53 protein-coding genes and 1 pseudogene (1 of these 54 running past the window's edge) are annotated in these 57,671 nt (G+C 38.8%); 25 read left to right on the top strand and 29 right to left on the bottom strand.

Annotated features, from left to right (window positions below):
• From H6G68_RS09165 to H6G68_RS09155, 3 genes are all read left to right on the top strand, one after another.
• Window positions 1-820 carry the 3' portion of a mechanosensitive ion channel family protein gene (locus H6G68_RS09165; protein ID WP_190906353.1) on the top strand. 767 nt of this gene lie to the left of the window's left edge, so 820 of the gene's 1,587 nt are visible here — the last part of the coding sequence; the start codon falls outside the window, past its left edge; the stop codon is at window positions 818-820.
• 311 nt (window positions 821-1,131) lie between these two features.
• Window positions 1,132-1,992: a sterol desaturase family protein gene (locus H6G68_RS09160; protein WP_190906352.1), complete on the top strand. Its 861-nt coding sequence runs from the start codon at window positions 1,132-1,134 to the stop codon at window positions 1,990-1,992.
• 36 nt (window positions 1,993-2,028) lie between these two features.
• On the top strand, window positions 2,029-2,523 hold the full coding sequence (locus tag H6G68_RS09155; protein WP_190906351.1) for a DUF427 domain-containing protein: 495 nt from the start codon (window positions 2,029-2,031) through the stop codon (window positions 2,521-2,523).
• 29 nt (window positions 2,524-2,552) lie between these two features.
• Here the strand turns inward: H6G68_RS09155 and H6G68_RS09150 are convergent, their stop codons facing one another.
• Both H6G68_RS09150 and H6G68_RS09145 read right to left on the bottom strand, forming a co-directional pair.
• A complete protein-coding gene (locus H6G68_RS09150) occupies window positions 2,553-4,085 on the bottom strand; it encodes a glycine betaine ABC transporter substrate-binding protein (protein ID WP_190906350.1) in 1,533 nt (510 codons plus the stop codon).
• Window positions 4,086-4,100: 15 nt separating this feature from the next.
• Complete coding sequence (locus H6G68_RS09145) at window positions 4,101-4,859, bottom strand: ATP-binding cassette domain-containing protein (protein ID WP_190906349.1); 759 nt, start codon at window positions 4,857-4,859, stop codon at window positions 4,101-4,103.
• 32 nt (window positions 4,860-4,891) lie between these two features.
• On the opposite strand from H6G68_RS09145, the gene H6G68_RS09140 reads away from it, so the two are divergent.
• Window positions 4,892-5,242 (top strand): DUF6717 family protein, encoded by a 351-nt coding sequence (locus H6G68_RS09140; protein ID WP_190906348.1) that lies wholly within the window; start codon window positions 4,892-4,894, stop codon window positions 5,240-5,242.
• A gap of 202 nt (window positions 5,243-5,444) precedes the next feature.
• On the opposite strand, the gene H6G68_RS09135 is transcribed toward H6G68_RS09140, so the two are convergent.
• The 5 genes from H6G68_RS09135 to nagA all read right to left on the bottom strand — a co-directional run bounded on the left by H6G68_RS09135 (window position 5,445) and on the right by nagA (window position 10,411).
• Entirely contained in the window at window positions 5,445-5,825 is a 381-nt protein-coding gene (locus tag H6G68_RS09135; RefSeq protein ID WP_190906347.1) for a DUF423 domain-containing protein, read from the bottom strand.
• A 31-nt stretch (window positions 5,826-5,856) separates the two neighbouring features.
• On the bottom strand, window positions 5,857-6,348 hold the full coding sequence (locus tag H6G68_RS09130; RefSeq protein ID WP_190906346.1) for a hypothetical protein: 492 nt from the start codon (window positions 6,346-6,348) through the stop codon (window positions 5,857-5,859).
• Between the two features lie 370 nt (window positions 6,349-6,718).
• On the bottom strand, window positions 6,719-8,269 hold the full coding sequence (locus H6G68_RS09125; RefSeq protein WP_190906345.1) for a hypothetical protein: 1,551 nt from the start codon (window positions 8,267-8,269) through the stop codon (window positions 6,719-6,721).
• A 106-nt stretch (window positions 8,270-8,375) separates the two neighbouring features.
• A complete protein-coding gene (gene bchM, locus H6G68_RS09120) occupies window positions 8,376-9,059 on the bottom strand; it encodes a magnesium protoporphyrin IX methyltransferase (RefSeq protein ID WP_190906344.1) in 684 nt (227 codons plus the stop codon).
• Between the two features lie 170 nt (window positions 9,060-9,229).
• On the bottom strand, window positions 9,230-10,411 hold the full coding sequence (gene nagA / locus H6G68_RS09115; protein ID WP_190906343.1) for an N-acetylglucosamine-6-phosphate deacetylase: 1,182 nt from the start codon (window positions 10,409-10,411) through the stop codon (window positions 9,230-9,232).
• Between the two features lie 84 nt (window positions 10,412-10,495).
• Between nagA and purE the strand changes: the two genes are divergently transcribed.
• The 4 genes from purE to H6G68_RS09095 all read left to right on the top strand — a co-directional run bounded on the left by purE (window position 10,496) and on the right by H6G68_RS09095 (window position 14,821).
• Complete coding sequence (gene purE / locus H6G68_RS09110) at window positions 10,496-11,014, top strand: 5-(carboxyamino)imidazole ribonucleotide mutase (RefSeq protein WP_190906342.1); 519 nt, start codon at window positions 10,496-10,498, stop codon at window positions 11,012-11,014.
• A 458-nt stretch (window positions 11,015-11,472) separates the two neighbouring features.
• Complete coding sequence (locus H6G68_RS09105) at window positions 11,473-12,942, top strand: ammonium transporter (RefSeq protein WP_190906341.1); 1,470 nt, start codon at window positions 11,473-11,475, stop codon at window positions 12,940-12,942.
• Window positions 12,943-13,140: 198 nt separating this feature from the next.
• Window positions 13,141-13,977, top strand: a complete 837-nt coding sequence (gene dapB / locus H6G68_RS09100; protein ID WP_190906340.1) for a 4-hydroxy-tetrahydrodipicolinate reductase — start codon at window positions 13,141-13,143, stop codon at window positions 13,975-13,977.
• Window positions 13,978-14,146: 169 nt separating this feature from the next.
• Window positions 14,147-14,821, top strand: coding sequence for a phosphate ABC transporter permease (locus tag H6G68_RS09095; protein WP_190906339.1), 675 nt, complete (start codon window positions 14,147-14,149; stop codon window positions 14,819-14,821).
• Between the two features lie 3 nt (window positions 14,822-14,824).
• On the opposite strand, the gene H6G68_RS09090 is transcribed toward H6G68_RS09095, so the two are convergent.
• The 6 genes from H6G68_RS09090 to H6G68_RS09065 form a co-directional block, all read right to left on the bottom strand.
• Complete coding sequence (locus H6G68_RS09090; RefSeq protein WP_190906408.1) at window positions 14,825-15,454, bottom strand: precorrin-8X methylmutase; 630 nt, start codon at window positions 15,452-15,454, stop codon at window positions 14,825-14,827.
• A gap of 94 nt (window positions 15,455-15,548) precedes the next feature.
• The gene (locus H6G68_RS09085; RefSeq protein WP_190906338.1) at window positions 15,549-16,358 is read right to left on the bottom strand and encodes a TPM domain-containing protein; all 810 of its coding nucleotides are present in this window, start codon (window positions 16,356-16,358) and stop codon (window positions 15,549-15,551) included.
• A 396-nt stretch (window positions 16,359-16,754) separates the two neighbouring features.
• On the bottom strand, window positions 16,755-17,294 hold the full coding sequence (locus H6G68_RS09080; RefSeq protein WP_190906337.1) for a DUF948 domain-containing protein: 540 nt from the start codon (window positions 17,292-17,294) through the stop codon (window positions 16,755-16,757).
• Window positions 17,295-17,305: 11 nt separating this feature from the next.
• Window positions 17,306-17,662: a YtxH domain-containing protein gene (locus tag H6G68_RS09075; RefSeq protein ID WP_190906336.1), complete on the bottom strand. Its 357-nt coding sequence runs from the start codon at window positions 17,660-17,662 to the stop codon at window positions 17,306-17,308.
• Window positions 17,663-17,690: 28 nt separating this feature from the next.
• Window positions 17,691-17,927 (bottom strand): hypothetical protein, encoded by a 237-nt coding sequence (locus tag H6G68_RS09070; protein ID WP_242045197.1) that lies wholly within the window; start codon window positions 17,925-17,927, stop codon window positions 17,691-17,693.
• Between the two features lie 162 nt (window positions 17,928-18,089).
• Window positions 18,090-18,911 carry a class I SAM-dependent methyltransferase gene (locus H6G68_RS09065; RefSeq protein WP_190906334.1) on the bottom strand — a complete coding sequence of 274 codons (822 nt, stop codon included), beginning with the start codon at window positions 18,909-18,911 and terminating at the stop codon, window positions 18,090-18,092.
• 111 nt (window positions 18,912-19,022) lie between these two features.
• On the opposite strand from H6G68_RS09065, the gene H6G68_RS09060 reads away from it, so the two are divergent.
• Complete coding sequence (locus H6G68_RS09060; RefSeq protein ID WP_190906333.1) at window positions 19,023-19,196, top strand: hypothetical protein; 174 nt, start codon at window positions 19,023-19,025, stop codon at window positions 19,194-19,196.
• On the opposite strand, the gene H6G68_RS09055 is transcribed toward H6G68_RS09060, so the two are convergent.
• Entirely contained in the window at window positions 19,164-20,900 is a 1,737-nt protein-coding gene (locus tag H6G68_RS09055) for an EAL domain-containing response regulator (RefSeq protein ID WP_190906332.1), read from the bottom strand. The two genes, H6G68_RS09060 and H6G68_RS09055, sit on opposite strands and share 33 nt — an antisense overlap.
• Window positions 20,901-21,372: 472 nt before the next feature.
• Between H6G68_RS09055 and H6G68_RS09050 the strand changes: the two genes are divergently transcribed.
• Together H6G68_RS09050 and H6G68_RS09045 are read left to right on the top strand one after the other, a co-directional pair.
• Window positions 21,373-22,833 carry a GTP-binding protein gene (locus H6G68_RS09050; RefSeq protein ID WP_190906331.1) on the top strand — a complete coding sequence of 487 codons (1,461 nt, stop codon included), beginning with the start codon at window positions 21,373-21,375 and terminating at the stop codon, window positions 22,831-22,833.
• Window positions 22,830-23,285, top strand: a complete 456-nt coding sequence (locus H6G68_RS09045) for an SRPBCC family protein (protein ID WP_190906330.1) — start codon at window positions 22,830-22,832, stop codon at window positions 23,283-23,285. Before H6G68_RS09050 ends, H6G68_RS09045 begins: the two co-directional genes overlap by 4 nt.
• Before the next feature lie 85 nt (window positions 23,286-23,370).
• Here H6G68_RS09045 and H6G68_RS09040 read toward each other — a convergent pair whose 3' ends face one another.
• A complete protein-coding gene (locus H6G68_RS09040; protein WP_190906329.1) occupies window positions 23,371-24,195 on the bottom strand; it encodes a SirB1 family protein in 825 nt (274 codons plus the stop codon).
• 333 nt (window positions 24,196-24,528) lie between these two features.
• On the opposite strand from H6G68_RS09040, the gene H6G68_RS09035 reads away from it, so the two are divergent.
• The 3 genes from H6G68_RS09035 to atpC all read left to right on the top strand — a co-directional run bounded on the left by H6G68_RS09035 (window position 24,529) and on the right by atpC (window position 27,583).
• Window positions 24,529-25,389, top strand: coding sequence for a choice-of-anchor L family PEP-CTERM protein (locus H6G68_RS09035; protein ID WP_242045196.1), 861 nt, complete (start codon window positions 24,529-24,531; stop codon window positions 25,387-25,389).
• Window positions 25,390-25,617: 228 nt separating this feature from the next.
• Entirely contained in the window at window positions 25,618-27,066 is a 1,449-nt protein-coding gene (gene atpD / locus H6G68_RS09030; protein WP_190906328.1) for a F0F1 ATP synthase subunit beta, read from the top strand.
• Window positions 27,067-27,169: 103 nt separating this feature from the next.
• Window positions 27,170-27,583 (top strand): ATP synthase F1 subunit epsilon, encoded by a 414-nt coding sequence (atpC, locus tag H6G68_RS09025; protein ID WP_127052196.1) that lies wholly within the window; start codon window positions 27,170-27,172, stop codon window positions 27,581-27,583.
• A gap of 333 nt (window positions 27,584-27,916) precedes the next feature.
• Here the strand turns inward: atpC and H6G68_RS09020 are convergent, their stop codons facing one another.
• The 3 genes from H6G68_RS09020 to H6G68_RS09010 all read right to left on the bottom strand — a co-directional run bounded on the left by H6G68_RS09020 (window position 27,917) and on the right by H6G68_RS09010 (window position 32,919).
• Entirely contained in the window at window positions 27,917-29,215 is a 1,299-nt protein-coding gene (locus tag H6G68_RS09020) for a hybrid sensor histidine kinase/response regulator (protein ID WP_242045194.1), read from the bottom strand.
• An 80-nt stretch (window positions 29,216-29,295) separates the two neighbouring features.
• Window positions 29,296-29,772 (bottom strand): response regulator, encoded by a 477-nt coding sequence (locus tag H6G68_RS09015; RefSeq protein ID WP_190906327.1) that lies wholly within the window; start codon window positions 29,770-29,772, stop codon window positions 29,296-29,298.
• A gap of 9 nt (window positions 29,773-29,781) precedes the next feature.
• Window positions 29,782-32,919, bottom strand: coding sequence for a GAF domain-containing protein (locus tag H6G68_RS09010; RefSeq protein WP_190906326.1), 3,138 nt, complete (start codon window positions 32,917-32,919; stop codon window positions 29,782-29,784).
• A 269-nt stretch (window positions 32,920-33,188) separates the two neighbouring features.
• Here H6G68_RS09010 and H6G68_RS09005 point away from each other — a divergent pair, with 269 nt between their 5' ends.
• On the top strand, window positions 33,189-34,499 hold the full coding sequence (locus H6G68_RS09005) for an AAA-like domain-containing protein (RefSeq protein WP_190906325.1): 1,311 nt from the start codon (window positions 33,189-33,191) through the stop codon (window positions 34,497-34,499).
• A 44-nt stretch (window positions 34,500-34,543) separates the two neighbouring features.
• Here H6G68_RS09005 and H6G68_RS09000 read toward each other — a convergent pair whose 3' ends face one another.
• Window positions 34,544-35,056 (bottom strand): hypothetical protein, encoded by a 513-nt coding sequence (locus H6G68_RS09000; protein WP_190906324.1) that lies wholly within the window; start codon window positions 35,054-35,056, stop codon window positions 34,544-34,546.
• Between the two features lie 475 nt (window positions 35,057-35,531).
• Window positions 35,532-35,684, bottom strand: a complete 153-nt coding sequence (locus H6G68_RS08995; RefSeq protein WP_190906411.1) for a DUF7219 family protein — start codon at window positions 35,682-35,684, stop codon at window positions 35,532-35,534.
• A 245-nt stretch (window positions 35,685-35,929) separates the two neighbouring features.
• On the opposite strand from H6G68_RS08995, the gene modA reads away from it, so the two are divergent.
• Window positions 35,930-36,724 carry a molybdate ABC transporter substrate-binding protein gene (modA, locus tag H6G68_RS08990; RefSeq protein ID WP_190906405.1) on the top strand — a complete coding sequence of 265 codons (795 nt, stop codon included), beginning with the start codon at window positions 35,930-35,932 and terminating at the stop codon, window positions 36,722-36,724.
• A gap of 80 nt (window positions 36,725-36,804) precedes the next feature.
• Here modA and H6G68_RS08985 read toward each other — a convergent pair whose 3' ends face one another.
• The 4 genes from H6G68_RS08985 to H6G68_RS08970 all read right to left on the bottom strand — a co-directional run bounded on the left by H6G68_RS08985 (window position 36,805) and on the right by H6G68_RS08970 (window position 40,671).
• Window positions 36,805-37,275 carry a phosphate-starvation-inducible PsiE family protein gene (locus tag H6G68_RS08985; RefSeq protein ID WP_190906323.1) on the bottom strand — a complete coding sequence of 157 codons (471 nt, stop codon included), beginning with the start codon at window positions 37,273-37,275 and terminating at the stop codon, window positions 36,805-36,807.
• Window positions 37,276-37,536: 261 nt separating this feature from the next.
• Window positions 37,537-37,908 (bottom strand): hypothetical protein, encoded by a 372-nt coding sequence (locus tag H6G68_RS08980; protein WP_190906322.1) that lies wholly within the window; start codon window positions 37,906-37,908, stop codon window positions 37,537-37,539.
• Window positions 37,909-38,164: 256 nt separating this feature from the next.
• Window positions 38,165-39,145 (bottom strand): nitrogenase iron protein, encoded by a 981-nt coding sequence (nifH, locus tag H6G68_RS08975; protein ID WP_190906321.1) that lies wholly within the window; start codon window positions 39,143-39,145, stop codon window positions 38,165-38,167.
• A 392-nt stretch (window positions 39,146-39,537) separates the two neighbouring features.
• Entirely contained in the window at window positions 39,538-40,671 is a 1,134-nt protein-coding gene (locus H6G68_RS08970) for a substrate-binding domain-containing protein (RefSeq protein WP_190906320.1), read from the bottom strand.
• 473 nt (window positions 40,672-41,144) lie between these two features.
• Between H6G68_RS08970 and H6G68_RS08965 the strand changes: the two genes are divergently transcribed.
• The 3 genes from H6G68_RS08965 to H6G68_RS08955 all read left to right on the top strand — a co-directional run bounded on the left by H6G68_RS08965 (window position 41,145) and on the right by H6G68_RS08955 (window position 46,681).
• Window positions 41,145-41,504: a hypothetical protein gene (locus H6G68_RS08965; RefSeq protein WP_190906319.1), complete on the top strand. Its 360-nt coding sequence runs from the start codon at window positions 41,145-41,147 to the stop codon at window positions 41,502-41,504.
• A gap of 337 nt (window positions 41,505-41,841) precedes the next feature.
• Window positions 41,842-42,216: a hypothetical protein gene (locus tag H6G68_RS08960; protein WP_190906318.1), complete on the top strand. Its 375-nt coding sequence runs from the start codon at window positions 41,842-41,844 to the stop codon at window positions 42,214-42,216.
• A 544-nt stretch (window positions 42,217-42,760) separates the two neighbouring features.
• Window positions 42,761-46,681: a two-partner secretion domain-containing protein gene (locus H6G68_RS08955; protein WP_190906317.1), complete on the top strand. Its 3,921-nt coding sequence runs from the start codon at window positions 42,761-42,763 to the stop codon at window positions 46,679-46,681.
• A 62-nt stretch (window positions 46,682-46,743) separates the two neighbouring features.
• Here the strand turns inward: H6G68_RS08955 and H6G68_RS08950 are convergent, their stop codons facing one another.
• From H6G68_RS08950 to H6G68_RS08940, 3 genes are all read right to left on the bottom strand, one after another.
• Entirely contained in the window at window positions 46,744-48,669 is a 1,926-nt protein-coding gene (locus H6G68_RS08950) for an ABC-F family ATP-binding cassette domain-containing protein (protein WP_190906316.1), read from the bottom strand.
• Between the two features lie 82 nt (window positions 48,670-48,751).
• Window positions 48,752-49,168, bottom strand: a complete 417-nt coding sequence (locus H6G68_RS08945; protein ID WP_190906315.1) for a DUF1824 family protein — start codon at window positions 49,166-49,168, stop codon at window positions 48,752-48,754.
• Window positions 49,169-49,242: 74 nt separating this feature from the next.
• Window positions 49,243-50,091, bottom strand: coding sequence for a prohibitin family protein (locus tag H6G68_RS08940; RefSeq protein WP_190906314.1), 849 nt, complete (start codon window positions 50,089-50,091; stop codon window positions 49,243-49,245).
• A 196-nt stretch (window positions 50,092-50,287) separates the two neighbouring features.
• Between H6G68_RS08940 and H6G68_RS08935 the strand changes: the two are divergent.
• Both H6G68_RS08935 and ccmS read left to right on the top strand, forming a co-directional pair.
• Window positions 50,288-52,118, top strand: a pseudogene (locus H6G68_RS08935) (ABC transporter ATP-binding protein).
• A gap of 30 nt (window positions 52,119-52,148) precedes the next feature.
• Window positions 52,149-52,577 carry a beta-carboxysome assembly chaperone CcmS gene (ccmS, locus tag H6G68_RS08930; protein WP_190906313.1) on the top strand — a complete coding sequence of 143 codons (429 nt, stop codon included), beginning with the start codon at window positions 52,149-52,151 and terminating at the stop codon, window positions 52,575-52,577.
• 79 nt (window positions 52,578-52,656) lie between these two features.
• On the opposite strand, the gene H6G68_RS08925 is transcribed toward ccmS, so the two are convergent.
• Window positions 52,657-54,036 (bottom strand): cytochrome P450, encoded by a 1,380-nt coding sequence (locus tag H6G68_RS08925; RefSeq protein WP_190906312.1) that lies wholly within the window; start codon window positions 54,034-54,036, stop codon window positions 52,657-52,659.
• A 168-nt stretch (window positions 54,037-54,204) separates the two neighbouring features.
• Between H6G68_RS08925 and H6G68_RS08920 the strand changes: the two genes are divergently transcribed.
• Window positions 54,205-54,837: a nucleotide-binding protein gene (locus H6G68_RS08920; RefSeq protein ID WP_190906311.1), complete on the top strand. Its 633-nt coding sequence runs from the start codon at window positions 54,205-54,207 to the stop codon at window positions 54,835-54,837.
• Entirely contained in the window at window positions 54,837-55,406 is a 570-nt protein-coding gene (locus tag H6G68_RS08915; RefSeq protein ID WP_190906310.1) for a hypothetical protein, read from the top strand. Before H6G68_RS08920 ends, H6G68_RS08915 begins: the two co-directional genes overlap by 1 nt.
• Before the next feature lie 3 nt (window positions 55,407-55,409).
• On the opposite strand, the gene H6G68_RS08910 is transcribed toward H6G68_RS08915, so the two are convergent.
• On the bottom strand, window positions 55,410-56,297 hold the full coding sequence (locus H6G68_RS08910; protein ID WP_190906309.1) for an alpha/beta fold hydrolase: 888 nt from the start codon (window positions 56,295-56,297) through the stop codon (window positions 55,410-55,412).
• A 125-nt stretch (window positions 56,298-56,422) separates the two neighbouring features.
• Here H6G68_RS08910 and H6G68_RS08905 point away from each other — a divergent pair, with 125 nt between their 5' ends.
• Window positions 56,423-56,734, top strand: a complete 312-nt coding sequence (locus tag H6G68_RS08905) for a carbon dioxide-concentrating mechanism protein CcmK (RefSeq protein ID WP_190906308.1) — start codon at window positions 56,423-56,425, stop codon at window positions 56,732-56,734.
• An 87-nt stretch (window positions 56,735-56,821) separates the two neighbouring features.
• On the top strand, window positions 56,822-57,166 hold the full coding sequence (locus H6G68_RS08900; protein WP_127052217.1) for a carbon dioxide-concentrating mechanism protein CcmK: 345 nt from the start codon (window positions 56,822-56,824) through the stop codon (window positions 57,164-57,166).
• Window positions 57,167-57,671: the final 505 nt, after the last annotated feature.

Genomic DNA, 57,671 nt, shown 5'->3' with positions numbered 1-57,671 from the left:
GTTAATAGCTAAACTAGCCACTTTTGGTTTAAAAATCATCAAAATTATCGCTATCATTTTCATAAGTCGTGTGATGTTTGAGGTGATTTACTTATTACTAGAAGAGGTGTTGTTAAAAGACAATAATTTAACTGATATTCAAAAAAGCAGACGCTTAACTCTGATTCCTTTGTTTCGTAGTTTGTTGCAATATTTAATCTATTTCAGCGTTGCGATTTCCATTCTCTACATCCTTGATATTAATCCTACTCCTATTCTCGCTGGTGCTGGGATTGTTGGTATCGCTGTGGGGTTAGGCGCACAAACACTAATTAATGATATAGTTTGTGGCTTCTTTATTCTCTTTGAAAATTACTATTTGGTAGGTGACTATATTGAGGCGGGGAAAGCCGAAGAGAAAACAGTAGAAGGTACTGTTGAGGCGATAGAACTGAGAACCACCCGCATCAGACATCCCAATGGTCAATTACATATTATTCGTAATGGGGATATTGGCTCAATTACCAATTACTCCAAACAGTATATATTTGCAGTAGTGGAAGTTAATGTACCTTATAATTCCAATTTATCACATATATATGAAGTAATTCAGGAAATAGGAATTCAGTTAAAAGAAAATGAGTTAGATGTCCTTGAACCAACTTTTGTAGAAGGTGTAGAAAGTGTAAGTGAATCTCACTTTTTGTTACGAACCTTAACCAAGGTAAAACCGGGAAAACATCTTCATATTCAGCGGTTTTTGCGGAAGATGTTTATGGATAATTTGTTGCTGAAAGGTATTCTACTTCCTGCTGGTAATAATGAAAGTAAGGAAAATTAATTTGGCAAACTCTTTTTATGTCAAATTCTCATCTCTAAAAAATTTGGGTAAATTAGTTAGTTAAGTTTTGTTTTTGGGATATCTATCAAGGTGACAAACAATGATATTCTTTAAATGCCCAATTAAGATAAATCTTTACATTTTAACAGGAAGAAATTCTCTTGATATGGGATTTTTGATGATTACAAATTCAGAAGATAATGATCTCATTGAGATGAGATTGATCATCAGCTACTTGACTTTTTAATTACGTGCCTTTTAATAAAACTAATCAAATATTAATTAACCTAAATAAATTAGGGTTTAAAAAAATGCAAAGGTTATTTAATTGCTGTTTTGAGTTAGAATTTTATCTCAAGATTGCTATTAGTTGTACAATTGTTCAGCAAGTATTTTATTTTCTGTTCAATAATATAAAACTTAATTTTATCACCCAGGTAGTATTATACTGGCTAATTGGTTCTACATCATTTTATGTTATTGGTATTTTAATTGAAAAATTCATCAAAAGCAACGATGTTTTAAGAGATAAACTAACGATAAGAGTTAAGAAAGTAAAAAAGCAAGAGTTTCCTACTTTCACTATAAAAGGTATTATTACAGGAGAAATAAAAGCTTTTATATCAACATTAATCATACTATATTTAGCTCCAGAAGTTCATAGAGGTAATAGTTTACTTCTAAATTTAGGATGGTTTTTGATGAGAATAGTTGCTGCTGATTTCGGCTTTTATGTAGTCCATAGATTATTTCATACAAAATCATTTCTCAAAATTCATCTTAAACATCATGAATTTCAAGATACATCAAGTTTTGTAGCTGGACATAAAAGCCTTTTGGAATATCTTGTTGTTACCATCACAGATGTTTTACCTATCTTTATCTTTGGATATGATATCACTCAACTTTGTGCATGGACTTTGATAGGTAATATTTATAATTTAGAAGGTCATAGTTCCTTATCAATATTTTTTATTCCCTCAGATTTCCATGATCTTCATCATACTGGTTTTAACCGAAATTATGGTATTCAAGGTTTTTGGGATAGAGTATTTAAAACCATAAATCCTATTACTAAAAAGCCAGGAATTATGTTTCCTATGAGTTTGATTGAATCTAAGATAAATAGTCATTTTGATGATTCTCAGTCTACAGTGTCAGTTAATAAATGATATAATTTAATGGTCATAATAATTAATTAAATAACCATGAAACCAAATCCTATCCCCCCACAACCCGGTCAAGAATCAGTTTGGGATTATCCCCGTCCAGCGATTTTAGAAGATAGTAATAAACATCTAAAAATCATTTTTAATGGTATTGTTTTAGCAGAAACAAATCGCGGAAAAAGAGTTTTAGAAACTAGTCATCCTCCTGGTTATTATATTCCGGCTGAAGATATTAAAATTGAACATTTAATAGCAACACCTAGGAAAACTTGGTGTGAATGGAAAGGTTGGTGTCAATATTATGATATTTCTGTGGGTGATAAATATGTCAATAATGCTGCTTGGCGATATATTCAGCCTAGTCCTAATTTTGAATCAATTCAAGAATACTATAGTTTTTATGCCAGTTTAATGGATGCTTGCTATGTCAATGATGAGTTAGTTAAAGCTCAAGCAGGTGATTTTTACGGGGGATGGATTACTTCTGATATTGTTGGGCCATTTAAAGGTGAACCAGGGACAAAATGGTGGTAAATAGAACTTGCGAAATGTGATATCTAAATTTAGAGTTTAGATTTAGTTTGAAGAAACCCACGAACGACCGCTTCAACTGGACGAGATTGATTATCTACTTGATAATTCATTTTTTGGATTTCTTCAGTGGAAATCAAACCAGCTAATTGGTTAATTGCTTCGCGTAACTCTGGATATTTTTTCAGAATTTCTTGATTGAAGATGGGGACAGCTTCATAAGGTGGGAAATAATTTTTGTCATCTGCTAAAATGACTAAATTTAGAACAGGAATTAAGCCATCTGTAGAATTGGCTGCTATCAAATCTACTTTCTTTTCCTTTAAGGCTTGATACATCAATCCTAACTCCATTTGTCGGGGAGATTTGGCAAATTTTAAGCCGTAAGTCTTTGCTAACCCTGGATAACCATCTGCTCGTTCTAGAAATTCATATCCAAATCCTGCTTGCATTTGAGGAGTATATTTAGCTGCTTCGGAAAGGGTTTTAATCTGTAAACGTTTAGCATCTTCACCCCGAATGATCATAGCGAAGGTGTTGTTAAATCCTAAAGGCGGCATGACTGCTAATTTAAACTTCTGGTCGTAGTCTTGCTTGACTTGTTGATATACTATTTGAGAATTGCTAATAGGTTTCTGCTTTAATACCGCTGTAAATGCCGTTCCTGTGTATTCAACATAGCCAGCAATTTGCCCTGATTTTACAGCTTCATGACAGATAAAAGTTCCCCCTAAATTGAAGCGGCGATCAACTTTTAATTTAGTGTGAGATTCAATTTGTTGAGCTAGTAATTCTCCTAATAGATATTGTTCTGTGAAATTTTTTGAGCCGATCACTATTGTTGGCGCTGTTTGCCGAAAGGTAAAGGCAATTAATCCCACAAACAGTAACGTTAATATGCCCAATGCGATGCCAATTTGACGATTAACTTTGCTCTTTTTGTCTCTTTGCTGTGTGAGACGTTTTTCTACCCATCCCAAGCCCAAATCTGCACCTAAAGCGATGATAGCGGCGGGTATTGCTCCGGCTAAAATTAATTGATTATTAACTGTAGAAATGCCCCTAAAAATAAACACTCCCAACCCACCGCCACCGATCGCAGCTGCAATGGTGGCAATTCCCACGGAGATCACCGTTGCAACCCTGACTCCAGCCAAAATCACCCCTGAGGCTAGGGGAATTTCTACCTGAACCAACAATTGCCAGTCTGTCATCCCCATTCCCCTTCCAGCTTCTCGAATCGCTGGATTGACGCTATTGATACCGACATAGGTATTGCGAATCAGGGGAAGCAAAGCATAGAGAGTTAAGGCGACAATGGCAGGAGTTTTGCCAATTCCCCCCAGGAAAGGTACAGAAATGAGGAAGCCAAAGATAGCTAAACTGGGAATGGTTTGTAGGGCGTTAGCTAAACCGAGAATGGGTTCGGCGAATTTCGGGTGACGAGTGATGAGAATGCCTAAAGGAATGCCGATGGAGATGGCCACTAGCATGGCGATCGCCACTAATAGTAAATGTTCCCCGGTGCGGAGAAGGATTTCTGGGGCGTATTGGGTTAAAAACAAGGTTAAATCCTTAAATTAAGCGCTGTTTTCCCAAGCATTCAAACAAGCAATAAAAGCCTTGGCCTCTGGATGTTGAGATTGGAGGAATTCTGCCTTCGTTCCTAGAAAAACTAAATTTCCTTCATACATCAACCCAATTCGAGTCGCCAGAAAGAAAGCTTCTTGAATGTCGTGGGTGACAAAGATAACTGTTTTTCCCAGTTGCCTTTGCAAGTGATGGAACTGTTGTTGCAATTCTAGGCGAGTGATGGGGTCGAGTGCCCCAAAAGGCTCATCCATCAATAATATAGGCGGGTCGGCAGCTAATGCCCTGGCCACACCAACTCGCTGACGCTGACCGCCAGATAGCTGATTTGGATAACGGTGGGCATAAGTTTCTGGATCTAAGTCAACTAAGTGTAACATTTCATAGACTCGCGCCTCAATCCGCTGTTGTGTCCATTTTTCTAGAGAAGGGACAAGTCCGACATTTTCGCCGACGCTAACGTGGGGAAACAAGCCTATGTCCTGGATGACGTAGCCGATGCGCCGTCGCAGTTGAATGGCATCCCAGTCAGTTGTAGGGCGTTCATTGACTAAAACTTGTCCTTGAGTGGGTATGAGGAGGTGATTGATTAATTTTAAGGTGGTGGTCTTGCCGCTACCACTGCGTCCTAGTAAGACGAGGGCTTCCCCTTGGTAGATGGTGAGATTTAAGTGAGATAACAGGGTACGGCGATTAATTTGGAAGCTGACATCCCGAAACTCAACGGCAATTTCTGGTGCTGGGGACATGGGGGTTTATTGAAAGAAATTCAAGGGTGAATATGAATAATGCAATTTTGATTATTTTCCCATATCGGCATAATCATACATGGGTTTTTGATGATAAAAAACTGGGAATTATCCAAGAACCTTTTGTGAGTGGTATCCCAGAGATGATTGATATCTTAGTTAAGGATATCAATAATTGTGATGAAGGTTTTAAAATGATATTTTCTAGTAGTCCTTTTCCTGGTTATCAAGCTGAGTTAATTGCTATTAGACCAGAATATAATGGTTATTGGTATCATTGGGAAAAACATAATGTGGAAGGATGGTTATGTTCTGTTTTGTTTAAATATTTTGATGAACCACCACAAAAAATATATTGTCAGGCTCAAAGTTTATATTATTAATAAATGTGAATATCCCCGATTTTTTAGAGGATGTTTGTAAAGTCTAGAGTTGTATTTCGATTCACTCTAACCCTTTACAAAGGAGGATATAAAGTCTTGAATACCTCAGCCACAACTTTTAAAACATCCTCTAAGGATTCGGGGATTTAATTTGACAAGAAACTTTTCCTGCTAACTGCTGATAGCTGAAAGTTTCTAGATATCAAAATTTCATATTTGCAGCAGTAATAGCTAAAGCACCCCAACCAGTCATCAATGCTATTCCTCCTAATGGGGCTATAGCGCCTAATGACTTGATACCAGTTAAGCTGATAGCATACAAGCTACCTGAAAATATGACCACACCAACAATAAATAACCAACCACTGACTACAAGGGTAGCTGGGGGTGATTCGAGACGACTCATGAGGATAGCGACTAACAAAAGTGCTAGAGCGTGGTACATTTGGTAGCGAGCGCCAGTGTCGAAAATTTCCAAAGATCGCTCACTGATTTTTTCCCGCAAAGCATGAGCGCCAAAAGCACCACCTGCAACAGACAAACCACCGAAAATGGCAGCTACAGTCAAAAAAATCTGCGTCATCAGAACTTAGCCGTAAATTAGTGAAGTGAGACTAAACATCAAAATGATATGATACGGCTCCTTCTTCGGTTACTTGAAAATTCGCATTGAACTCTTTAGCTTTTTCATCTAAATATTTTCTGGCTTCAGTTGCTGGTAATTGCGACTGCATTGCAAAGCTTAACAGAGTTATTTTTCCCTGATTTTCTTGTAACATTTGATAAAATTGCAATCGCAAATGTTCATTTGTCTGTTGATTAATCGCTTTTTTCTCTTGTTGGTTTTGCTTGTACAATCCCAAAGCTAACCATACCCCCAATATGGCTGTAGGAACACCAAAGATGATACCTTGCATAGCCGTATTATCAAGTTGATAGACAGCATCTTTATTGATAAAATCTCTTACCAATCCTTCATTCTCTATCCCTGCTAAGATGGGCTTGAGTGTGGTATTTTTTGTACTTACTGCTGAGACTGATATCGTTAGAAACATGAATCCGAGTGTAAGCAACCAACCAGCAGCCAATTTTTCAGCCGTTTTCATAGTTTTGCTTCAGAGTTAGACTTTGCTTGCGATTTTAACCTCACTTGTGTTCTGCTTCCAGTCATATTTCCACAAATCCGTCATGAGTCTCTCATATTGTAGTCCGTGAAACATTTATGGCTATGGAAAAAGTTATTAACCTCTAAAAAAGCTGTGTAATTAATCGTGTAATTAATTTTGTTGGAGTACCGAGTTATGAAAAGCAGAGAGAAATTATATCATGTCCGTTTGAATACTTATCATTAAGGAACCGCACGGGGACACGGGGACGGGTCGAGTTTTTTTGATCAGCAATTACCCCGACTTGATATTATTTGGATCAGGTATCAATTATCCACAAGTCAAAGAATTTATCCATTATTCTAAATTCTTATTTTTTTTGACTCACCCAATAGAGATAATATCGTTCAGTATCTATCCATGCTTTCTCAAAACTCTTGATAGGATCAATCTTCAAATCAGTTTGATTGAATTGCAGCTTTTTATGTAAAATAAGTAAAATTTTATTTTTGTATTTTGGCAAATTTAAAAGAGAACTAATTTGTTCTAGTATTTCTGATTGTTCAACTTCTTCACGTCCTTTTTTAAACAGGGTAAAACTTCCCATATCTTGCCGTTCAGGATAATAGAATTTACGGTTAAGATAACCTGATAATGCAGCCATATTTGCATCTCGACTAGCAACAATAAATTCATTATCTAGCTGAGACTTCTGAATATACTGTGTTGTTGTTCGACTGGCAGAAAAAGGTATAATCATATCTCTAGAAAAGCCATAAATACCTCCAAAAAATTGCATATATAAAGTCGCCATAAACATTATATATTGCCATTTATGAACGAATTTAAGTGAGTTGGGTGGGATAATAAATTTGGTGGTAAAAAGACTCGATTCTTGATAATAACTTCCCAGCCATAACGCAGCCAAAAGAATTAAATAAAAATGCCCAAAATGTCGAGGCCCTGAACCAGAAAATCTCAAGTAGGCAAATGTAAATATCTCTAAAGTTCCAATGATGTAAAAAAAGAGAGCAAAGGGTTTTTTAGATAACTTAATTAAAGTTAGAATTACCATGACTATAGCAATTACGGCACAGACAATTAAATCTAGCCAGCGTTTAGATGCGGGTATTATTAAAAAATAACCACCAAATAATCTACCTATACTTTTCAAGAAATGGCGCAAATCTAGTGTCATAGACCAGCCAGTATTTAATCCTCCATGAAGATAACTATCAGCAGGAGGAGTAATAATATTTATTGCCAAAATATAACAAGCGATAATGATTGCAATACTTATAAATAAGTCAGCTTTTTTATTTTTCTGAAGATACTGCTGACGATGTTCAATATCAAAACAAAATTCAAATATTAAAGTTAATAAGAAAGCAAATGATATCAATAGGGCATAGGCATTAGTATTTGCCATTAATCCTAATAAAATTGCTAAAGTAATATAAGTTTTTTTCCTAGATGGAAAAGCTGCACAAAAAGCAAAAATAAACAACATTCCGAAAGCATAATTTCGAGAAATTAAGAGAAATTCATAAAAAGGGAGATAGGTAAATGTAAAAAGGAACTTTTGTCTATAATTAAAAGGACTATATAACCAAACAATGGTCACAGAAGAAATTGCCAGAGATAAATGAAATAGTTGCATGATGATAGGTGTATCAGCAATATTCCTCAGCAATGCCAAAGAGAAATACCACAGCACAGGATGAGCTTCATAACGAATATTCTCAATTAAATCTTGCCAAGATTTACTATCTCTAACAATCAACCAAGGATTTAGTTCATCTCTCCACATTGAATGGTTGAGAATGCCGATAAGACCGATAACCGAAAAGATAAATATAATCAACCAAGGAGAAGCCAATATTAATTTTGATGGATAGTTAATTACTTTTTTAGCTGTCATTTCAGAAAGGTATTAAATAAAATAATGCTCAAAATCAAAGCTGAAAATTTGTCAGATGTAAACCGCAGCAAAAATACAGTATTGATTTTGCTGCGATGTTTGCTGTTTATCTTGTAGCTTCTAACAACTTAGAAAAGTAGAACCGAGTCCGAGTCATTGCTTGTCTTTGGACTGTAAATCCATTTTTTTCCAGAATTTTCACTACATCAACTTCCCGGTGTAAATAAGCGCGAGTGGCTTTACTAGGGCCTGGAAAGAAACTACCAATTTTCTTGAGAATAGTCAAAAATAAGGTTTTAGGTGCAAAACTTAGAATGATTCGTGATTGTGCTAAAGAACAGAGGTGAGAAATCATTTCATCTGCTTTCTCTTGAGGGTAATGGATCAGAACATCTAAGCAAATGACAGTGTGATAACTACCAGTTAAAGATTCCAAATCCTGCACAGCAAAGGTGGGATTTACAGTATTAAATAAAGCTTGTACAGCCCTATCTTGGGCTTCTGAAACCATTTTGGCGGAAATATCGCTGGCGTAAACTTTAGCGCCATCTATGGCTAAAGGAATACTCAAACTACCTACACCACAACCAGCATCGCAGATTGACAATTCTGCTAAATTTTTGTCTGCTTCCAACCAGCCGATGACTGTATCTACGGTTTGTTGGTGTCCAGTGCGAATGTCTAGTTGGACTTTGTTGACTTCACCATCACCGTAGATGCGTTGCCAACGGTCAAAACCTGTTGAATTGAAGTACTCGCGTACAATTGTTTTATCGTCGGCTACGTTCATAACATCTCTATTTAACGGTTCACAATTCTTAAAATTATCATTTGTTCGCGGTCAATGGTCAGTTTTTAGGGCATGGGCAATAGAATGTAGAGACGCGGGGACGCGAAGACGCGGAGAGTTTTTTTGATAAGTCATTAGACAGAAACAGACTTTCAACTCTGTCACCTCCTCTACCTATCACCTGTCAACCTTTGCCAAGAAAGTTCTCCTGTGGCTTCGTCCTTATGCCAGCGTAAGAAATTGGCAGGTTGATTGGGGGTAAGTGTTGGTAAATTAATAGCCTTTCTGGGCGCGTCTGTAGCTAGATAAATGGCTTTTTCTGCGTCGCATATTCCCCACTTCACCAAGTTCTGCACTCCTACCAATAAAGGCAAAGTCGTCCCTGATAAAGTACCATCAGCTAATCTGGCTGTACCGTTAATAATTTCAATTTGCCGACTATCCCAAGGATACACGCCATCTGTTAATCCTAATGGTGCAAGGGCATCACTGACTAGAAACAGCCCTTTACTAGCACGGAGGAGAATTTCTAACATTATCGGGACAACGTGCTGTCCATCGGCAATAAAACTACACATCACACCGGGATTATTCATCGCTGCACCTAATAATCCTGGTTCGCGGTGATGTAATGGTGGCATGGCGTTGAAGGCGTGAGTTATCATCGTTGCACCCATCTCAAAGGCGCATTGTGCTTCCACTGCGGTTGCTTGAGAATGTCCTAAACTGACGATGATTCCTAAAGAACGCAAATATGGGATCACTTCACCTGTGGTATCTAATTCTGGTGCTAAGGTGATGATTTTGATAATGGAAGCATAATCTCCAATCAGTCGCTTGACTTTATCAATGGTTAGGGGTTGAAGGTATTCTGCTGGATGTGCGCCACGTTTGTAGTAGTTTAAGAAGGGGCCTTCTAGATGCACTCCCAGGATTTGGGCTGAGTTGACAGAGATGGGAGAAAAATTAGAGATAACGGCAAGCGATCGCTGTATATTTTCTATAGACGTTGTCACTAGGGTTGGTAAATATCCATCAACACCCACATTCCACAAGAATTGCGAGATATTTTCCAGCATTGGGGCATTTTTTGGTGTTAAATCAGGAAAGGCCAAACCTAGTCCACCATTAATTTGCAAATCAACGCCACCTAAGGAAATCCAGTCACCAGCCACATCCAAAATTTGTAAATCTTTTGCTGGAGAGCGTTTGCAGACTGTACCTATTGGCAAAATTTGCTCAATTGTGCCGTTTTCATTTACCCAGATCATCTGCAAATCTTGATAACCGGGTACTCTGGCATTAATAATATCTACGTTTGATAGGATGGGATTTGGTGTTGCTTTGGTCATTACCCTAGCCAAAAAAAGCTAAATCTGAATTGATTGTAGATGGAAGCATCGGTAATTAATCCAAAATCTAGAATCTAAAATCATATGAGTCTTCAAATTGGTATTATCATGGGCAGTGATTCAGATTTGCCCACAATGAAAGATGCGATCGCAGTTTGTGAAGAATTCGGTATTGAATGCGAAGTTGCGATCGTCTCTGCCCATCGTACCCCAGAACGGATGGTGGAATATGCCCAAACAGCACATCAACGAGGTATCAAAGTAATTATTGCTGGTGCAGGAGGCGCAGCGCATCTTCCTGGCATGGTAGCATCTTTAACCCCACTTCCTGTAATTGGTGTCCCCGTATCTACCCGTAACTTACAAGGTGTAGACTCTTTATATTCCATTGTGCAAATGCCAGCAGGGATACCCGTAGCGACGGTAGCCATTGGTAATGCTAAAAATGCCGGACTCTTAGCAATACAGATTCTCGCTACTCACCAACCAGAATTATTGCAAAAAGTCCAAGCATATCGACAAAGCCTATGCGATATGGTGATGGACAAGCAAAGCCAATTAGAAGCATTAGGCTACAAGCAATATTTACAACAGATGTTTTAATTATTACAATTGACTATAAAGAAAATTGTCATGATAAATTGTGATTTTTTATATAAAAAGTCATAATTTATTATATTTACATATACTTTTTCTAAAATTTTGATTGTGCAACTTTGATAACTGAAAATCCCGATATAGTAAAGGATACAGCCCCTTGAGTCTTTACTGCTGAAAAGATTATTGAGATCAAATACAAAAAAATGTAGTCTCTGATACAGAACTTTAAACTTTATTAAATGCAAAATCAGTCCAACTTATTGTGGTAGTAATTTCAACACCTTGCAACAGGAAATAATTTAATTATTCCTGTATTTAGATTCGGTTAAATTTGCCCTAAATCAAATATTTTTTCCAGATTTATTGGCAAAAATCTTGTTTAGTGACCCTAATTAAACTAATTGATTTCTGTAAGATTCTAAACAAGATCAAATAGAGCTTTTCTAGCAGGAAAAAAAGCAATGAATAAAAATATTAAACCCTTGTATCGCCTACTAGCACTAGCTATAGGCTCAATGGTGTTTGCAATTTTTGCTCCTACAGTTGTACAAGCAGCAGATCCGCCAACACTCCAATCTTTAGACAGCACAACAAAACAATTACAAATTTCTATTGATACCACCTGGGTATTACTAACAGGGTTTTTAGTCTTCTTCATGCAAACAGGCTTTTCCATGTTAGAAGCAGGTTTGCTGCGACAAAGAGGAGTAGTAAACGCTTTATTAGAAAACTTTGTTGATGCTGCTGTCACCATTTTGGTGTGGTGGGGTATTGGCTTTGGTATTGCTTTCGGTACAAGCGCGGGTGGTTTCATTGGCACAGATACCTTTTTCCTGAGTCAGTTACCCATTGATGGAGCCTTCCCTAGTGGTGGTGTACCAGGTATAGCGTCCAACCTCAATGCTTACACCTTGTTCTTCTTCCAATTTGCCTTTGCAGCCACAGCCAGTACAATTACTACAGGCGCAATGGCGGGAAGAACTGACTTTGTTGCTGACTTAATTTACAGCGCCATCATGGGTGCATTCAGCTATCCAATTATTGTCCACTGGGTGTGGAACGCCAACGGCTGGTTAGCTAAAATGAGTTTCCATGACTTTGCCGGTAGTGCTGTAGTTCACACCGTTGGTGGTTGGACAGCTATAGTTGGTGCTTATTTACTCGGTTCCCGTCCTGGACGCACTCCTTGGGGAACACTACCACCGGCACATAACTTAGGTTTAGCAACCTTGGGAACCATGATTTTATGGTTTGGCTGGTACGGGTTCAATCCAGGTTCAACCTTGGGTACTTCTAATCCTGGCTTAATTGGATTAGTCACACTCAATACTACCCTTGGCGCTGGTGCTGGCGCTCTTGCAGGAATGCTTTTCCAATATTTCCGTTCTGGTAAATGGGATTTAGTTTATTGTCTCAATGGTTCTTTAGCAGGACTTGTAGGAATTACAGCGGGTTGCGCTTTTGTGGCTCCTTGGGCTGCGGTTTTAATTGGTTTAACCGGTGGAATTTTAGTAGTTCTAGGCATTGATTTAATTGAAGCAATGCATATTGATGACCCTGTAAGTGCATTTGCAGTTCATGGTATCAATGGCATGATGGGTACTTTAGCTGTTGGCTTATTTGGTCAAGCAGAACTGACCCTAAACAAAAAAGCTGGACTATTTTTAGGTGGTGGCTTTGATTTGTTGGGTGTGCAGATTTTGGGTTTAGTTGCTATCACCGCTTTTACTGTAGCGTTTGCCTTTTTAATGTTTGGTGGACTCAAAGCTATTGGTAGACTGCGTGTTGATTCTGAAGCTGACAAAATTGGTATTGATGCTTACGAACACGGCGCGACTGTTTGGCCTGATGTTTATGCAGTAGAAGAGTTTGTAGAAGAACAACAAAATCTCTCTAAAAATCCTAGAATTAACGCTTTAGAGGGTGAATAATCTAGATCGTTAGGTCATAGGTAAGCACGCAATTATCTAACCAATCAAGATTTACCCAGTAGGATAATTTGTGGATAGAGGGTAGGGTGTAGTGAAGAAAATTATTTTTTCTCCTACACCCTACCCTTTAAAGGTTTGAGTCACTAGCCAAATTCTTCTACAATGCGTTTGTTGACTGAAAACGCATTTTAAGAAAATATGACTAATCAATCTACTATTCCAGTCATTGTCAACGGTGCAGCTGGCAAAATGGGACGTGAAGTAATCAAAGCAGTTGCTCAAGCACCGGATATGATTTTGATGGGCGCTCTCGATACCTCACCGGAACATCAAGACAAAGATGCAGGGGAACTGGCAGGTTTAAGCGAACCTTTAGAAGTGCCTATTACCAATCAATTAGAGCCAATGTTAGGCTATGTGGCGGGTGAAAGACAGATGGCTCCAGGGGTAATGGTAGACTTTACCCATCCTGATGCAGTTTATGATAATGTGCGGAGTGCGATCGCTTACGGAATTCGTCCAGTTGTCGGAACCACAGGTTTAAGTCCCGAACAAGTTCAAGATTTGACAGACTTTGCTGAAAAAGCTAGTACAGGTTGTTTGCTGATTCCTAATTTCTCTATTGGGATGGTATTGCTGCAACAAGCAGCTGTAAACGCTTCTAAATATTTTGATCATGTAGAAATTATTGAACTTCATCATAACCAAAAAGCTGATGCTCCTAGCGGGACAGCCATTCAAACAGCCCAACTCCTAGCAGAATTAGGTAAAACCTTTAACCCGCCTCAAGTAGAAGAAACAGAAAAACTACCAGGAGCTAGAGGCAGTTTAGCAGATGAAGGGATTAGAATTCATAGTGTCCGCTTGCCGGGACTAATTGCCCATCAGGAAGTGATTTTTGGCGCAGCAGGGCAAATTTATACATTACGCCATGATACAAGCGATCGCTCCTGCTATATGCCCGGAGTCTTACTAGCAATTCGCAAAGTAAATCAGCTAAAGTCGTTAGTATATGGATTAGAAAAAATACTTTAAAGAAGGAGGCAGTGCGGTGGACGGGTTCCCCGACTTGTAGCAACTGCCGTCAACTGCCGTTCAAGAGTCAGGAGTCAGGAGAAATAAAGAACAAAGAAGTTAACTCATCACTCAGCACTCGGTACTCATCACTCAGCACTCGGTACTCATCACTCACAACTCACTATTCATGCTTGTTCCTCTAACGCGCCAAAAATTTGAACAAATCATCCCCTTCATTGCCACTGGTTCTCAGTACAAATACTACTGGGGAAAGTTAAGCAATGTTTTGCAGCGGCTGTTAATTTCTGTAGTTACTGTAGTTGTAATTTTACTGGTTCAAACCCTTTTCAGGCTGGATTTTGGGTTTATTTTGGTATTCGGGGTATTTGGCGCTTTTTTTTGGCTATGGTATCCAGTCTTTCAAGCCAGTATCCGTAATGCAAAATGCCGCCGTTTCAAGTACAGCGGCTTTTTTCGTGGAAGAGTTATGGATTGGTGGATTACAGATAAGTTGACTGGTAAACAAGAAACCGTCAACAACAAAGGCGAGTTGGTAATTATTGAAAACCGCGAAAAACGAATTAACTTAGAATTGGGAGATGATACAGGATTTACTGTTGAATTTGAAGCACCATTACGTCCTGCACACAAAGCGATCGCTCGTGGTCAAATCGCAGAAATGATAGTAATGTCAAATAGCTCAGATTTAAGTCGCATTGAAGAATTTAGCAATATCTACATTCCCAGTCGAAACTTATGGATAAGCGACTATCCATTAGTTCGACAGGATTTCTTCAATGAAGTCAGTCTCCGCTTACGTGAAGACCGACAAGATCAACCCCGTCGCCGTCGAAGAAATTAAAAGTTAATTCCCTCCATTCCGATCTTGGCCATAGGCTTGCCATGCTAAATCAACCAAGCCATCGACTATTGCAGCTGCCACAACTGCATTACCCTTGCGACTGTCAATAGTAATATAAGGTACTAAAGATTCTTGCAAACGTTCTTTAACAGAATCTACGTTGACAAATCCTACGGGGGTAGCAATTATCAAAGCCGGTCGAATTTCTTCAGTTTCAATTAAATCTACAAGTGCAGTTAGTGCAGTTTGCGCTTGACCGACCACAAAGATACCCTCTGGATACCGCTTGGCAAGGGTTTCAATTCCCCAAGCAGCACGAGTTCTTTCCTTTTGTGGACGTGTCAGAGCTTCCATGCTGCAATACACCGGGTTGGCAAAGGTGTTTTGAATGTCGTAAGCGATACCAACCTGTACCATTGGCACATCTACCACAATAGTGGTGCGTGCTGCTAGTGCTGCTGCTCCTGATTGTAAAGCGTGTTCCGAAAACCGGATTAACGACTTGTACTCAAAATCAGATGTGGCGTATATTACTCGCCGGACTATCTCATACTCCGCTGGTGAAAAGACATGATCGCCAATTTCACTATCAATGATTGCCAAGCTTTGAGCATCAGTTACGTGCCATTCCATTGCTGTTAAGCTTCTCACATATCAGCTTTCAGCTTATCATCAGAAGACAGGAAGAAGGTTATTCTCACCTGTTAAGAGTTCCCTTCTTCTTAACTCAAGACTCAGCATTGGAAGAAGGACGACTGAAAACTGGAGATAAATAGGCAACTAAAACACCCATCAGAAAAGCCGAGATATTACGAACTAGAGGCAGCCAATCGCTTGTACGAGTAACTACTGGGCCAATACCGAAGGCGATAAATAAAATTCCCCATAATGGTGAGAAAATTAACGCCCATTGCCAAGCGAACACTTGTTTATCATTGCGAGGTTGAGCCGCAAAGCCACAAATAACCCCACCCACAGCGGAGGTAATGAGAGTAAGTATCCATTGTTCCCTTGGTAGTCCGGGAACGACATTACAACCACCCTTAAGTAAACAACCTTTAACTGAATCTAAGGCTTGTAGGATGGCTTGGTCTTCCCCTTGTTCGCGCACAAAGTACAAGTTGCCAAAACGGGTTTGCAGTTCAATCCAGAAAGTCCTGGGTAAAAATTCATAAACTGCATCACCAACACTAAAACTGAGGATATTACCGCCACGAGAGTCGGCAACTAAGAGAATACTTTTGTCATCTAAACCCCAATATTTGATGACTGCTCTACCTGGGGTGCGGTCATACTGGGTCAATACTCGCAATTTCCAGCCAGTATCAGTTTCAAATTGTTCTAATTCTCTGACCAATTTTTCTTCTTGCGGGTCAGGGAGAGATTTAGCTAAATCTACAACTGGGGTGAATATAGCAGGTAGTAGGTCAGGATTTTCGTAAGCTAGGGCTGATGGAGATTGCATTGCCCAAATTGACCCTGAAAAGCAAAAGATTGCAATGGATACTAAAACTCGTCGCCAAAAACAAAGCTGCATGGAATTTTTTATATAAGTATTAACGGGTGGAAGTGAACAAGCTATGTTAAAAAAGTACGGGAAAAGTGATACTTCTTTACACTTGTTTACTTTACTCTAATCTAAGACATCTGGGCAAAGTGTAATTGGTGATGAATTATGAGTGATTGGTAATTCTTTAGGACTTACGCAAAAAACCTCTTAAACTCCTTCCTATTTCTCAGTGACCTCTGTGTCGCGCCAGTTGCTACAACGAGGGGAACCCCAACGGACAGTTTGCTCAAGTCGGGAAACCAGCCCACGCAACTGCCCTCCGCAACGCACTGGCTTCTCTATGGTTAGTTTTTTCGTGACTTATGCGTAAGTCCTGTTCTTAATTTTCTTCATCTCCCTCCATAACCCCAGTCCCTTTCAAGTTTAATCTTCGTCCTCTACATCGCTTTCCCAATGAACAGTTTCGCTATAACCATGATTGAGACGGTAGGTTTCTGGTTGTGTGCGCCGATTTTCTTGTCTCGGTGTTTCTCGCTCTCGCAATGTGAGCGGTGGTTTCTCATTCATGGGCAAGCGTTCGGCGCTTCGTCTAACTGGTTTCTGGCGCGTAAATGTTTTCCAGGCAGCTTTTACACCAACTAAGACGCTACGTGTAGTAACTTGAATATTCTGAGCCTGTTTTTTGGCGCTATCTAAGCTTTGATCTACTTGTTGAACGACTTGACTGGCACTTTTGACACCTTCACTGACATCATCGGTTAAGTCTGTTATTTCTAAACTGGTATTGCGGATGGCGTTGAGAGTAGGTGGTAACTCACGTGAGAGAGTATCAAAGAATTTTTCGGCACTACGAGCAGCGCGTGCTAATTCCTGCAAAGCCGGTATAGCCGCCACTAACACAGCAGTTAGACTAGCAGCGACTAAGAGGATGGAAAGTCCCAGCCAAAACAGAGGATCAATCACAGTTATGCTATTTATGAGCGTTCTAGATGCTGGGTGAGAGAATCTTTATTTTCTCCGTCAGCGGGGTTTTGCCTTTGTAGGGCTTGGTTTTCGCGCTGTGTAGCATCTACCCCAGCAGCGATCGCATCCCGCAGTCTCTCTAATGTATCATCCCAGTTTCGCACGGCGCTGGCAGAAAGACGATCTGCCTGGATTTGCACACTTGTTGATATATCTTCTGCCAATTCTGGTAAAGCATCAGCTGATTTTTTCAAAAGTTTACGTGTTTCGCGCCCTGTGCGTGGAGCAACAAGCAAGCTGGTTAAAGCACCGATAGTTGCTCCTAGCATCAAACCGCCAATAAATACTCCAGAACGATTATTAGACATCTTAATTATTTTTCTCTTTACACCCATTTTAGGTGGGTTTTCTCCTCTGGCAAGACCCGATATTCCAAAAAGATTGCTGCCAAATTTTTCTTCCTAGTAAAATGAGATTGAAAATTTGCTGCACTTGTTGGATTTGCAGTTCTAGTCTTTGATTTATTTGGCGCAGGTTATAAATCTCCTGTTGTCCTGTATATATACTTTCTGGTGCTATGTGTAAAGTTGCCTGAGTAGCGCGTTCATAGTTGGTTAAGGTATCAGTTACCATTGCCAATTTATGTCTAATTTGCAACAATTTTATTGCTATATATAACAGTATCACGGAGATAACGATGTTAATTAGGATAACTAAAATTACCATTTTTTACATTTATTTTTCGCTGTGTCATTCATTTACCTGAAAATTGCTGGCGCGAGATAAAAGCCTCACCTAAACCTTCGTCGCCACCTGAAAAGCCGAAATATATGTAATCTCAATACTTCCTCCATAATGCTGCTCAATCTTTGACCGCAAACCTGCAAATAAAGCATCCCGAATTGATTTTTGTAACTTTAAATATGGTGAAAGTGTACCCAAAAGCAGCAAATAATTATCAACACTATAAGTTACTTGACACAGAACCTGATCGGAAATTAAATCTTCAAATCGACCTGAATCTATGACTTTCTGTCCAAAAGATCTGACTATCTTTTCTTGAGTTGTACTATCTTCATATCGTGCTGAATATGGAGCATAAATTTGATAAACCTCATGCAAATTTTGGTATACCTCATAATCAGGTTGAGGTGTCATATTCCACAACAAAATCAAAGAACCATCCTCCTGTAAAGCATCAGCGGCTTTTGCATAAGCTGTTTCCGAGTTCATCCAATGAAAAGATGTCGCTGCTAAAACAGCATTAAATTTCTCTGGTTCTAATTTCCATTCTTCAAAAGTCGTTTTTTGAATCTCTACATTTGGATATGCTGCACAGTTTTCTCTGGCAAACTTACAAGCTTCCTGACTTGGTTCTAGACCAACCATTGAAAAACCCAATTGAGCATAAGATACAGTTGCGTTTCCTGGCCCACATCCTAATTCCAGAATCTTACTTGCCGGGGAAAGTTTAGCTACTTCTACAGTACGATTAATGATTTCTTGAGGATAGCGTGGTCTGACTTTATTATAAGCATCTGCTACGGGAGAATACCAGTTTTTTTTCAAATCTAAATCTTGGGGATATAGATTTTTTATTTGCTCTAATTCTTTCATAAGTTATGGTATAATCATATATTTTTAATAAAATAAAATTTTCCTAGTAATTCTAATCAAATTATTATAAGAGTAATTATTCAAAATAAAAAGAAATCTACTCATTAAAAAATGTTGACAGATGCAACTGCTCTTATCCCAGCTTGGCTAAAGTCGGCTATCTTTCGTAACCCGCTACTAGTGACAACAGATACAACAGTTATGGAAACCATAGCTATGCTGGCCACAGGCATCACACAAATGAGTGGTGACTCACTGAAATTTGCGGCATTGTATAGTCAATAAAAATTTTTTCAACTCTTCTGGTGCTAGAGGGCGGCTAAAAAAATATCCCTGGATGACATTACAGTTATTTTGTCTGAGCCAACATAGTTCATCTTCTGTTTCTACTCCTTCAGCAATAATTTTTATTTGCAGATTATCTGCCATTTGCATGATAGATTTGACAATTGCTTGTTTACTGTCTATCTTGTCGATATTAGTAATGAAATAACGATCTATTTTCAGGTGATTAAAAGAAAACTCTTGAAGATATTTTAAAGATGAGTAACCTGTGCCAAAGTCATCAATTGATATCTGAATACTATAATTGTATAACTGATTTAGTTTTTCCTTTACTACTTCAACATCTTCAATAAATACACTTTCAGTCAATTCTAATTCTAAAAACTTAGGCGCAAGACTTGTTTCTGCAATAATATCAATCACGCGCTGACTGAAATCTGGGTTGGCAAACTGACAAGCAGATATATTTACTGCTAGATTAAAATTACCCAATCCCTCTGATTGGAAAACAACAAGTTGATGACAAGCAGTTTTTAATATCCAATCTCCCAAAGGGATAATGAAACCTGATTTTTCGGCAATGGGAATAAATTCTGCGGGAGAAATAAAGCCATGTTCTGGATGCTGCCAACGAATCAATGCTTCTACACAGACAACCTGACCAGTTGTGATATTGATCTGAGGTTGATAGTAAAGCTGAAATTCATTTCGTGCTAGAGCGTAGTTTAAATCAGTTGCTAAAATAGTTTTTCTAAAAACCGTCTTTAGTATCTCTGGACTGGAGAAATGATAAAAACTGGTATCTTGTTGTTTATAATGTTCTAAAGCAACTTCAGCATTAGTCAGTAATTCATTTAGTTGAAGACCATCGTCAGGATAACAAGTAATCCCGATTTTAGCGGCCAGAGAAATTTCTTGGGTATTAAAAAATAAAGGTTGTGATAGATTGTCTAAAATCTTTTGAGCAATATCAGCAGCGACCTGAATATCTAGAGTTGACTTTAACAAAATCACTAATTTATCTGTTTGCAAATAGGAAATTAAGTCAATGGCATGATTCTGCAACTGCATATCATTTAATCTTGTAGCCACAGCTTTTAGTAATAATTGCCTTAAGCTAGATTCAAAAATTAATTTTGTCTGGTGAAAAATATTTATATCAATAAGTAACAAAGGCAGAATTTGACGGTCATTGTAAGCTTGAAGACGAGTTTGATTGAAATGTTCTTCTAATAAAAATTGATTAGGTAACCCAGTTAAGCTGTCGTGACGATCTAAATACATGAGTTTAGCTTCCATTTGCTGAACCTGATTTAGATAATATTCGGTAAATATTTCGCGTTTTTTGAGTTGTGTCGTAATCGCTTGGAGAAGTTCCTCGGCATTAAATGGTTTGGTTAAGTAATCATCAGCACCAAGACTCATTGCTTGACGCAGATCACAATGCTCATCTTTAGCAGTTAAGAAAATAAAAGGAATGAGCGCAGTGACTGGATCTTGATGTAAGATTTCAATCAAACTATAGCCATCTAAATGAGGCATCATGACATCACACATAATGAGAATTGGATGATGCTCTTTAATCATGTTTAGTCCAACCAATCCATCTTCAGCCGTAATCGTGGAAAACCCCGCCTGATCGAGAATTTCCTGAATAAGCTCTCGCATTAGAGGATCATCTTCAATTATCAAAATGTTATTCATTAGGTTTAGGTAAAGCTCGATTAAAAACAAGAAATTAATCTTGATATTTCAGTATAGGCAATATCGGAAGGGGATGCTACGTGATAAATAGCAGTCCTATACATATATTAAATATCTTCATTTATAGGAGATATACGGTTATTATTACTGTTAAAGTGCCGATATTACAAGCCTTTTTACTTGAAAATTCGCAAAATGAAGGTATGTAAGCATGAAACCTAACGGTAAGCTACACCAGCCGCAGTCAACCAAAACCATACAGAAACTAATTTCCTAATTTTGAGAACACAAAAGTTAAACTAAGAATGATGGCGAGAAACAAACTTTATATTCTCATGACTAGTACATAACAGCGGAAATAAACTAACTATTTCCAATCCCTGAAAAGCTGAGGCGGTATGAATTTTGAATTTTGAATTCAAGGCGGTACTAGGATTAAAACTGAGGTAGATCCAAAATCTAAAATATTGATATGACATCGACATTACCCGAACCCCCTGCGAACGAATCAAGCAAATGGGAAGAAGAACTAGACAGCGCTATTTTCACCTTTGAAGACATTCAAGCTGAACTCAATTATAAACAAGCCAAAACCGCGCTGCGAAATTTAGTCAATAATCTTGACCTCACCCCCCAAGAAAAATCCGGCTTGGAAGCAGAAATTACAGATTTAGAAACCATGTTGAGCAAATTAGACAGCATGGTGGTGCAGATTGCGGCCTTTGGTATGGTGGGACGAGGTAAATCTTCTCTACTCAATGCTTTAGTCGGACAATCAGTATTTGAGACTGGACCATTACACGGTGTCACCCGTACAGAACAAAAGGTTAATTGGACTATTACCGAAGAAATAATTGGTGAAACTGAACGGGCTTTACGAGTTACTTTACGTAGCAATAATCAATCCCAAGTAGAATTAATTGATACTCCGGGATTAGATGAAGTCGATGGTGAAACCCGCGCTGCGTTAGCTGAACAGATAGCAAAACAGGCAGATTTGATTCTTTTTGTTATTACTGCGGATATGACAAAAATGGAACATGAGGCACTTTCCCAGTTGCGGGAAGCTGGTAAACCCATAATTTTGGTATTTAACAAAGTTGACCAATATCCAGAAGCTGACAGAATGGCAATTTACCAAAAAATCCGGGACGATAGGGTGCGAGAGTTAGTTTCACCGGATGAAATTGTTATGTCTGCGGCTTCACCATTGCTAAAAACTGCGGTGCGTCGTGCCGATGGTAGCAGAGGTATACAGTTGCGTCAAGGTAATGCTCAAGTTGATGAACTAAAACTGAAAATTTTAGAGATTCTCCAACGGGAAGGTAAAGCTTTGGTGGCGCTGAATACGATGCTTTATGCTGATAATGTAAATGAGCAAGTGTTACAGCGTAAACTGATAATTCGGGAACAGAACGCAAATGAGTTGATTTGGAAAGCTGTGATGACTAAAGCTATTGCGATCGCTCTCAATCCTGTTACTGTAGTTGATATCCTCAGTGCTGTGATTATTGATATCTCCTTAATTTTAGGCTTATCTAAACTTTACGGTATCCCCATGACCGAAACTGGTGCTGTGAAATTACTCCAAAAAATCGCCCTGAGTATGGGTGGTATCGGTGCTAGTGAACTGTTAGCAAATTTGGGTTTAAGTGGTTTAAAAACTTTACTTGGTATGTCTGCAACAGCAACAGCAGGTGTAGCTTTAGCTCCTTATCTATCTGTAGCAATTACCCAAGCTGGAGTAGCTGGTGTTTCTTCTTATGGGATTGGACAAGTTACTAAAGCTTACTTAGCTAATGGCGCTACTTGGGGGCCTGATGGTCCTAGAGCGGTAGTTAGTCAAATTTTATCAACTTTAGATGAAACTTCGATTTTGAACCGCATCAAAGATGAATTGCTGACTAAAGTTAAACTCAGAAAAAAACTATGAAATCTGCCCAAATTATCGAGCAATCAATCCAAATTAATACTTCAGCCTCAACAGTAGAGCGCTGTTTCACCGATTTAACTCTTATGCACCGTTGGCTTAACCCTGTTCTCCGTTGCGAACCTGTGGGGGAAATGTGGAGTACTGATATCGGTAGTCAAAGTCGGTTTATCATTCAAATTCCTGGACTAAAACCGACTTTAAACACAGTAGTTGTCGAACGGCAACCAGGTTTGGTAATCTGGGGATTCAAAGGATTTTTCCAAGGAAGCGATCGCTGGGAATGTCAACCCGTCGCCAATGGTACAATATTAATCAACCGCTTCCAGTTCCAGATTCCTAACCCGTTGGTAAGTTGGGGTTTCAATACCTTTGCAGCAACTTGGACAAAAGCAGATATGGAAGCCCAGCTGCGTCGTCTTAAACGAGTTGCAGAAGAACTGGGTAATTCGTAATTCGTAATTCGTAATTCGTAATTCGTAATTCGTAATAGTGCCTCCGGTCCCGCTAGGGATACGTAATTCGTAATTTTGAACTTTTTCAACTATTTTTACCCAACTTTTTCAGTAATTGGCGAATTACATCTGCATCTTCAGCTTCAGGAACCTTGGCTAGATAACTTTGTAAATCTTCTCTGGCTTGGGTAAATTGACCAAGTTGATAGTACAGCAAACCTCGATCTCTTAATTCTAAAGTTACATCGGGAAACAACAATAAAATTCGTTCGACTGTGGCTAGAGTTCTGGGTAAATCTTGCTGTTTCAGGTAAATATATTTCAAATTTGTGAGTATTCGTGTTAATAGCTGACGGTTGCTCACTGCGGCTAAAAATTCAGGTTTTAGCGTCACCGATTGCTGATAAATTTGTGAAAGCCGCTCTTGGCAATCTTCTGCAAACATTATCTCACCCTGATTAAACGCATCCACAAAAATCTCTATATCTGGTATATCTGGACGGATGAGGAAATGTCCTGGCATTCCCACCCCCACCATTGGGAAATCAATGCGTTTTGCTACTTCCAGGTAAACTAGTGCTAAAGTGATGGGAATCCCTGTTTTGCGTTCGATTACATCATTAAAGAAACTATTACGAGGGTCATAGTAATCTATTTTATTACCGCCAAATCCTAAATCCTCGTATAAATACTGGTTAAGGCATTGAATCACCCGCAGCGGATAACGGGAAGATGGTAAGCGTTCCTCTAATTCTGCTGCCATTGTATCCAAGGCGTTGAGGTATTCTTCAGTATCAATATCTGGATATTCTTCTTGGGCAATATACAAAGCTGCCTTTGCCAAGTTGATACACTCGTCAGGTTGTTGAATCTCTTGGCAAAAATGCTGACGTGCTGACGAGAAATTCATAAGCAATAGGGATGAAGCGACTGAGGAAAACGTAAACGGTTTTTTGTACTTACTCTTATTTTAGGGTATTCTGAGGATTTACGAATGTATATTTCTTTTGTCTGGTTTGTCCAGAATGTATAGATAATTTACGTTCTGAGTAAAACCCTCAATCCTCTTGACACTAGCTTCATAATTCCTTTACGTATAAATAAATATCTGGTAACTCTGCTAAAAAAAATCCGGCTATAACCCCGATAATGTCAGGTTTTAACCTTTTTTTAATTAAAAGTTAAAAGTTAAAAGTTAAAAATTAAAAATGACTAAAAATTTAGTTTCCAAAAAAATTACACAATGACTACTATGAATGTTTTGAAAAAATTCTCAATGGTAGCAGCCGCAGCAGTAAGCGCTACCGTAGCCCTAGGTGGACAAGGTGCAGCTTTTGCTTTCACTGTAACCCAAAACAGCAATGCTAATCAACTACTCAACTCATTACTAGGGTCTAATACTAGTGGACTCAGTGCCTTCAATGTCACAACCACAGGTGACGCAAATGCGTTTGGCTTGTTCAATAATGATCCATTTGGTTTTGGTTCTGGTGTAGTTCTCAGTACAGGAAATGTTTTAGATGTAGTAGGACCCAATGATACATCCATCAAAACTACTGATTATGGAACAATAGGTGACACTGAGAACTCTTTTGACTTGGCTCAACTAGATATTTCCTTCTTTGCTGACAATACAGTAGACAATGTCTACTTTGAATATGTGTTTGGTTCCGAAGAGTTTTTAGAGTATGCAGGTAGTGAGTATAACGATTCCTTCGAGCTTTTATTAAACGGAACAAACTTAGCACTTTTAGCCAACGGTAACTTCGTCACTATCAACAATTTGGCAAATAGCCCTACTGGACCTTTCGATCCTGCTTACATCAATAATACTGGTAATGACACACAGTTAGATGGATACACCAAAAATCTAACTTTTCAGGGTGCTGTGAATAAGAATGCTGTAAATACTCTCAGCATCAAAATCAATGATGTGAGTGATAGTTCTTGGGACTCTGCTGTGTTCTTAAAGGGCGGTTCTCTTAGTGTAGAACCACCCAAGTCAACTCCCGAACCCGCTTCCCTCATTGGTATCTTAGGCTTAGGTGCTTTTGGCGTTACCACTCTTCGCAAACGTAAACAGCAAGCCACCGTTAAAGCATAAATTTATCATTAAATATAATTAAACCTCAGCCATGTCAACTCCAGACATGGCTTTTTTGCTTTTGATACCAGAGATACTCAACGTGTTCAAGAAGTCGGGGATCTGCTCTTAATAATGAATTTAAGGCGAAGGTGGGGGCGTTCAGTGCTAACCTAAAAGATGACATTGCTTGATCTCAGGTCGTTTACGACCCACTCTCAAAAATAGCTTCAATCATTTAGGCGCAGCATGGTCACCACCGCAGAAAAAACAAACATCGGTTACATTACCCAAATCATCGGTCCAGTTGTAGACGTTAAATTTCCCAGCGGGAAGTTACCTCAAATCTACAACGCTTTGACCATCAACGGCACTAACGAAGCCGGACAAAACCTCAGCCTCACCGTTGAAGTACAGCAATTGCTAGGTGACAACCAAGTACGGGCTGTAGCAATGAGTACTACAGACGGATTAGTACGTGGTTTGGAAGTTGTTGATACTGGCGCTCCCATTAGCGTACCCGTGGGTAAAGCCACTTTGGGACGGATTTTCAACGTTTTGGGCGAACCTGTAGACAACCAGGGTCCCGTAAATGCTGAAGCAACTCTACCTATCCACCGTCCTGCACCCAAATTCACAGACTTGGAAACCAATCCTTCTGTGTTTGAAACAGGGATTAAAGTTGTGGACTTGCTGACTCCCTACAGACGCGGTGGTAAAATCGGTCTGTTCGGCGGTGCAGGTGTTGGTAAAACCGTGATCATGATGGAATTGATCAACAACATCGCTACCCAACACGGTGGTGTGTCTGTATTCGCGGGTGTGGGTGAACGCACACGTGAAGGAAATGACCTCTACAACGAAATGATGGAATCTGGAGTTATCAATAAAGATAATCTCAACGAATCCAAGATTGCTCTAGTTTATGGTCAAATGAATGAACCACCCGGAGCAAGAATGCGGGTTGGTTTGTCTGGTTTGACAATGGCTGAGTATTTCCGTGATGTGAACAAGCAAGACGTATTGCTGTTTGTTGATAACATTTTCCGGTTTGTACAAGCTGGTTCTGAAGTATCGGCACTATTGGGTCGGATGCCTTCTGCGGTAGGATATCAGCCTACTCTGGGTACAGACGTGGGTGCATTGCAAGAACGGATTACTTCTACAACCGAAGGTTCTATTACTTCTATTCAAGCTGTATATGTACCTGCGGATGACTTGACAGACCCCGCACCTGCAACTACATTTGCTCACTTGGATGGGACAACAGTATTGTCTCGTGGTTTGGCTGCTAAGGGTATTTATCCAGCGGTAGATCCTCTGGGTTCTACTTCTACCATGCTTCAGCCCAACATCGTTGGTAGTGATCACTACGATACTGCACGGGCTGTACAATCCACTCTACAACGTTACAAAGAACTACAAGACATCATCGCCATTCTCGGTTTAGATGAATTGTCTGAAGAAGACCGTCTGGTTGTGGCACGGGCGCGGAAAGTTGAGCGTTTCTTGTCTCAGCCATTCTTCGTAGCAGAAGTATTTACCGGTTCTCCTGGTAAGTATGTGAAGTTGGAAGACACGATTAAAGGGTTCAAGCAAATTCTGTCTGGTGAATTGGATGCTTTACCAGAGCAAGCTTTCTACTTGGTAGGCGATATCAACGAAGCGATCGCTAAAGCTGAAAAGCTGAAGGGATAATTCGTAATAGTGCCTCCGGTCCCGCTAGGGATTCGTAATTCGTAATTCGTAATTTGTAATTTATGAATTACGAATTAACAATCATCAATTAGAAATTAAGAATATGACCCTAACTGTTCGTGTAATTGCCCCAGATAAGACCGTTTGGGATGCCCAAGCTGAAGAAGTAGTATTGCCTAGCACTACTGGTCAATTAGGTATTTTAAGTGGACACGCGCCGCTGTTATCTGCCTTGGATATAGGTGTAATGCGGGTTCGCGCTAACAAAAATCAAGATTGGCAAGCGATCGCACTTTTGGGCGGTTTTGCTGAAGTTGATGAAGACGAAGTGACTATCTTGGTCAACGGTGCTGAACGTGGCGACAAAATTAACCTGGAAGAAGCCCGTACCGCTTACAGCCAAGCCCAAACTCTTCTGAATCAAGTACCCGCAGGCGACCGTCAAGAACAAATCCAAGCAACTAAAGTCTTTAAACGCGCTCGCGCTCGTTTTCAAGCCGCTGGTGGTTTGGTATAGCAGGTGACAGGGAACAGGTGACAGGTGACAGTCTGAAAAGTCTTTTGGTGTCTAGGTTTTATAATCAGTTGGTGTCCTAACCGCCCTGTCCGTTGCTATATAAAACAAATCTCATACTTTCAAATTGTGAGTCTGGGCTTTTGCCTAGTTTGTAGGGGTAAGGCGCATTGCTCTTTACCCCTATTCTATTTAAAGAAGATTTCTGGTTTTTATAGCAGGAGTCAGGAGTCAGGAGTCAGGAGTCAGGAGTCAGGAGTAAAACCCTCTTGTAGTGGGAGTTTCATTATCAATTGATGTCCTAACTACCCTGTCCACGGCTGTATAAAGTCTAAATTAACCGAAAAATCCTGTAATCGGAATTTCAATGATAAATTCTGAGCCTCCTTCCGGGACAGCTTTGTAAATCAAATGACCTTTGTGAATTTCAGTGATAATTTGGTGGCTAGTAAATAAGCCTAAACCAACACCTTTAACAACTAATTTTGTAGAAAAAAACGGCTCAAATAGACGATCCTTATCTTCTTCGGCAATTCCGATACCATTGTCTTTAATACTGATGATTGCTTTATTTTCCTGGGTAGTATGTGTATGAATAGAAATTATAGGTTTGAATGAACTATCAATAACTGAATTTACTTTTAAATGCAGTGCATCTATGGCATTTTGCAAAATATTCATTAACACTTGATTAAATAAATTTGTATAGCCCATAAATTCTGGTAAATCTTCATAGTTCTTGAAAATTTCCACGCTAACTGAACCATCTTTTAATGCCAGTTGATAGCGTAGAGTCATGAGAACGCTATCGATACTTTGGTGAACATCGAAAGGTTTGATACCTGACTTATCAAGACGAGAGAAAATATGCAGAGCATGAACAACAGCGCGAATTCGTTCTGCTCCAGTGCGAATAGAATGAATTACTCTAGTAAAATCTGGAGTCAAAAATTCCAGTTCAATTTCTTTGATAAAATTTTTAATTTCGGGATTTGGATCTGGAAATGCTTTTTGATAAAGCTGAATCAGACTAATTAGCTTTTCACTATATTCAGATGCAGGATTAAGATTGCAAAGAATAAAACTGAGGGGGTTGTTAATTTCATGAGAAATGCCGGCTGCAATTCGACTTGCATTCAGTAGCTTTTCTTTGTGAATAAGTTCAGCTTGAGCATTTTGTAATACTAGTAGGGTATTTTCTAATTGATCATTACGAGCTTCTAGCTCTTTTTGTAAGTGTTTAAGCCTTAACTGAGTTTGAACTCTTACCAACACTTCTTCTAAGTGAAATGGTTTGGTAATATAGTCAATGCCTCCAACTTCAAATGCTCGAACCTTATCAGTAATATCATTACCAGCGCTTAAAAAAATAACAGGAATTGATTGATTTTTTGGGTCATTTTTTAAAGCTTTACATACTTCATAACCCCCAATTCCTGGCATATTAATGTCTAAAAGTATCAAATCTGGTGGAAGTGCCTGAACAGCCATTAATGCTGCTTGTCCATTGATTGCTTTGCGAACTTGATAATTTTGTTTTGATAGAAAATCAGATAAAAATCGAATATTTTCAAGCTTATCATCAACAATCAGAAGATCCGCTAGAAATACATTTTTTTGTCCGGGCATATTCATTAATTATTTTAAAAAAATAGGTAGTCTGTTTTTTAAAGAAATGAGGGAAATAAAATCATCTAATAAACACAAAACTTTTGTTATTCAATCTTTTTTTGTAGTTCTTTTATCCATTCCTTGAGATAAGAAATTGTTTCTTGAGCCGTGATAATACTCAATTGATGTTTAACCCGCGCCAAAACCTCCTCTATATAAAATGGCTTGGTAATGTAGTCTGCACCACCGACTTCAAAAGCCTTTCCCTTATCAATCACATCTTCTGATGCACTTAAGAAAATAATGGGAATATGGGCAGTTTTAGGGTTTGATTTCAGATATTCACAAACCTCATAGCCATTCATTTCTGGCATTCTAATATCTAATAAAATCAAACTGGGTGGAGATGCTTCAACTGCTGTCAGAGCCATTGAGCCGCTGATGGCTTTGCGGGTTTGGTAGCCATTCTGCTCTAAAATACTAGAAAGGAGACGGATATTTTCTAAAAAATCATCAACAATCAAAATATTTGTCTGGGTATTTGGTACTACAAATGTGTCTGGGTTATTTTGATTATTCATAAATTTACCTTACATATTTCCTTGTCTTGGTTGAGTCAATATCATCAGTTGCTTAAACTGATAAGTTGAAATCAATTTAGTTAAAGCTGCGATTAGCAACGTTTGTTCAGGTGGAATTTGATGAATCAGCTTAAGACTATCAGCATCATTACCTTGGGCAGATGCAAAGTGTAATTGGTTAATCCATTCGATGGGCATAATGTCTAAGGACGTTCTATCAAGAATAAAATTCTCTGTCTTATTGACTAAGTTGGCAGTAATTTTATTCCCTGCGTTAGGTGTATACAAGTATTGTATTTGTAGATGCCCAGAAAGAGTTTCCAGGATTTCTGCCCAGTGGAATGGTTTGCTGACAAAATCATCACAGCCTGCGGACAAACTTTCCTCTCGCTGTTCTGTAAAGGCACTGGCAGTGAGAGCAATAATTTTTGTAGGAGTTTGCATTTGGTTTAACTCTTGCTCCCTAATCCGAATTTGTCGAGTAGCTTCATAGCCATCGATAATAGGCATCTGCATATCCATAAAAATCAGGTGAGGTTGCCATTGCTGCCAGAGTGCGATCGCAATTTGCCCATTTTCAGCTTCTTTTACTTCAAAGCCTAACCTTATCAGAATTTTGCTGAGTAGTAATCTGTTAGTAGAATTATCTTCGGCAATCAGAATTCGATAGTTCTGTCCATGTCCAATACTAACTGCATGATCAACGGGGAAAGATTTGGAACTAGGGGTTGGTTGAGCCAAACCAGCCTGAATGTGAAACGTGAAACAACTACCTTGACCTAACTCGCTACAAACAGTAATTTCACCACCCATTAATTGTACAAACTTCTGACTAATCCGCAACCCTAAACCTGTTCCTTCTTTAGATTTCTGTCCGGCTCGTGTTTGCTGAAAGGCCTGAAATAAATCACCAATTTCTTCTGGAGAAATACCGGGGCCTGTATCTTCTACTTCAAAAAAGAGGGAGTGCTGAGTAGTCAGTGATTCAGTGTCACCTTCCGATAACTGCTGATTTCTAATTCGCAGAGTTACGCTTCCTTGCTCTGTAAACTTGATAGCATTACTTAACAGATTTATGAGTACCTGACGGAGTTTATTTTCATCAGCTTTGATGTAATGAGGTACAGTAGGATCACAGTTAAAACTCAGTTGTAAATCTTTGGATTGTGCTTTTAGTTGCAGTAAAGCTTCCAAACTAGCCAGCAGTTGGTACAGATCAAACTCTGTTTCATAAAGTGTAGTTCGTCCTGCTTCAATTTTTGACATTTCCAGGACATCATTAATCAGTCCCAGCAGATGTTCACCACTGTGGTTAATGATTTCGATATACCGTTGATGGTCAAAAGTTAAGGATTGGTCTTGTTGCATTAACTGAGTAAAGCCGAGAATAGCGTTAAGTGGAGTCCGCAGTTCATGACTCATGTTCGCTAGAAACTCACTTTTAGCCCGGTTAGCAGCGTCTGCGGCTTCTTTAGCTCGTTTTAGTTCTTCTGCTTGTTTTTGAGTTTGGGCAAATAGTTCGGCTTGTTGTACAGCTACTCCCAATTGATTGCCGATTTGGGTAATAATTCCGATTTCTGATTCTTGCCACTGTCGGGGGTTGCCATTTTGATAAACTGCTAACAAACCCCAGAGTTTTTTACCGCAAAAAATGGGTGTGATGATGTAAGCTCGTGCTTGCAATTCTTCGAGAAGATTGAGATAGCAGGAATTGAATCCGGCTGTGTAAATATCACTAACACAGCAATAACTATTTTTTTGGCGATAAATACCGCCTTCATTTTCTTGTAAATAAGTATCCCGATTCAAAACCTCTGCACTGCTGAGTTGAGTTTTGATGCAATCATTCCCTTCAACAGCAACTTGGGTGAGTTGGGGATCATTTGCCCGTGCGGGAAGCAATATATTCCAAGACTCCGCGACAGACTCAGAAACAAATTCCCCACTCCAGTCTGGCTTAAAGCGGTAAATCAGAACGCGATCGCATCCCACAGTTTGCCGTAATTCAGTAGTGGTGACATTAAAAATCGATTCAAGGTTGAGGGTTTGACGCATTCGCAGAATTACGCCGTTAATGGCCTTTTCTCTTTCTGCCATTTCTCTCATGGCAGTTTCTGCTGTGGTTCTTTCCCTAACTTCGACTTCTAAGGCGTTATTGGCAGTCACAAGTTCGACAGTGCGTTCCTGCACCCGGAATTCTAGTTCTTGATAAGCTTGGTGTTTCTCTTCTTCTGCCCATTTGCGTTGTAGTTCAGCAGAAGCCCGTGCTGCAAAAACCTTGAGAAGATCTTTGTTGCGATCGTTTGCTTGAAAGGGTTTGACATCAACGATACACAGGTTGCCAATTACATTTTGATTGATATCGACTAATGGAACGCCTAGGTAGCTTTCGGCATTTAACCTTTCAATCAGTGCATTACCGGGAAATATCTCCTGCAAGCCACTAGGATAGGCACACAGCATATTTTTTTGAACTACATTTTTACAAGGAGTGTTAATCAGTTCATATTCAAAATTTTCTGCTAGATGATCTACAGTCCATACGTTAATACTCCGCAGCTTTTGTAAGGAGTTGTCAACGGTTTCAAACACTATGGCGTAGGCAACATCCAGTGCTGTTGCTAAGTTTTCGACTAAAGCAGGAAAAAATTTATCTCCAGTCACAGAAGAAGTACCGGATACAATCATTTGCAGAGTTTCTTCCGTGCGTTGCCGTTCTGCTACTTGCTTTTGTAACTCTCTATTGATGGTTTCTAGCTGTTCTGGTGTTCGCAATGCCAAAAATTGTGGCAGGAGTTCCACCAGTTGTAAAGCTGTATAACAGGAAACTAAGGCAGTGAAGGCGCGTTCAATGGCAGAAATCCAGTAATAGGGATACCAAAGTGTCAAAATATCCAGGAGATGCCCCGTACCACAGAGGATAATAAATGCCCCAAATAAGACAAAGACTTTGGAAAAAGGCATATCACTCCGTTTGCTGACAAAGTAGATCAGCATTGCCGGAATAGAGAAATAAGCGATCGCAATTAGCGCGTCACTAACTACATATAAACCTACCAGGGGAGTTTGCCAGAGATAGCAATGCCCGTGGGGCATATAGGAACGGGAAAATAAAATATTTTGCAAGAATTCCAATATTGCTGACATAATTTAACCTTGCTGTCCTAAATCTATCAAATGATGACAACTAACAGAATTTAGGGAGAATAGGGTATGCAATTTTTTTTAGTAGTGAGAATATTTAATTTTTACCGATGGAAATTGTTACCTTATCAGAATCTAACTTAAAAAACCAGTACCGATGGAACTTTAAGCTGGTAATTTAACAATCGGAACAAGAATTTTATTTTTCAGAAAAGAAAGATTGATAAAATGACTTCTTAATCAGTTTAATCACAGTTATCTGTCTATTGCGTGTGACTTCCCATGACAATATCTCCGAACAATCTCAAAAACGCAGAAGAGGTGTTATCCTCAGTTTCCAAGGCTGGCAACTGTTGCAAGCGGCTGAATACTTGTCCGCAGCACGGGAAAATTCCGGTCATCCTTATACTTTAGAACAATTGAGCGAGCGCACCGGCATCAGCACCAAAACTTTAATTAAAGTTCGTCGGCGACAAAGCCCTATCGACAGTCCCACCCTAGCTTCCTATTTTAAAGCCTTTGAACTGTCTTTGAGAGAGGATGATTATGTCAGACAAGAGCCAGATCATGATACTGCAAAAGCAGTTCTCACTAGCTTGCTGCAAGCACCATTAAAAGGACAACTTTCCCTAGATTCACCCTTTTATATCTATCGTCCCCCAGCAGAAAAACTCTTTATTCGAGAAATCTTTCAACCAGGAGCTTTAATTCGCATTCGCGCACCTCGCCAATTTGGGAAAACATCACTAATTGCCCAAGGATTATCTCAAGCCAAAGAACATGGGTGTCGCACAGCTGTTGTTAGTCTACAACTGGCAGATAGCCAAGTTTTAGGCAATTTAAGTCATTTTCTCCAATGGCTTTGTTTAATGGTAAGCCGTAGTTTAGGCATACCCAACCGTTTAGAAGAATTATGGAATCCATTATTTGGCAGCAATTATAGCTGCACCGACTATTTTGAAACCCATTTATTACCTGCTGCGTCAAGTCCCCTACTTTTAGTGTTAGATGAAGTTAACGTTTTGTTTAACTACCCCGATATAGCTGCTGACTTTTTTGGAATGCTACGAGCTTGGTATGAACAAGCTAGACATAGTACAGGAAGTAGCGAATTATGGCAGAGATTACGGTTAGTAATTGTGTATTCAACCGAGGTCTTTTTACCATTAAACCTGCATCAATCACCCTTTAATGTGGGATTACTAATTGAATTACCAGCATTTACCCGACAGCAAGTGCAAGAATTAGCTATTCGTTATGCTGCTCCCACTCCAGAAATCTCTGGGATAGAATTAAATAAACTGCTTGGAGGAAATCCATATCTAACGCAGTTAGCCCTATTTCACCTAAATGAAAAAAACAAAAATATAGAGCAATTGCTAACAGATGTCACCACCCCTGATAGTATTTTCAATAGTCACTTACGGCAACAATTAGGTTATTTAGAAAAACATCCACATCTTCAAGAAGCAATTCCCAGTCTAATGAAGTACACACCAATTTATTCCCTGTTCCCTGTTAAGAGTTCCCTGTTCCCTAAAACTAGAAAACTTTGTACCTCACGAGCATGGAAACTGCTATAGTATGGGGCAATTTCTGTAAAGTTGGAAATGATTAATTTAAAAAACTACCCCCGCACATCCTTATAATGTTGTTCGGCATAACTACCTGTTAGCGTCATAAAATTTAAGCGAAGTTGAATTTTTAGATTGTATTCATGGGAAGAGTTTAAAAAATCGTAATTGTGTTGATATTCCCATTCACAACACCATTCACCAGATACCGACTCAAACTTAAACCCAGAACAATACAACGTTTTTCGTTCAGTTTCCGTTCTTTTTAAATCCTTACCACTGTAACAGTAAAGACAATCAGAATTAAGAGTCCAGTTACCAAAGTTACTGACCCATTCAGAGCAAGCTATCAGGGGAGCAGCACCTCGTTTCTGGATCTCTTTTATCCCTGTAGGGCAAGTGTTAGTAAAAATCGCTTCTTCCCGCTCAAAAACCAGTGATAAATCACGTTCTCTATATTGCCAAACGCCTTGTTTTTGAGCAGATTTATAGACCAATTTCAGGGTGGCAGTGTTGTCATCGTTAGGAACTAGAGGTAGCAAGCCAACTTCATAAATTTGCAACATTTTAATTCACTAGAAGTTGTTGAGTCAATGGAATGTTTGAGCGTGGGAATGAAATTTAATTTCAGAATAAATAAGCGTCATCTAAAATTTATTATCACACATTGAGCGTACAAGCAAGTATTAACTCTGGATATTAAACAAATTTTTTCAGATCACATTATTTGAGTGAACCAAAATTTTGATTGTTAGAGCTAAGATTTTGAGTCGGTTTTTGAGCCACATTACAGACACATCAACGCTGCACAAGACACAATAATATCCCACAACTTTACACAAGAATCCTCAAAAAGCCACAAAACAAAATAACGCACTTTTGACCATTTGCATTAAAATGACTTATTGAGAATAGACAGCCACACAACTCCACAATGCAACCACAGCACAGCCACAAACAAACACAATTTCTGTGCCAAGCGTTGTGTGAAGCTAATGCAAATTACCCGGCAGAATAATGAAAGTGTAACTTACTATACTTTTATTTTCTACCACCAAGTCGAGTTACCCTTTGAGAAAATTCCTGTAAATTAGAGTTAAAAACCAAATACTCTGGCTTAAATTGACCGTGATATCTATGTCGAGGATAGAGAAAATCAGTTAAATTAGCTAAAAAATCAGAATCTTTTGCCATTGCTGTTTATATCCGTTAGTAAAAAAGCTCTTTTTCCAAATAGGACTCTAGAGCATAATAACCAATTTAGTTGGTAACTATGCTCTAGTCTATTCTAGACAAAAGTAACTTACGATACAATATCTCGTTTTTTTGAGGACATATTTACCAATATAACTGGTAAATATTATGATAATCTTGGTATTGGTAAAAGTATACCGAGTGTCAATTCCATGAATAAAAATTACTCTCAGCCCTCTTTTCCAATCAAAAGAAGAAAGATACTAGCCTTAATTGCTACGGCATTTGCTACTCTGCTTCTTGCAATTGGCTTACCAACCGTCATTTCTCCCCCTGTCGTAGCACAATCAAATACCAACTTACTAATTTCTGCTGCTGCTAGTTTAAAAGAGGTACTCGAAGAAATTAAGCCTCTTTATCAACAAACTCAACCAAACGTCAATATTAGTTATAACTTTGGATCTTCTGGTGCATTGCAACAGCAAATTGAGCAAGGTGCGCCAGTGGATATCTTTATCTCTGCGGCTAAAAGACAAGTAGATGCTTTAGAACAAAAAGGATATTTGCTTGCCGGTACTCGTAATATCATTGCTAAAAACCGCCTAGTTTTGGTTGTACCTAAAAATGTTGTTAGTGTTTCTAGTTTTTACAACCTTAAAGATGAAAAAATCAAAAAAATTGCTATTGGTGAACCTCGAAGCGTACCCGCAGGACAATATGCACAACAAGTATTAGAAAAGTTAAATATTTGGAAAACAGTAAAACCAAAAATAGTTTACGCTAACAATGTGCGTCAAGTTCTAGCATCTGTAGAAAGTGGTAATGCTGATGCGGGTTTAGTTTATGTGACTGATGCCAAAATCTCCAATAAGGTAAAAGTTGTAGTTGCAGCCGATGAAAAATACCACTCGCCAATTATTTATCCATTAGCAGTTGTTAAACGCAGTAAAAATGTTGATACTGCTAAGGAATTTGCTCAATTTTTATCTGGTAATGAAGCAAGAGTTGTATTTCAAAAATACGGTTTTATTCTCCCTTAATTAGAGGATTTTCTAAATGCCTAGATTGGGAATAGGTTAAATAATTATCTGACCTATTACCCAATACCCAAGATAATTAATTATGATTCTGGTTCTACTGTTTCATGGTTAGTAACTTTTACCTGTTCTAATAAACGAGGCATCCAAGGTAAAGCTAGAAAAATTGCTGCTAAAACTAATAGAAATATAGAAAGTCCAAAAATTTGGTCGCGGGGAATTTCTAATACACCACGTAAAATTACCTCTCGTAAAGCTGAAACAATGGTAATTTCTACCGCTGCACCTACAGATATACTCCGCTCTTGTAGATAATCAACTAACAAGCGAAACAGTTCTACTAATATCAAAATGAACAAAATATCAGATGTTACTTGCCGTAAATCTAATGGATGTAGAAATGATAAAAACATATCTCCTAATCGGATGAGCATTACACAAAATAAACTCACGCAAAGGGAGATAACAATAATATCCTGAAAAAGTTCTAAATTACGGACAATTCTATCTCGTTTGAACCAACTATTTACTTCTATAAATATCCGCTTTGGCATGGTATTTCCAGAAAATCTAGGTTTCTATATTTCTATGATAATCAAGGATAAATAGAAAATTAATAAATAAAAATGTTATGTGTGAGCAGAATATAAATGGAAGTTAGAAACCATGCCTATACAAACCAACTCTGCGGAGGCAGACTAAAAACTATTAATTTAAATTGAACCCGAAATTGAACCCGAAATTGAACTCGCGCAGGCGGCCTTACCGGAGGTAAACCACTTCCTTATAATCGCAATCTCATATTCAGTAATAAATTATTTGAACCATCTTCTGTCAGCAGATATTTCACTAACTCCAATTTCCCAAGACGCGCCTTTATCAACAGGAGGAAATATACGGATAATTGCCATTTGGGAAAATTGCTTTAACTTCTTAGCAACATCAGGAATAGCATTGACAATATGCCAATACATTTCTCTATCAGGGCAAACAATAATTAAAATTAAACCACGGGAGTTAGTCTTGATACACCATTGACATTTTGATAATAAAACTTGAATAATGCGACCACAATTGACATAAAAATGTTTGCCAATAACTTCCTCTAAATTTCTTATTAGCATCTCATCAAGATATGTCACCTGAGAAGGTGGTAAATCATCTGGAGAAAGAGAATGTTTATTCATGGCTGAAGAAATTAATGTTGCACTATAAATTCACTGACGGGAAGACAAATAACACTATTAACCGAAATGCAGAAGATAAAAGGGAATGGGAAACGAGTGAGAAATTTTCCATCCCCTAACAACCAACCAATACAAAGAGGAAACCAGAGACTAAAGTATATAGAGTTATTTATGCATCAGGTACAGAAGGGAGATAATGGTAGGGAAAGTGGACTGGAATAAGTCCACTCTTAACAAAAGCATGAAAGCAAGCGCCTTACTTCTTGTTCTTGCTCCCAGAAATAATTTCTACATCACCTTTTTTCAGTGCTTCTAGTGCTTCTCCTTCAGCGTCTTCTTGCTTTTTGGTAGCATCTGCTTGAGTATTAGCAGCACTTATCAGTTTGGCTGCATTTTCTTCACTTTCGAGAATACCAAATTCAATCAACAAATCTTCTAACTCGTCCATTTCAATAGGTGTAGGAACAGCAAGATTTGTGTTGTTAATAATCTTGTCGGCTAATGTCCGGTATTCATTAGCTTGGTTGCTATCAGGTGCGTACTCGTTAACAGTCATCCGACGCAATTCTGCGTGTTGCACGATGTTGTCACGAGGCACAAAGTGAATCATTTGGGTACTCAATCTGGCTGCAAGTGTGCTAATCAGTTCGTCTTCCCGGTCAGTTTTACGACTATTACAAATCAAGCCACCTAAGCGCACACCGCCAGTATGAGCATATTTGAGAACACCGCGAGCAATGTTATTAGCTGCAAACATCGCCATCATTTCCCCAGAGGTAACAATGTAGATTTCTTGGGCTTTCCCCTCCCGAATTGGCATGGCGAAACCACCACACACAACGTCGCCTAATACGTCGTAAGATACGAAATCTACATCTTGGTAAGCACCGTTTTCTTCCAAGAAGTTGATAGCGGTAATGATACCTCGACCTGCACAACCTACACCAGGTTCAGGACCACCAGATTCGACGCATCTGATCCCCCGAAAGCCTGTGATTACGACTTCTTCTAGTTCCAAATCTTCCACTGCACCCCGTTCCGCAGCTAAGTGTAGGACGGTTGTTTGGGCTTTACAGTGGAGAATCAAACGGGTAGAGTCTGCTTTGGGATCACATCCGACAATCAAGATGCGTTGACCAACTTCAGCCATAGCAGCCAAAGTATTTTGGGAGGTGGTAGATTTACCGATACCGCCTTTACCGTAAAAAGCTATTTGTCTAATTTTTGGGTCGGACATAATATCTCCTATTTGGTGAATTAGTGATCATGAAAAGTTCACACTGTATGGTTACAGATGCGATTCCTTCGGAGCGCTTCGCTATCGCTTGCAGAACTTCGCAGGAGGTGCGCGTTCCACCGCAAACAGGGTAAAAATCCTGAACATATTTACAGTTTTGGTAAGTTTTTGTTGGTTATTAGTCAGTGTCTTTCATCTGTACTAATGACTAATAAGTAAAGTAAAGGCAGGTTAAATTGTATTGATGTGATGTGGATTAACCCACCCCTACGAAAATGGCTACATAACGATGCTGAATCTCAAATATTCCATCTCTCCGACTCTTACTCTCTGTGCCTGGAGCGCCTGGAGCGTGAGACAAAATCATACTTTCACACAGCAACGCCGAAAATTTAAACAGTTGCGACGACTTCCCCAATTTTACTGATATCATAGCCGCCGAGAATTTCTAATTGGGAGTGAACTAACCGATGTCCCAAGGTACTGAGTAATTGCTGTACTGGTGTTTCTTCCAGATATTCTTTGAGAATTACTAAGTCGTATCTTGATTGACGTAGGGGGATAAATCCTAACCCAAAAGCTGCCGCTACAGATGCCGTACTGATACCTGCATCAGCAAATCCAGAAGCGATCGCTTGAGCAACATCTTGGTGACTGGTTATAATCCGATCAAAGCCTTGAAGTTCATGGAATGGAACTTGTTCCTTTTCTAAAGTTTGTTCTAAAAGCAGCCGACTACCAGAACCTACTTCTCGGTTAACAATGGTTGCTCCCATTGCTAATAAATCGCTTAAAGTGCTGATTCCCTTGGGATTCCCCGATTGCACCATCAGTCCCTCTTCCCAAACTCCCAGAGTAATCAGAACAGCTTCTCTTCCAGCCAAAGCATCCCGGACAAACGGAGTATTATACTCTCCCGTTTTTGGATCATATAGGTGCATTCCAGCAATGTGAGCTTCACCTCTGCATAGACTGTGCAATGCAGCCATACTATTAGCGAAGTTATATTGTACTCGCAGTTGGGGATGCCAGCGTTCGGTAGCCCTAGCCCACAGAGAAATCACAGGGGAACATCCAGCGATAACGACGGTATTATAAAGAAAGTCCATATTATCGTCGAGAAGTCGAACACGTAGCTTATCTGTGTTACTCTCTCTGTGAGCCTCTCCATCAGCCGGAATCATATCTTGGCGAAAGGCATCTTTACCGATCAAAGGATAAGCTATCCATTGACCTCCTACCCGCGCTAGACTAACTCTTAGTTGTTGTACATCGGCAACAGGTTTGGCAAGAACGGCTTCAATTTCCGGTAAATCTCGCTCTAGCCAGAATAGATGCTCAACTTGACAGCCCAATGCTTTAGCCAGACGCAGTGTAATCTCAACTGAGGGAGCATATTGTCCCGACTCTACACCACTAATAGTTTGACGAGTTACACCCGCTATGTTTGCCAAGTCTTGTTGACTCATGGCTAAACGGGTTCTGATTGACTTCAAGTTATTACGGAGGCTACTATCCTGCTTCATTGGCTTTATCTCTTGGTTTCTCAAAGCCATAGCGGATTTAACTAAAATCGGCCAAGGCAAAAGCACGGTTAATATATATCATTTTTACTTGGATGATTTTTGTGCTTTCGCTCTCTTGATTCCCCATACACAAAGAATATCACAACATTTTGCTAATTTGCTTGCGAATCGCAAAATATTTTGCAAAAAAGTAAATTTTCATTAGTTGGTAATAGCTGTAATTCTTTTAAATAAAAGCTTTTCAGGATTTTAAATAGGCTGAAAATTCATATGCCTACCAATTAATTTGGTAAATAGTAGTAAAAAATACAGTTTTCTCCAGAAAATTCGGTTTTGATGATTTCTATAACGCACCGTTAACAATGAAGAGTTTTCAGGTGCAAGTGAAAAGATTTTCAACAATTAATGGTTAGCGGAACTGCAAAAGTTCTTTATCCTGGTTGCACTATTATGCACCAGTAATGGAGAGAATTATGATTACTGAAGAAAAATTAGCGGCTAACTTCAACACCATTATCGAAGAAATGCACCCGCGAGTATGGGAATTACTACAGCATTGTTATGTGAAAGTAATAACTCCTTGCTTTATGCGTTCTTGTGTTTCCCCGGTGCAGTATATTGGGATTTACTGTCCTCATGAAATTTTTGCATCTCTAGTAGTTGAAAAAAATTTACTCAGAGAAGTCGCCAAATATTTAGGACTAGCCGAAGTTGTTTGTTTAAATGCTACCAAACTACTGCGTGATCCCTTATCAAGGCTGAAAACAGATTATCCTCATTTGTGGTTAGAACTTATTTGGATTACCACAGAAGCACAAGAACATAGTTCTTAAATCTATTGGCAATAACCACAAAACTTAATATAGTTTTGTATCTTAATTGCTAAAGAAAATATGTGGAAAATTGATGGAAAGGACATACGAATTATATAAACATTCGTATAGGAGTGAACGGTTGTTACTTTGGAATATCTTAACATCTGACGTAACTCACTAATTGATTATAGAGGTATGCACTTGAATGAGTTACATCATAGTCCCCTCCTCGCTTGCGGGGAGGGGGTTGGGGGTGGGGTTCTTCTATCTCATCTCATTCAACAAAAGAACCGCTATATGCTGAATTATTTAGATTACGTCAGTCTATTGTTCTTTTGAAAAAGGACTAAATCCTATGACTAAACCATATCTATCTCCAGATGATTTGCCTTCTTATAAAACCACACAAATCAGTGAATTATTGCTCAGTCAACTGGAAGAAGTAACTAAAAAGCGATTTTTCCTAGCTTGTAATAGTGTGGTACGTATTTTATTATCTGGTTGCCATTGGTATTTCAAAGTCAATAGCGGTATTTTGATGTTAATCATGGTTTGTCATAATATTGAAAGTTACCAGAATATCATGACTACCGTTCCTTACTTAGTCGAAACGTTAAAACGGTTTGCTAATCAAGCCAAAATTAGTATTAGTTCACCAGTTAATAACGGTATACCTTGGATAATGATCATAGATGAGACATTATCAGAAGATGACTTGCCTAGTACATGAAAAGAGATTAACTAAATACTCAGATTCACAATAGTATTCTCTCTATGTACTTGTTTACGGCAGTTTTCATGTATTTAGACCACGTATTTACAGAATGTTGTGTGGTTCATTTACCTGAAAATTGCTGTAAGTCATGAATAATTCCGCCTTAAGTTACCAGAACTTATACATTGACAAAAAACTTGATCACGGTTTTATGAATTCATGGATGTGCTGGAAACCACAGGTAATCATGAGATAACCTGTAAATCTGCTGTCAGTGATGTTATAATTCTGTTTGTGTTTGAATAAACCAAAATTTATGGTAATTGATATTTTGGGTTTCTGAATACAGCTTTAGCGGCTAAGAGAAATATTTTCAAGTAGAGTAGCGTAAATAATTAAAGGTTTGTAGTCAGGGCTTCGTCCAGACTTTAAAGTCTCAAGTTTTCACTACAAAACAATTTAAAAATAATTACCTTACTTAATATAGTTTGATTTCTTTTCGCCTACTTAACTTAGATCCAAAAATCAGTTTATAAACAGGTACAAACGAGTTGATAAAATGAAACATCAAAAACAGCAAAAATTTGAGCAATTAGTAACAACAACTTTATTGATAATAGCAGGAATATTCACCTCTACAAATTCAAGAGTATTAGCACAACTAAAACCAGATAATACATTAGGTTCAGAAAATTCAGTAGTTAACAAAATTAACGAATTCAAAGACCTGATTAATGGTGGGGCTGCTAGAGGTACAAATTTATTTCACAGCTTTGAAAAATTCAATGTTGGTGAAAATAGAAGTGTGTATTTTGCCAATCCTGTAAATATTAAAAATATATTAACTCGTGTCACTGGTGGTAATGCGTCTAATATTTTCGGGAAGTTGGGAGTAGAGGGAACAGCAAATTTATTTTTAATTAATCCCAATGGGATAGTTTTTGGAAATCATGCCAGTTTAGATATTCGTGGTTCTTTTACTGCCACAACTGCTGATAGCATTAAATTAGGAGAAAATGGATTATTTAGCGCCACAGCACCAGCCACAAGTAATTTATTGACAGTCCAACCAGGTGCATTATTTATGAATGCGTTAAGAAATCAACAAGCCACTATTAATAATCAAGGTAATTTAACTGTTGCTAATGGGAAGAAATTGACTTTATTTGGTGCAAATGTCACCAACACAGGCACATTAACAGCAGCAGGAACAATTCAATTAACGGGTGCAGAAAATCTGAAAGTCAGGGGAAATATAGATACAAGTACATTATTACTTAAGACTAAAAATTTTACTATTGCAGAAAACAATCATGCAACAATTGATAAAACTACATTAGCAGGATTATCTGGAAATACAAATTTGATATTTCAGGCAATAAATGATATTACAATTAATCCTTTAAATAGTAATAGTTTAGAACTAGCTAATGGTAGCGGTATAATCAAATTTATTGCTGATGCTGATGGGAATGGTATCGGTAATTTTCAGATGGATATTGCTGATACTATTAAAACTCCTGGACGGAGTGTTGAGATTAAAGGTGTTAATTTAACTGTTGGTGATATTGATACTAGAGCCAAATTCGGTGGAGGAAATATAACTCTGACTGCACAGGGTGATATCACAACACAAAACCTATACTCCTCCTTATCTTTATCTCCAAGCACAGAAGGAGATGGCGGCAATATTACTCTCACTGCAAAGGGTGATATCACAACACAAAACCTAAACTCCTTCTCATTTTCAGGAGATGGCGGCAATATCACTTTCACTGCAAAGGGTGATATCACAACACAAAACCTAAACTCCTTCTCATTGTCAGGTTTAGGCACAGCAGGAAATGGTGGTAATATTACTTTCACTGCACAAGGTGATATCTCTACACAATCCCTTGACTCCTACTCATGGTCAGGTTCAGGCACAGCAAGAACTGGTGGTAATATTACTTTCACTGCACAAGGTGATATCACCGCACAAGACTTAAACTCCTCCTCATTTTCAAGTTTAGGCATCGCAGGAAATGGTGGTAATATTACTCTGTCTGCCACTGGTGGCATCACTACACAAGACCTCAACTCCTCCTCATTGTCACGTTTTAAAATCGCAGGAAATGGTGGAGGCATTACTCTCACCACCAATGAGGGTAATATCTCTACACAAAACCTATACTCCTTCTCATATTCAGGATTAGGCATCGCAGGAAATGGCGGGGGTATTACTCTGTCTGCTGGTGGAAATATTGGCAGAATCAGAGATAATGAAGATAGCCAGGAAGTCCCTGTTTTTTCTTCCTTTTCTGTTTCCAAAAACGGAAATTCTGCACAGGGTGGTAACGTTACATTAGCAGCTAAAAATCACATTACAAATTTAGAAATTTTAACTCTGTCCTCTTCCTCAAAATCTGGAGATGTTCAAGTTAAAGGTTTTGGCGATTTATCAGTGACAAATACTGGCATCATCACCAGTAAACAGGTGACCATTCACATTCCAATTTTTGGAGAAATTATCCTGAACGTTGATGGAGTTGGTCAATCAGGAAATGTAAATATTACCAGTACAGGTAATCTCACTTTCAAAGATAGTCGCATAGATAGCGACACTAACGGCAGTGATTCCGCAGGAAACGTAACTATCACCAGTCCTGGTACTGTCACCTTCAATAATAGTAAGATTGCCAGTAATACCAGCAGTGCAGGAAATGCTGGCAATATTCAAATTAATGCCAACAACTTAACCCTGACAAATGCTTCCGAAATCTCAGCTTCCACCACAGGAGACGGAAAAGCCGGAGACATCACCTTTAATACAGCCACCTTAACAGTAGCCAATGGCGGGAAAATCTTCGCCACAACTACAGGCAACGGTGATGGGGGTGCGATCGCTGTCAATGCACCCAATAGAGTTAACCTGGGTATCGGTGTCCAAGACTTTTCCCCTATTCTCTCCGTTGAAACCAGTGGTGCAGGAAAAGCCGGCGATATCATCATCAATACTCCTCACCTCACCGTATCCGATACCGCCCGCATTACCGCCACTGCAACTGCCACTGCGACAAACACCCAAGGCGGTGGTAGCATCACCTTAAATGCCTCTAAAATCAACCTAGCGGGCATTGTTGGCGTTTTTGCCGAAACCCAAGGACAAGCACCCGCAGGCACGTTAAAACTTAATCCTTATAACAACCAACCCGATTTAGATATTACCCTCTTCCCTAATTCCACTATTTCCGCTTCTACGATTGCTAGTGGTAACGGTGGTGACTTAATCATCACAGCACCGGAAAATATTAACATTACAGGAAAAGGAAAATTAGCAGTTGAAAGTAGAGGTAGCGGTGATGCTGGCAATATTCAAATTACCTCCCAAAATTTAAAGATTACCGATGGTGTGCAAATATCAGCTTCTACATCTGGTAGTGGTCAAGGCGGTAATATCAATATCAATACTAATAACTTGACTGCGAATACTGGAGGACAACTTCTTACTGCTACTTCTGGTAATGCTAAAGCTGGAAATATTAACCTTAAAGTAAAAGACAATATCACCTTAGATGGTAGCGAAACTGGACTATTTGCCAATACAGAAACAGGTTCAACTGATGATAGTGGGAGTATTGAAATCGACTCCCAAACCTTAATCATTAAAAACGGTGCAAGGATAGCAGTAAATAGTCAAGGAAGCGGTAAAGGTGGGAATATATCTGTAAAGGCTGGGTTACTAAGTTTGGATAATAAAGCCTTTATCAGTGCCGAAACTGCCAGTAACCAAGGGGGAGAAATAAATCTCAATATTCAAGATTTATTATTAATGCGAAATAACAGCCGCATCACAGCAACTGCTGGTACAGATGGTGCTGGAGGAGATGGAGGAAATATCAATATTAATACACCTTTTATTGTAGCATTTCCCCAAGAAAATAGCGATATTACTGCTAATGCTTATGAAGGAAATGGCGGAGAAATTAACATTACGACTAATGCCATTTTTGGATTAAAAGATCAACCACAAATAACCATAAGAAGTGATATTACGGCATCTTCTGAATTTGGATTAGCTGGAAATGTGCAGATCAATACGCCCGATGTAGATCCCACTTCTGGTTTAACAGAATTACCTGGTAATTTAGTCGATGCAGAATCATTATTAGGTAAAGATATTTGTTCCAAAGAACAACTTGCTAAAAACAGTTCTTTTACAATTACGGGAAAGGGTGGTTTACCTGCTGATTCTGATGAATACATTAGCAATTCACCAGGAATAGTAGAATGGGTTACTCGTTCAGGTAAGCAGGAAACAACACCTGTGGTGATGAGACAAAGAGAAGTAAATAAGAAGGAAAAAAATATTAACAATCGAGTAATTCAGCAAGCACAAGGATGGATAATTTCTACTGATGGTCGAGTTATTCTGACAGCAGATGTTCCAAAAGTTACGCCGCAAAGTTCAAGTATAACTCATCCTAATTGTCATATTTAGGAATTGCTGAAAACTCTATTTACTACTTAACCCTTACGCAAAGAATGTTGAATTTTGGATTGTTAAGCATCCATCTCCGCTAATTCTAACCAGCGTTCTGTCGCTACATCAATCGCTTTTTTGAGTGTTTCCACCTGTTCATAAAGCTTTTGGACTTGGGTATAATTGCCAGGAGAAACAGTTACTAGTGCTTTTTCTGCGGCTGCTTTTTCATCTTCCAATTTAGAAATTTTACCTTCTAACTGTTCAAATTCTTTTATTTCCCAATTAGATAATCTTCGGCGCTTTTTAGTTTCTGGTTCTGGAGATATAGGTGTTTGTTCAGTAGTATTTTTGGGCTTTTCTGTAGTATTAGCTATTTCTTGTTGTGCTGCTTCTTCAGCTTTTTTATAATCTAAATAAACTGAATAGTTACCGGGATATTGCTTTAAATTTCCACCGTCTTCCAGAGAAAATACAGTGTCTATCGTGCGGTCTAAAAAGTAACGATCATGGGAAACAACAATTACACATCCAGAAAAATCTTCTAAATATTCTTCTAATACAGCTAATGTTTGCACATCTAAATCATTAGTTGGTTCATCTAAAATCAAGACATTAGGCGCACTAATCAGTAAGCGTAACAGAAATAACCGCCGTTTTTCCCCCCCAGAAAGTTTATTTATTGGCGCATATTGCTGACTTCCAGGAAACAAAAACCGCTCTAACATTTGGGAAGCAGTAATTTTCGTACCGTCAGCTATTTGAATAAATTCGCCTTCTTCTTTGATGTAATCAATTACCCGTTGATTTTCGTTTATCTCTGTGAGTAATTCTTCAGAATGTTGGTCAAAATAACCAATGTGAATTGTACTACCAATTTCCACAGTTCCAGAATCAGGCTGAATCTGTCCGGTGATAATATTCATTAAAGTAGATTTACCCGCACCATTAGCACCAATAATCCCAATACGGTCTTCGGGGCTAAATTCGTAGGTAAAATTCTTAATCAAAATTCGGTCATCGTAAGCTTTACTAATGTTATTGAGTTCAATAACTTTTTTACCAATACGACGACTAACTGTAGAAATATCGACCTTACCCTGAGCTTGTTTAAACTCGGTATCACGCAATGCATGAGCGCGATCAATTCTGGCTTTTTGTTTTGTACTTCTCGCTTTTGGCCCGCGTTTGAGCCATTCTAATTCGCGCCGTAATACACCTTGATGTTTCCGTTGACTACTAAGAGCAGATTCTTCAGCTAAAGCTTTCTTTTCGAGATAATAGGAATAGTTACCTGTATAAGTGTAAATATCACCTCTATCAATTTCGATGATTCTATTAGTAACTCTATCTAGAAAATAACGGTCGTGGGTAATTAAGAAAAGCGCACCACGATAGCGACTTAAATAAGTTTGTAACCATTCTACCGACAGTGCATCAAGATGGTTTGTTGGTTCATCCATCAGCAATACATCTGGTTCTGCTAATAATGCTGTTGCTAGTGCAATCCGCTTGCGATAGCCTCCAGATAAAGTACCAACCTTGACATCAAAGTCAGCAATTCCTAATTTAGTGAGAATGATTTTGGCATTGGTTTCCAGTTCCCATGCACCAGTTTCGTCCATTTTTTGCATTACCGCAGAAAGACGAGACATGAGTAGACTATCTTCGGGATAATGAGCTAATTTATCGGAAAGTTCTTCATACTCCCGTACCAAAGCCATATGTTCACCACTGTCAGCAAATATTTGCTCTAAAACTGTGCGGTTTTCATCTACATCTGGTTGTTGGGGTAAGTAGATAATTTTAGAACCAGAGTTAACTAAAATTTGACCGCTATCAATTGATTCTAGCCCAGCGATCATTTTTAATAATGTTGATTTACCAGAACCGTTAGTACCAATTAATCCCACTTTATCGGTGATATCAAGGCTAAAACTGGCATCTTTTAAGATTTCTTTAATTCCAAAATCTTTCTGAACTGACTGTAATGTAATAATGCTCATAAAATTTGAGTTTTTAGTAATTAGTTGTTAGTTATTTTGTGGGCATTGCCCACTATATGAAGCAGTAGATTTGTGATCAATGCTATACAAATAAATCAAGGGGTAAATGTCCATACATTTCGTTGATTCCTGCTTCTTCATAAGATTGACAAGAAACTAATACTCCCCGATGATGCCCAAAATAAGAATCGAGATAACACAGTCCATTTTTACCATTCAATTTGATATAAACTGGTCCATCAGGTGTTTGTAAATTGCTGGGCGCTTCATAGTGAAAAGCATGAGAATAGGTTTTCATAGCCAAAATTCCTTCCTCTGCTGTATCAGCACAAATTCCTAAAATTTGGTAATCTGAAAGGCTGGCCATGAAAATTAATGCCTGACGAGTTAAAACTTTTTCGGAGGGTTTAAGAACAGGCGCAATATCTAAACAGTTAAACTTGTTGAGGATTTTTTTGGCTTCTTCCACGGTGAGGTTATGATTTTTAGGATTAGGCATATATTTCGTCTCAGAAGTGTTGCTGTGGTTGTGAAGATGGGATTTGCCCACCTTACTAGTATTTCTGACTGAAATCAAGATTGATTTGATAACTTTCCTAAGTTGAAAATGAATGGAATGCTACCTTGGGAACCTTCACCCATAACTAGTACATTTGGCATTTGTGCGCCCCCACTTTTCCAAGCTTCAATTGCTTCTTTTTGCAAAACCAATTGTCCTCCTTGGGCTTTGAGAGTTTCGGCTAAGAGTCTTTGGGCTTCGGCTCTACCTTTGGCGCGATTAATATCAGCCTGGGCTTCTTGTTCAGCTTCTCGTGCTATATAGACGGCTCTTTGCGCTCGCTGTTCCGCAATTTGTTTTTCTTCAACTGCTCTGGCAAATTCTGGGGAGAAAGCCAAATCTACTACACTTGTATCTAAGACAATTATTCCATATTTTTCTAAGCGATTGCCTAAGGCAGTATCAAAATCTTCTTTTAGTTCACTTCTTTTGGTAATTGCTTCTTCTACTGTTCTTCTAGCTGCTGCGATTTTAAATGCCTCTTGTGTTTGGGGGGCAATAATTTTGGAGACGATATTTTCTAAAGTACCTTGTTTCCTTCTCACCTGAACTACTTGGCTAGGATCAAGCCGAAAGTTAATAGCAAATCTTGCTGATAAATTTTGTAGGTCTTTGGTAGAACTTTCCGCTGGAACTTCAAATTTTTGTACCGTCAAATCATACACATCTATCACGGAAATAAATGGTGGTTTTATATGAATACCTTCTAACAATGCCCCATCTGTAGCTTTACCCAAAATGCTGATTACTCCCGCTTGTCCTGGGTTAATAATCACAAAAGAATTAAGTCCGAAAAGTACTAATGTTGCTAATACAATTCCGAAAACGGTAGTTTGCCAATTCCCTAGTTGTTTAGTGTTCAAATTTCTATCTCCTAGTTAGTATTGAGTGCTGATTTTTGAGTAAAGTAACACATTTAGCTCAAATACCTGCACAGTCTGCGGCGTTGAACTGAGTTTTTATAGGACACACTCTAAAGTTATTGTACTTAACTGAGTACTCAAGACTGATAAAATTGATTGTGTGGTAATATTTAGCTACAAGCATTTGTAAACGGCTGTGGGTATAGGATTTAAATCTAACTCGGAATCAAGAAGGCGTAGACATTCTGTACATCCACTCCAACGCCTGTTTGACTATGGAGATAGGTATCATCGGCAGATTTGGCTGGCAATTGCTGCTTCTATCCTGAATAAAATTTTTGACTTAGCACCACCAGCATTAATCGGTATTGCGGTGGATGTGGTCGTTAAGCAGCAGGATTCTTTTATTGCTCAGTTGGGTGTCAAATATATTTCTGGGCAATTTTTGATTTTGTCTATCCTGACTGCCATTACTTGGATATTAGAATCATTTTTTGAGTATCTCTACAAATTGTTGTGGCGAAATTTGGGGCAAAATATTCAACATAATTTGCGACTCGATGCATATAAACACCTACAAGAATTGGAATTAGCTTATTTTGAAGAACGTAGTACTGGCGGTTTAATGTCCATCCTCAGTGATGATGTTAACCAACTAGAGCGTTTTTTAGATGTGGGTGCAAACGATATTATTCAAGTAGTTACAACTATTGTCATCATTAGCAGTGCATTTTTTATTTTAGCTTCTAGTGTGGCATGGATGGCAATGTTGCCTATGCCTTTTATTTTGGGTGGTTCGGTAGCTTTTCAGAAATTACTAGCACCTCGCTACGCTGAAGTACGGGAAAAAGTTGGTTTGCTGAATGGTAGGTTATCACATAATCTCAGCGGGATTACTACTATTAAAAGTTTTACGGCTGAAGATTATGAAGCCAAACGCTTAGAATTTGAAAGTGATGCTTATCGCCAAAGTAACTCTAAGGCAATTTCTCTGTCTGCGGCTTTTATTCCTTTAATTCGGATCTTCATTTTAACAGCTTTCACGGTGTTGTTAGTATTCGGGGGAATGGAAGCAGTAGAGGGAAGATTAGCTGTAGGTGCTTACAGTTCATTAGTATTTTTAGTTCTGCGTTTACTTTGGCCTTTGACTAGATTAGGAGATACCTTTGATTTATACCAAAGAGTAATGGCTTCTACTAATCGGGTAATGAATTTGTTAGATACTCCCATTGAAATTCATACAGGAAATATCAATTTACCGATAGATTTGGTAAGCGGTGCGGTGGAATTTCAAAATGTGACTTTTGCTTATAAAGATAGATCCCCAGTAATTAAAAGCCTCTCTTTGGAAATACCTGCTGGAAATACAATTGCCATTGTTGGTTCTACGGGTTCAGGAAAAAGCACTTTAGTTAAACTTTTATTACGGTTGTATGAAGTTCAAAACGGCAAAATAACTGTAGATGGCATTAATTTACAAAGTTTAAATTTACGTGATTTACGTCGTTGTATTGGTTTGGTAAGTCAGGATGTGTTTTTATTTCATGGTACGGTAGCTGAAAATATTGCTTATGGGACTTTTAATGCCAACAATGAAGATATCATGATGGCAGCGAAAGTGGCAGAAGCAGATGATTTTATTATGCGTTTGCCCCAAGGTTATGAGACAATTGTGGGGGAGAGAGGGCAAAAGTTATCTGGTGGACAAAGACAACGGATTGCCATAGCACGCGCAGTGTTAAAAGATCCACCAATTTTAATCTTAGACGAAGCGACCTCAGCAGTGGATAATGAGACAGAAGCCGCTATCCAGCGTTCTCTAGAACGGATTACCGTCAATCGGACGACAATTGCGTTCACGTAGTGTACCGTAGGTAATCGCTCATCGTCTTTCTACTATCCGCAATGCTGATTGCATTTATGTCATGGAACACGGACAATTAGTAGAGTCAGGAACCCATGAACAACTGTTAGAGAAAGATGGCATTTATACAAGTCTCTGGCGCGTCCAGTCAGGTTTAAAATAAAAGTCTTAAATTACGAATTACGAATTACCTATGATGTTTGGTAGTACTCAACCGGAAACAGAAGATAACAAATGGCGGCGACAATTGGATAGATTTGTCAAAGCAAATCAGCAAGAATTGGCTGCATTATTTTGGGGATTGAGGTTAGAACATGGTGATAGTCAAGGTACTATTGGTATTGATTTATTACCAAAGCCACATTTTGTTTATTGTCCCCAAGCTGAGATAGAAAAACTAAATGATCGAGTTGAAAATCGGTTACAAGAACTTCTAGGAATTATTGATAATAATAAACCAGAAACGGAAGTTGTCATGATTGGTATTGGTAAGGGGGAGGTTAAATTAATTCAATTTGCACCTGAACCCAAACCGCAAGTTTGTTTTGAACAAGTTGGTAAGGATGTGGATGGGTTATTAGAATTGTTGGAGGAGAGGATGATTAAGGAGATTGTTTTTTAACGCAGAGGTACGCTAAGGTAAGCGCGGAGGTACGCTGAGGATTTATTGGAGAGACGTTATATCCAACGTCTCCACATTTTTAAACTGCTACATCTGTATGAGAATTCTTAATTTGATGATTTGCAATCATTTTCATTCCCCCAGGTGCAGCTAAAGTTAAACCCCGACGTACAGGATTAACAGGATGCTTATTTAATAGCGAAAGTTGAAAATGTGAAAGAATAGTTGCTAATACTATTTTCATTTCATATTGAGCAAATGCTAAACCAATGCAACGACGATTTCCCCCACCAAAAGGTAAGTATTCATAAGGTGAAAATTGTCTTTCTAAAAAGCGTTCTGGTTTAAATTGTTTGGGTTGGGGATAAACTGATTCTCGATGATGTGCAAGGTAAATATTGGGGATTATAAATGTTCCTTCTGGTAATTTATAACCCATAATCTCAATCGGAGTTTTGACAACTCGCAGGAAACCTGCCATCACAATAGGGTAAATTCGCAGTGTTTCTTGACAAACTGCTGTTAAATAGGGAAGTTTAGCGATTTGGCTGAGTTCTGGATTGACTCCCAAAGAGTTTATTTCCTGTAGTAATCTTTCTCGCACTTGTGGTAATCTATCCAACCAGTAAAATGCCCAGGTTAACGCGGAAGCGGTGGTTTCATGTCCCGCTACTAAAACAGTCATTAACTCATCGTGTAATTCTTGATCTGACATTCCTTGACCTTCTTGGTCACGAGCCGCCATCATTAAACTGAGGATATCTTGACGGTTTTGATCTGGTTCTGCTCGACGTTGCTGAATTAAAGTATAAATTAGTTCGTCAATATGTTTTTGTTGGCGCACAATCCAACCCCAAGGACTCCAAGCACCAAGGTCTTTTTGCATGAACCGAAAAAAGAAGGCGCTGGACATAATCGGTGATGTCATGAAGTCTAACAGGGAACAGAGCGATCGCCTCAATTCTTCAAACATCTCTCCTTCATCTAAGCCAAATATTACCCGTAATATTACCCGCAAGGTGATTTCTTGCATGGATTCTCGGATATTGAAAGGCTTACCCATCTGCCAGTTATCACATACTTGTCGGGTAATTTCCTGGATATCTTGACCATAAGCCCGCATTCGTTCACCATGAAAGGGAGGAGCTAATAATTGCCGTTGACGTTGGTGGGGTTCTCCATCCATTAACAACAAAGAGCGATCGCCCAACAAAAATCTTAAACCCCTATTCCATCTCCCCACCTCAAAATGACTAGGATCAGCAGTAAAAATCTGCTCTAATGCTTCTGGTTCGCTGAAGTATACCAAATAGCTATCCCCAGAACCTGATAGTGTAAAGCTATCACCATAGATTTTGGCAAAATTTTCCACATACTCCACTGGCTGCATGACAAACTTCATTCTTCTGAGCCAAAGCGGCATTTTAACTAGCTGTGGTAAGCTGTTGGTTACTGTCATAGTTATTTGCTCGCATTCACATCTTCTAAATTTTAACAGGGGCAATTTTTTGAGATTGTAAGTCCCCAAAAAGCGGTACATTTGTGTAATAACAACTTGAAATAGTTAGTAATTTTAATCCCAAATCTAAAAACCCAAATTGATATCAGGTTGGTTCGGAAGTAAACAGTGCCAAAAATCATCGCTATCCTTAATGGTAAAGGAGGAGTCGGTAAAACGACTACCGCAGTCAACTTAGCTGCTAACTTTGCCCAAGATAAAAAAGTCCTTCTGATTGATGCAGATGTTCAAGGTTCTGCTAGTTGGTGGTTTCGACGCAATCAGCAGGGAATGGGATTTGATTTGGCTCAAGATACAAATCCACAACTTTTAGGTGAATTACCAAAGATTACAAGCTACGATTTAGTAATAGTAGATACGCCTCCAGCATTGCGTTCTGAAGCTTTAGCGGCGGTAGTAGGGATTGCAGATTATCTGGTTTTACCCACACCCCCAGCAGCAATGGATTTAGCTGTCCTGATTGAGACAGTTAGACAAGCCGTTATCCCTATGGGTACTCCCCATCGGGTACTGTTAACTAAAGTCGATACGCGTAGTTCAGGAGAAGCACTAGAAGCACAAAAAACTCTTTTACAACTAGGTATTCCAGTTTTTAATACTTTTATTCGTACCTATAAAGCTCATGAAAGAGCCACCCTTGAGGGTGTAGCAATTACTCAATGGCGAGGAAAAAACGCACGGGAAGCAGAATCTGATTACCGTCGTGTGGCTGATGAATTAATACATGATTGGAGAAAATAATGGCTAAGAAAAATCTTTCTGATTTACTACAAGAAGAAGCACAAAAATTTACACCCCAAGTTGGAGACTCTGCAATTGAAGTCACTGCACAAGAAGTTATTGAAGACAATTCTTTACCCGTGCAAGAAGAGTCAACACCAACTTCTACCAAGCGCACCATTCCTACTAAAGCAGATTTAGAAGTCATGATTAAAGAATTAACTGCCAACTTGGAAAAAGCCCAGAAAAAAGAAGTTTATCTCAAGGAGCAAATTAGTGAACTGAAAACAGATTTATCTGTACAGAAAGCTTTGGGAGAAAAGTTAACAACTGAACTTTATGAAACTAAAAAAACAGCCCTACAATTAGCAGAATCCAATTCTAAGTTAATAACAGAAATTAATGAATTAAAGAAAGTTAACGAACCTGTCCAAGAAGTTGTCAAAGAAACCTTCAGGGAACCTGTCAAAGAAACTTCCAGATCTTTATCCATTAACCCTAAAAAATCACACAGATCTCCTGAAAGACTCCAAGAAAAGCCCAACCAATCAAATGATAATTTTGCTGACAATACTTGGTTGTACGATTAAAATCTAACCTCGAAATTCTAAAATATGTTGGGCAGTGATTTCGGGTTTTTCCAAGTGTGGAATATGACCACAATCTTGAATCCAAATCAGTTGACTTTGGGGAATTGCCTTTTTAAATTTCTGAGCATCCCCAGTCCCCAAAATTTTATCACTATCACCCCATAAAACTAGCGTTGGTTGATCAATTTGCGAGAGTTGCTGAAATTTAAAAGCACTGTAACCACCACTTTTAGTAAAAGCAATCAACGCCTGATTCCAATTAGGCATTTTTAAGTGTAAATCCCCACAGCGTAAAGCATCTAGGGAGATAAGATTAGGGTTCTTGTAAGCACTACGACAAATGCGATCGCGCACTTTCGGATTTCGCAAAAACTCAGTCGCTAAAGAATATAACGGCGCAAACATCAATTTACTTAAAGCTGAACCACCCTTCAACCCCGCACTGTCGATTAACACAAGTTTTTGCACTACTTCCGGGTAAGTCAGGGTAAAATCAATTGCGGCTGCACCACCCATAGAAGCACCAACCAAAATGACAGGTTGGTTAATCAGGGTTTTCCAAAAATAATATAGATGAGTTTTAATAGCCATCGGGCTGTAATCAAGCCCTGGAACTCTATCTGTAAAGCCAAACCCCAATAAATCCACCGCCCAAGTTTCATTCTCTTGGGCTAACAAGGGTAAAAGCCGCCGAAATTCCAGAATAGAACTGTCGAAACCGTGAATTAATAAAATCGGTGTACCGCCACTACCTTTATTTACATAGGTGGTGGTGATTGGTTCTTTGCTTAGAAAAGTAAGGATACCTTGACTTTGGATATTTTGAGCCAAAGCAATAGATGTTGGTTCACTCAGTTGCCCAACTGCGGCAGGTAAAAAACTTGGAAACATAAACATCAGTTTACCTGACAACTGACCACTGAGAATCAAAAAAGAAAATTTTCCTAAATGTTAAACCTGTCACCATTGCCTCGTACAATAAATATTGCTTATCCCTGACTTAGGAGAGTGAAGCCATGCCAATGGCGGTTGGCGTAATTGAAACTTTAGGTTTTCCAGCAGTACTCGCATCAGCCGATGCAATGGTAAAATCTGCCGCTGTCACAATCGTATATTATGGTATAGCGGAAAGCGGTCGCTTATTAGTGGCCGTCAGGGGACACGTTGCAGAAGTCAGAACAGCAGTTGAAGCCGGAATTGCCGCAGGAGAAGAAGTTTATGGTGGGCAAGTCATTACCCATTACATTGTTCCCAATCCCCCGGAAAATGTGGAAACAATTCTACCCATCCACTTCACCTCAAAATCCGAACCTTTTCGTCTGTTCTAAGTAAGTTCGCTATCAAAGTTGGCAGCATAACTTCTTAAAAATAATTTGTAGCCCTCACATAACTTTTATTCATACAGGAGAACAATAATGTCACTACAGGCAGTCGGCGCACTTGAAACCAAGGGTTTTCCCGCAGTACTCGCAGCCGCAGATGCAATGGTAAAAGCTGGAAGAGTAACCCTTGTTGGTTATATCAGAGTTGGTAGCGCCCGTTTTACAGTCAATATCCGGGGTGATGTTTCTGAAGTTAAAGCGGCTATGGCTGCTGGCGTGGAAGCCGCAGAGAACGTTTATGGCGGTACTCTAGAGTCTTGGGTAATTATTGCTCGTCCCCATGAGAACGTTGAAGCTGTTCTGCCCATCGCTTACACCGCAGATGTTCAACAGTATCGGGAATCGGTAGAAAATCCTATCGTTAGATCATCCAACTAAAGATAAATTCGGTGAATCACAAAGTTATTTGTTGAAGCCAATTATGGCGTGTCCGGTGTAGGGAAAAGGGAATTGGTAAATGCATTTAATAGTTATTTAGAGTGTTTAAAGTTAATTTTGTAGTTCAAAAAGCTTTTTTACCTAATTAACCGGAATATATGCCCAAAAAATCTAAATATATTCTCGAACCTACAACCTAGTCTTCAGCAACAACTTATTAATTTGCTGAAATTTAAAAATCCAGAGTCCATAGTCAAGATGAGATATTGACTATGGACTCTAAATTTGTTGACAAATTTAACAAATGTATAGTTTTGTTACTACTCCAACCAGAAAGAATTACTTAAATATAGTGATCTCGATCACAATACACTTACGTCCTACTTATAGTAATATTCTAGGACTTACGCATTGACAGAATGACAAAATAGTGCATTTATAAATATGGGTCATCTAGTCATAGGTATCGGACAATTAGAGAAATAAGTAAACCATCCACAGCACA

It is taken from the genome of Anabaena catenula FACHB-362, from assembly GCF_014698735.1.
GTDB classification, from domain to species: domain Bacteria; phylum Cyanobacteriota; class Cyanobacteriia; order Cyanobacteriales; family Nostocaceae; genus Anabaena; species Anabaena variabilis_A.
Note: the sequence above shows the minus strand (reverse complement) of the source record. Positions and strands in the feature narration are given on the sequence as shown.

Excerpts from the sequence above, each read along its gene's own strand:
- H6G68_RS09050 (WP_190906331.1), top strand. The coding sequence starts at position 21,373 with ATGACATCGACATTACCCGAACCCCCTGCGAACGAATCAAGCAAATGG.
- H6G68_RS08985 (WP_190906323.1), bottom strand. The coding sequence starts at position 37,275 with ATGCCAAAGCGGATATTTATAGAAGTAAATAGTTGGTTCAAACGAGAT.
- H6G68_RS09035 (WP_242045196.1), top strand. The coding sequence starts at position 24,529 with ATGACTACTATGAATGTTTTGAAAAAATTCTCAATGGTAGCAGCCGCA.
- nagA (WP_190906343.1), bottom strand. The coding sequence starts at position 10,411 with ATGACCAAAGCAACACCAAATCCCATCCTATCAAACGTAGATATTATT.
- H6G68_RS09160 (WP_190906352.1), top strand. The coding sequence starts at position 1,132 with ATGCAAAGGTTATTTAATTGCTGTTTTGAGTTAGAATTTTATCTCAAG.
- H6G68_RS08960 (WP_190906318.1), top strand. The coding sequence starts at position 41,842 with ATGACTAAACCATATCTATCTCCAGATGATTTGCCTTCTTATAAAACC.
- H6G68_RS09040 (WP_190906329.1), bottom strand. The coding sequence starts at position 24,195 with ATGAATTTCTCGTCAGCACGTCAGCATTTTTGCCAAGAGATTCAACAA.
- H6G68_RS08950 (WP_190906316.1), bottom strand. The coding sequence starts at position 48,669 with ATGAGCATTATTACATTACAGTCAGTTCAGAAAGATTTTGGAATTAAA.
- H6G68_RS09065 (WP_190906334.1), bottom strand. The coding sequence starts at position 18,911 with ATGAAAGAATTAGAGCAAATAAAAAATCTATATCCCCAAGATTTAGAT.
- H6G68_RS08965 (WP_190906319.1), top strand. The coding sequence starts at position 41,145 with ATGATTACTGAAGAAAAATTAGCGGCTAACTTCAACACCATTATCGAA.
- H6G68_RS09155 (WP_190906351.1), top strand. The coding sequence starts at position 2,029 with ATGAAACCAAATCCTATCCCCCCACAACCCGGTCAAGAATCAGTTTGG.
- H6G68_RS08910 (WP_190906309.1), bottom strand. The coding sequence starts at position 56,297 with ATGTTTCCAAGTTTTTTACCTGCCGCAGTTGGGCAACTGAGTGAACCA.
- H6G68_RS08900 (WP_127052217.1), top strand. The coding sequence starts at position 56,822 with ATGTCACTACAGGCAGTCGGCGCACTTGAAACCAAGGGTTTTCCCGCA.
- H6G68_RS09060 (WP_190906333.1), top strand. The coding sequence starts at position 19,023 with ATGTTGACAGATGCAACTGCTCTTATCCCAGCTTGGCTAAAGTCGGCT.
- H6G68_RS08955 (WP_190906317.1), top strand. The coding sequence starts at position 42,761 with ATGAAACATCAAAAACAGCAAAAATTTGAGCAATTAGTAACAACAACT.
- H6G68_RS09090 (WP_190906408.1), bottom strand. The coding sequence starts at position 15,454 with ATGGAATGGCACGTAACTGATGCTCAAAGCTTGGCAATCATTGATAGT.
- H6G68_RS09010 (WP_190906326.1), bottom strand. The coding sequence starts at position 32,919 with ATGTCAGCAATATTGGAATTCTTGCAAAATATTTTATTTTCCCGTTCC.
- H6G68_RS09145 (WP_190906349.1), bottom strand. The coding sequence starts at position 4,859 with ATGTCCCCAGCACCAGAAATTGCCGTTGAGTTTCGGGATGTCAGCTTC.
- H6G68_RS09045 (WP_190906330.1), top strand. The coding sequence starts at position 22,830 with ATGAAATCTGCCCAAATTATCGAGCAATCAATCCAAATTAATACTTCA.
- H6G68_RS09130 (WP_190906346.1), bottom strand. The coding sequence starts at position 6,348 with ATGAAAACGGCTGAAAAATTGGCTGCTGGTTGGTTGCTTACACTCGGA.
- atpC (WP_127052196.1), top strand. The coding sequence starts at position 27,170 with ATGACCCTAACTGTTCGTGTAATTGCCCCAGATAAGACCGTTTGGGAT.
- H6G68_RS08980 (WP_190906322.1), bottom strand. The coding sequence starts at position 37,908 with ATGAATAAACATTCTCTTTCTCCAGATGATTTACCACCTTCTCAGGTG.
- H6G68_RS08905 (WP_190906308.1), top strand. The coding sequence starts at position 56,423 with ATGCCAATGGCGGTTGGCGTAATTGAAACTTTAGGTTTTCCAGCAGTA.
- ccmS (WP_190906313.1), top strand. The coding sequence starts at position 52,149 with ATGATGTTTGGTAGTACTCAACCGGAAACAGAAGATAACAAATGGCGG.
- H6G68_RS09125 (WP_190906345.1), bottom strand. The coding sequence starts at position 8,269 with ATGACAGCTAAAAAAGTAATTAACTATCCATCAAAATTAATATTGGCT.
- H6G68_RS09070 (WP_242045197.1), bottom strand. The coding sequence starts at position 17,927 with ATGGTAACTGATACCTTAACCAACTATGAACGCGCTACTCAGGCAACT.
- H6G68_RS08945 (WP_190906315.1), bottom strand. The coding sequence starts at position 49,168 with ATGCCTAATCCTAAAAATCATAACCTCACCGTGGAAGAAGCCAAAAAA.
- H6G68_RS09140 (WP_190906348.1), top strand. The coding sequence starts at position 4,892 with ATGAATAATGCAATTTTGATTATTTTCCCATATCGGCATAATCATACA.
- H6G68_RS09095 (WP_190906339.1), top strand. The coding sequence starts at position 14,147 with ATGCTTGTTCCTCTAACGCGCCAAAAATTTGAACAAATCATCCCCTTC.
- H6G68_RS08925 (WP_190906312.1), bottom strand. The coding sequence starts at position 54,036 with ATGACAGTAACCAACAGCTTACCACAGCTAGTTAAAATGCCGCTTTGG.
- atpD (WP_190906328.1), top strand. The coding sequence starts at position 25,618 with ATGGTCACCACCGCAGAAAAAACAAACATCGGTTACATTACCCAAATC.
- H6G68_RS08995 (WP_190906411.1), bottom strand. The coding sequence starts at position 35,684 with ATGGCAAAAGATTCTGATTTTTTAGCTAATTTAACTGATTTTCTCTAT.
- H6G68_RS09055 (WP_190906332.1), bottom strand. The coding sequence starts at position 20,900 with ATGAATAACATTTTGATAATTGAAGATGATCCTCTAATGCGAGAGCTT.
- bchM (WP_190906344.1), bottom strand. The coding sequence starts at position 9,059 with ATGAACGTAGCCGACGATAAAACAATTGTACGCGAGTACTTCAATTCA.
- H6G68_RS09020 (WP_242045194.1), bottom strand. The coding sequence starts at position 29,215 with ATGAATATGCCCGGACAAAAAAATGTATTTCTAGCGGATCTTCTGATT.
- H6G68_RS09075 (WP_190906336.1), bottom strand. The coding sequence starts at position 17,662 with ATGTCTAATAATCGTTCTGGAGTATTTATTGGCGGTTTGATGCTAGGA.
- H6G68_RS09135 (WP_190906347.1), bottom strand. The coding sequence starts at position 5,825 with ATGACGCAGATTTTTTTGACTGTAGCTGCCATTTTCGGTGGTTTGTCT.
- H6G68_RS09015 (WP_190906327.1), bottom strand. The coding sequence starts at position 29,772 with ATGAATAATCAAAATAACCCAGACACATTTGTAGTACCAAATACCCAG.
- purE (WP_190906342.1), top strand. The coding sequence starts at position 10,496 with ATGAGTCTTCAAATTGGTATTATCATGGGCAGTGATTCAGATTTGCCC.
- dapB (WP_190906340.1), top strand. The coding sequence starts at position 13,141 with ATGACTAATCAATCTACTATTCCAGTCATTGTCAACGGTGCAGCTGGC.
- H6G68_RS08915 (WP_190906310.1), top strand. The coding sequence starts at position 54,837 with ATGGCTAAGAAAAATCTTTCTGATTTACTACAAGAAGAAGCACAAAAA.
- H6G68_RS09000 (WP_190906324.1), bottom strand. The coding sequence starts at position 35,056 with ATGTTGCAAATTTATGAAGTTGGCTTGCTACCTCTAGTTCCTAACGAT.
- H6G68_RS09085 (WP_190906338.1), bottom strand. The coding sequence starts at position 16,358 with ATGCAGCTTTGTTTTTGGCGACGAGTTTTAGTATCCATTGCAATCTTT.
- H6G68_RS08970 (WP_190906320.1), bottom strand. The coding sequence starts at position 40,671 with ATGAAGCAGGATAGTAGCCTCCGTAATAACTTGAAGTCAATCAGAACC.
- nifH (WP_190906321.1), bottom strand. The coding sequence starts at position 39,145 with ATGTCCGACCCAAAAATTAGACAAATAGCTTTTTACGGTAAAGGCGGT.
- H6G68_RS09105 (WP_190906341.1), top strand. The coding sequence starts at position 11,473 with ATGAATAAAAATATTAAACCCTTGTATCGCCTACTAGCACTAGCTATA.